The sequence below is a fragment of the Nonomuraea helvata genome (assembly GCF_039535785.1).
Taxonomy (GTDB): domain Bacteria; phylum Actinomycetota; class Actinomycetes; order Streptosporangiales; family Streptosporangiaceae; genus Nonomuraea; species Nonomuraea helvata.
The window spans coordinates 2,469,739-2,526,268 of sequence record NZ_BAAAXV010000009.1 but is presented as its reverse complement, the minus strand read 5'-3'; the positions used below and the strand labels follow the sequence as shown (position 1 = coordinate 2,526,268).

The 56,530-nt window shown below is 67.7% G+C and carries 54 protein-coding genes, 4 tRNA genes and 1 pseudogene (2 of these 59 running past the window's edge); 29 read left to right on the top strand and 30 right to left on the bottom strand.

Annotated features, from left to right (window positions below):
• On the bottom strand, nt 1-375 hold the 5' portion of the coding sequence (locus tag ABD830_RS45200; protein WP_345001206.1) for a response regulator. 276 nt of this gene lie to the left of the window's left edge; 375 of the gene's 651 nt are visible here — the first part of the coding sequence; the start codon lies at nt 373-375; its stop codon lies beyond the left edge, outside the window.
• 18 nt (nt 376-393) lie between these two features.
• On the opposite strand from ABD830_RS45200, the gene ABD830_RS45195 reads away from it, so the two are divergent.
• Nucleotides 394-768 carry a tautomerase family protein gene (locus tag ABD830_RS45195; RefSeq protein ID WP_345001205.1) on the top strand — a complete coding sequence of 125 codons (375 nt, stop codon included), beginning with the start codon at nt 394-396 and terminating at the stop codon, nt 766-768.
• Between the two features lie 20 nt (nt 769-788).
• Nucleotides 789-2,168, top strand: coding sequence for a dihydrolipoyl dehydrogenase (lpdA, locus tag ABD830_RS45190; protein WP_345001203.1), 1,380 nt, complete (start codon nt 789-791; stop codon nt 2,166-2,168).
• Nucleotides 2,169-2,201: 33 nt separating this feature from the next.
• Here lpdA and ABD830_RS45185 read toward each other — a convergent pair whose 3' ends face one another.
• Nucleotides 2,202-2,666, bottom strand: a complete 465-nt coding sequence (locus ABD830_RS45185; RefSeq protein WP_345001201.1) for an anthrone oxygenase family protein — start codon at nt 2,664-2,666, stop codon at nt 2,202-2,204.
• A 282-nt stretch (nt 2,667-2,948) separates the two neighbouring features.
• Between ABD830_RS45185 and ABD830_RS45180 the strand changes: the two genes are divergently transcribed.
• The 8 genes from ABD830_RS45180 (at nt 2,949) to ABD830_RS45145 (ending at nt 11,490) form a co-directional block, all read left to right on the top strand.
• Complete coding sequence (locus ABD830_RS45180) at nt 2,949-3,431, top strand: hypothetical protein (RefSeq protein WP_345001199.1); 483 nt, start codon at nt 2,949-2,951, stop codon at nt 3,429-3,431.
• 274 nt (nt 3,432-3,705) lie between these two features.
• The gene (locus ABD830_RS45175) at nt 3,706-5,745 is read left to right on the top strand and encodes a cellulose binding domain-containing protein (protein ID WP_345001196.1); all 2,040 of its coding nucleotides are present in this window, start codon (nt 3,706-3,708) and stop codon (nt 5,743-5,745) included.
• Between the two features lie 409 nt (nt 5,746-6,154).
• Nucleotides 6,155-7,675 (top strand): ATP-binding protein, encoded by a 1,521-nt coding sequence (locus ABD830_RS45170; protein WP_345001193.1) that lies wholly within the window; start codon nt 6,155-6,157, stop codon nt 7,673-7,675.
• Nucleotides 7,676-7,682: 7 nt separating this feature from the next.
• Complete coding sequence (locus ABD830_RS45165; RefSeq protein WP_345001191.1) at nt 7,683-8,138, top strand: roadblock/LC7 domain-containing protein; 456 nt, start codon at nt 7,683-7,685, stop codon at nt 8,136-8,138.
• Nucleotides 8,135-8,485 (top strand): DUF742 domain-containing protein, encoded by a 351-nt coding sequence (locus ABD830_RS45160; RefSeq protein ID WP_345001188.1) that lies wholly within the window; start codon nt 8,135-8,137, stop codon nt 8,483-8,485. Before ABD830_RS45165 ends, ABD830_RS45160 begins: the two co-directional genes overlap by 4 nt.
• Nucleotides 8,466-9,044 (top strand): GTP-binding protein, encoded by a 579-nt coding sequence (locus ABD830_RS45155; protein WP_345001186.1) that lies wholly within the window; start codon nt 8,466-8,468, stop codon nt 9,042-9,044. Before ABD830_RS45160 ends, ABD830_RS45155 begins: the two co-directional genes overlap by 20 nt.
• Nucleotides 9,041-10,366 (top strand): cytochrome P450 family protein, encoded by a 1,326-nt coding sequence (locus ABD830_RS45150; RefSeq protein ID WP_345001184.1) that lies wholly within the window; start codon nt 9,041-9,043, stop codon nt 10,364-10,366. Before ABD830_RS45155 ends, ABD830_RS45150 begins: the two co-directional genes overlap by 4 nt.
• Nucleotides 10,270-11,490: a cytochrome P450 family protein gene (locus ABD830_RS45145; RefSeq protein ID WP_345001182.1), complete on the top strand. Its 1,221-nt coding sequence runs from the start codon at nt 10,270-10,272 to the stop codon at nt 11,488-11,490. The genes ABD830_RS45150 and ABD830_RS45145 overlap by 97 nt, the downstream gene beginning before the upstream one ends.
• Nucleotides 11,491-11,538: 48 nt before the next feature.
• Here the strand turns inward: ABD830_RS45145 and ABD830_RS45140 are convergent, their stop codons facing one another.
• Complete coding sequence (locus ABD830_RS45140) at nt 11,539-12,024, bottom strand: ArsR/SmtB family transcription factor (RefSeq protein WP_345001180.1); 486 nt, start codon at nt 12,022-12,024, stop codon at nt 11,539-11,541.
• Between the two features lie 62 nt (nt 12,025-12,086).
• Nucleotides 12,087-12,530: a hypothetical protein gene (locus ABD830_RS45135; protein ID WP_345001178.1), complete on the bottom strand. Its 444-nt coding sequence runs from the start codon at nt 12,528-12,530 to the stop codon at nt 12,087-12,089.
• Nucleotides 12,531-12,701: 171 nt separating this feature from the next.
• Here ABD830_RS45135 and ABD830_RS45130 point away from each other — a divergent pair, with 171 nt between their 5' ends.
• Nucleotides 12,702-13,523 carry an isocitrate lyase/PEP mutase family protein gene (locus ABD830_RS45130; protein WP_345001175.1) on the top strand — a complete coding sequence of 274 codons (822 nt, stop codon included), beginning with the start codon at nt 12,702-12,704 and terminating at the stop codon, nt 13,521-13,523.
• Here the strand turns inward: ABD830_RS45130 and rox are convergent.
• From rox to ABD830_RS45095, 7 genes are all read right to left on the bottom strand, one after another.
• Entirely contained in the window at nt 13,501-14,967 is a 1,467-nt protein-coding gene (gene rox / locus ABD830_RS45125; protein WP_345001173.1) for a rifampin monooxygenase, read from the bottom strand. The genes ABD830_RS45130 and rox overlap by 23 nt on opposite strands.
• Nucleotides 14,968-15,398: 431 nt before the next feature.
• The gene (locus tag ABD830_RS45120; RefSeq protein WP_345001171.1) at nt 15,399-15,833 is read right to left on the bottom strand and encodes a nitroreductase/quinone reductase family protein; all 435 of its coding nucleotides are present in this window, start codon (nt 15,831-15,833) and stop codon (nt 15,399-15,401) included.
• A gap of 376 nt (nt 15,834-16,209) precedes the next feature.
• Entirely contained in the window at nt 16,210-17,004 is a 795-nt protein-coding gene (locus tag ABD830_RS45115) for a barstar family protein (RefSeq protein WP_345001169.1), read from the bottom strand.
• Nucleotides 17,005-17,118: 114 nt separating this feature from the next.
• A tRNA-Phe gene (locus ABD830_RS45110) sits at nt 17,119-17,192 on the bottom strand.
• A 5-nt stretch (nt 17,193-17,197) separates the two neighbouring features.
• Nucleotides 17,198-17,272 (bottom strand) — tRNA-Asp (locus ABD830_RS45105).
• Between the two features lie 92 nt (nt 17,273-17,364).
• A tRNA-Glu gene (locus tag ABD830_RS45100) sits at nt 17,365-17,437 on the bottom strand.
• Nucleotides 17,438-18,997, bottom strand: coding sequence for a metallophosphoesterase family protein (locus ABD830_RS45095; RefSeq protein WP_345001167.1), 1,560 nt, complete (start codon nt 18,995-18,997; stop codon nt 17,438-17,440).
• A 33-nt stretch (nt 18,998-19,030) separates the two neighbouring features.
• On the opposite strand from ABD830_RS45095, the gene ABD830_RS45090 reads away from it, so the two are divergent.
• Both ABD830_RS45090 and ABD830_RS45085 read left to right on the top strand, forming a co-directional pair.
• Entirely contained in the window at nt 19,031-19,381 is a 351-nt protein-coding gene (locus tag ABD830_RS45090) for a metallopeptidase family protein (protein ID WP_378520756.1), read from the top strand.
• A gap of 110 nt (nt 19,382-19,491) precedes the next feature.
• On the top strand, nt 19,492-20,754 hold the full coding sequence (locus ABD830_RS45085; protein WP_345001161.1) for an MFS transporter: 1,263 nt from the start codon (nt 19,492-19,494) through the stop codon (nt 20,752-20,754).
• On the opposite strand, the gene ABD830_RS45080 is transcribed toward ABD830_RS45085, so the two are convergent.
• Nucleotides 20,755-21,039: a PspC domain-containing protein gene (locus ABD830_RS45080; protein ID WP_345001159.1), complete on the bottom strand. Its 285-nt coding sequence runs from the start codon at nt 21,037-21,039 to the stop codon at nt 20,755-20,757.
• 91 nt (nt 21,040-21,130) lie between these two features.
• Here ABD830_RS45080 and ABD830_RS45075 point away from each other — a divergent pair, with 91 nt between their 5' ends.
• Both ABD830_RS45075 and ABD830_RS45070 read left to right on the top strand, forming a co-directional pair.
• A complete protein-coding gene (locus tag ABD830_RS45075; RefSeq protein WP_345001157.1) occupies nt 21,131-22,285 on the top strand; it encodes an acyl-CoA dehydrogenase family protein in 1,155 nt (384 codons plus the stop codon).
• A gap of 49 nt (nt 22,286-22,334) precedes the next feature.
• Nucleotides 22,335-22,410: transfer RNA gene (locus ABD830_RS45070), tRNA-Lys, on the top strand.
• A 346-nt stretch (nt 22,411-22,756) separates the two neighbouring features.
• Here ABD830_RS45070 and ABD830_RS45065 read toward each other — a convergent pair.
• Both ABD830_RS45065 and ABD830_RS45060 read right to left on the bottom strand, forming a co-directional pair.
• Entirely contained in the window at nt 22,757-23,434 is a 678-nt protein-coding gene (locus ABD830_RS45065) for a response regulator transcription factor (protein ID WP_345001155.1), read from the bottom strand.
• Between the two features lie 11 nt (nt 23,435-23,445).
• The gene (locus ABD830_RS45060) at nt 23,446-24,603 is read right to left on the bottom strand and encodes a sensor histidine kinase (RefSeq protein ID WP_425567242.1); all 1,158 of its coding nucleotides are present in this window, start codon (nt 24,601-24,603) and stop codon (nt 23,446-23,448) included.
• A 164-nt stretch (nt 24,604-24,767) separates the two neighbouring features.
• On the opposite strand from ABD830_RS45060, the gene ABD830_RS45055 reads away from it, so the two are divergent.
• Nucleotides 24,768-25,574 carry a class I SAM-dependent methyltransferase gene (locus ABD830_RS45055; protein ID WP_345001151.1) on the top strand — a complete coding sequence of 269 codons (807 nt, stop codon included), beginning with the start codon at nt 24,768-24,770 and terminating at the stop codon, nt 25,572-25,574.
• Nucleotides 25,575-26,075: 501 nt separating this feature from the next.
• On the opposite strand, the gene ABD830_RS45050 is transcribed toward ABD830_RS45055, so the two are convergent.
• Both ABD830_RS45050 and ABD830_RS45045 read right to left on the bottom strand, forming a co-directional pair.
• Complete coding sequence (locus ABD830_RS45050; protein WP_345001149.1) at nt 26,076-26,213, bottom strand: hypothetical protein; 138 nt, start codon at nt 26,211-26,213, stop codon at nt 26,076-26,078.
• 389 nt (nt 26,214-26,602) lie between these two features.
• Nucleotides 26,603-27,217: a TetR/AcrR family transcriptional regulator gene (locus ABD830_RS45045; protein ID WP_345001147.1), complete on the bottom strand. Its 615-nt coding sequence runs from the start codon at nt 27,215-27,217 to the stop codon at nt 26,603-26,605.
• 120 nt (nt 27,218-27,337) lie between these two features.
• On the opposite strand from ABD830_RS45045, the gene ABD830_RS45040 reads away from it, so the two are divergent.
• Entirely contained in the window at nt 27,338-28,156 is an 819-nt protein-coding gene (locus ABD830_RS45040; RefSeq protein ID WP_345001145.1) for a class I SAM-dependent methyltransferase, read from the top strand.
• Nucleotides 28,157-28,476: 320 nt separating this feature from the next.
• Here ABD830_RS45040 and ABD830_RS45035 read toward each other — a convergent pair whose 3' ends face one another.
• The 4 genes from ABD830_RS45035 to ABD830_RS45020 all read right to left on the bottom strand — a co-directional run bounded on the left by ABD830_RS45035 (nt 28,477) and on the right by ABD830_RS45020 (nt 34,259).
• A complete protein-coding gene (locus ABD830_RS45035; protein WP_345001143.1) occupies nt 28,477-30,768 on the bottom strand; it encodes a tyrosine-type recombinase/integrase in 2,292 nt (763 codons plus the stop codon).
• A complete protein-coding gene (locus ABD830_RS45030) occupies nt 30,765-31,811 on the bottom strand; it encodes a tyrosine-type recombinase/integrase (RefSeq protein ID WP_345001141.1) in 1,047 nt (348 codons plus the stop codon). The genes ABD830_RS45035 and ABD830_RS45030 overlap by 4 nt, the downstream gene beginning before the upstream one ends.
• 283 nt (nt 31,812-32,094) lie before the next feature.
• The gene (locus ABD830_RS45025) at nt 32,095-33,213 is read right to left on the bottom strand and encodes a hypothetical protein (protein WP_345001139.1); all 1,119 of its coding nucleotides are present in this window, start codon (nt 33,211-33,213) and stop codon (nt 32,095-32,097) included.
• Nucleotides 33,210-34,259, bottom strand: a complete 1,050-nt coding sequence (locus ABD830_RS45020; RefSeq protein ID WP_345001137.1) for a TOMM precursor leader peptide-binding protein — start codon at nt 34,257-34,259, stop codon at nt 33,210-33,212. Before ABD830_RS45020 ends, ABD830_RS45025 begins: the two co-directional genes overlap by 4 nt.
• A 499-nt stretch (nt 34,260-34,758) precedes the next feature.
• Between ABD830_RS45020 and ABD830_RS45015 the strand changes: the two genes are divergently transcribed.
• On the top strand, nt 34,759-35,019 hold the full coding sequence (locus ABD830_RS45015) for a hypothetical protein (RefSeq protein WP_345001134.1): 261 nt from the start codon (nt 34,759-34,761) through the stop codon (nt 35,017-35,019).
• 4 nt (nt 35,020-35,023) lie between these two features.
• The gene (locus ABD830_RS45010; protein WP_345001132.1) at nt 35,024-36,178 is read left to right on the top strand and encodes a hypothetical protein; all 1,155 of its coding nucleotides are present in this window, start codon (nt 35,024-35,026) and stop codon (nt 36,176-36,178) included.
• A 47-nt stretch (nt 36,179-36,225) separates the two neighbouring features.
• Here ABD830_RS45010 and ABD830_RS54510 read toward each other — a convergent pair.
• The 7 genes and pseudogenes from ABD830_RS54510 to ABD830_RS44980 all read right to left on the bottom strand — a co-directional run.
• Nucleotides 36,226-36,381 (bottom strand): annotated as a pseudogene (locus ABD830_RS54510) (tyrosine-type recombinase/integrase); the annotation flags it as partial.
• Nucleotides 36,382-36,863: 482 nt separating this feature from the next.
• Nucleotides 36,864-38,291 carry a DEAD/DEAH box helicase gene (locus ABD830_RS45005; RefSeq protein ID WP_345001130.1) on the bottom strand — a complete coding sequence of 476 codons (1,428 nt, stop codon included), beginning with the start codon at nt 38,289-38,291 and terminating at the stop codon, nt 36,864-36,866.
• A gap of 351 nt (nt 38,292-38,642) precedes the next feature.
• Nucleotides 38,643-38,849: a cold-shock protein gene (locus ABD830_RS45000; RefSeq protein ID WP_020545593.1), complete on the bottom strand. Its 207-nt coding sequence runs from the start codon at nt 38,847-38,849 to the stop codon at nt 38,643-38,645.
• Between the two features lie 140 nt (nt 38,850-38,989).
• On the bottom strand, nt 38,990-40,279 hold the full coding sequence (locus ABD830_RS44995; protein ID WP_345001127.1) for a site-specific integrase: 1,290 nt from the start codon (nt 40,277-40,279) through the stop codon (nt 38,990-38,992).
• Nucleotides 40,280-40,699: 420 nt separating this feature from the next.
• Nucleotides 40,700-41,722, bottom strand: a complete 1,023-nt coding sequence (locus tag ABD830_RS44990; RefSeq protein WP_345001125.1) for an acyl-CoA desaturase — start codon at nt 41,720-41,722, stop codon at nt 40,700-40,702.
• Entirely contained in the window at nt 41,719-42,042 is a 324-nt protein-coding gene (locus ABD830_RS44985; protein WP_345001123.1) for an STAS domain-containing protein, read from the bottom strand. Before ABD830_RS44985 ends, ABD830_RS44990 begins: the two co-directional genes overlap by 4 nt.
• A 118-nt stretch (nt 42,043-42,160) precedes the next feature.
• On the bottom strand, nt 42,161-42,751 hold the full coding sequence (locus ABD830_RS44980; RefSeq protein ID WP_345001121.1) for a DUF5994 family protein: 591 nt from the start codon (nt 42,749-42,751) through the stop codon (nt 42,161-42,163).
• A gap of 152 nt (nt 42,752-42,903) precedes the next feature.
• Here ABD830_RS44980 and ABD830_RS44975 point away from each other — a divergent pair, with 152 nt between their 5' ends.
• The 4 genes from ABD830_RS44975 to ABD830_RS44960 all read left to right on the top strand — a co-directional run bounded on the left by ABD830_RS44975 (nt 42,904) and on the right by ABD830_RS44960 (nt 46,487).
• Complete coding sequence (locus tag ABD830_RS44975) at nt 42,904-43,908, top strand: tyrosine-type recombinase/integrase (RefSeq protein WP_345001119.1); 1,005 nt, start codon at nt 42,904-42,906, stop codon at nt 43,906-43,908.
• A gap of 170 nt (nt 43,909-44,078) precedes the next feature.
• Nucleotides 44,079-44,339: a hypothetical protein gene (locus ABD830_RS44970; protein ID WP_345001117.1), complete on the top strand. Its 261-nt coding sequence runs from the start codon at nt 44,079-44,081 to the stop codon at nt 44,337-44,339.
• Nucleotides 44,340-44,627: 288 nt separating this feature from the next.
• Nucleotides 44,628-44,858, top strand: a complete 231-nt coding sequence (locus ABD830_RS44965; protein WP_345002251.1) for a helix-turn-helix domain-containing protein — start codon at nt 44,628-44,630, stop codon at nt 44,856-44,858.
• Nucleotides 44,859-45,251: 393 nt separating this feature from the next.
• Nucleotides 45,252-46,487: a PP2C family protein-serine/threonine phosphatase gene (locus tag ABD830_RS44960; protein WP_345001114.1), complete on the top strand. Its 1,236-nt coding sequence runs from the start codon at nt 45,252-45,254 to the stop codon at nt 46,485-46,487.
• An 811-nt stretch (nt 46,488-47,298) separates the two neighbouring features.
• Here ABD830_RS44960 and ABD830_RS44955 read toward each other — a convergent pair.
• Nucleotides 47,299-48,402, bottom strand: coding sequence for a hypothetical protein (locus ABD830_RS44955; protein ID WP_345001112.1), 1,104 nt, complete (start codon nt 48,400-48,402; stop codon nt 47,299-47,301).
• A 694-nt stretch (nt 48,403-49,096) separates the two neighbouring features.
• On the opposite strand from ABD830_RS44955, the gene ABD830_RS44950 reads away from it, so the two are divergent.
• From ABD830_RS44950 to ABD830_RS44930, 5 genes are all read left to right on the top strand, one after another.
• Nucleotides 49,097-49,387 (top strand): DUF418 domain-containing protein, encoded by a 291-nt coding sequence (locus ABD830_RS44950; RefSeq protein WP_378520755.1) that lies wholly within the window; start codon nt 49,097-49,099, stop codon nt 49,385-49,387.
• Nucleotides 49,388-50,231: 844 nt separating this feature from the next.
• On the top strand, nt 50,232-51,644 hold the full coding sequence (gene gad, locus ABD830_RS44945; protein WP_345001108.1) for a glutamate decarboxylase: 1,413 nt from the start codon (nt 50,232-50,234) through the stop codon (nt 51,642-51,644).
• Nucleotides 51,645-51,649: 5 nt separating this feature from the next.
• Nucleotides 51,650-52,837 carry a cytochrome P450 gene (locus tag ABD830_RS44940; protein ID WP_345001106.1) on the top strand — a complete coding sequence of 396 codons (1,188 nt, stop codon included), beginning with the start codon at nt 51,650-51,652 and terminating at the stop codon, nt 52,835-52,837.
• Between the two features lie 218 nt (nt 52,838-53,055).
• Nucleotides 53,056-53,196 (top strand): hypothetical protein, encoded by a 141-nt coding sequence (locus ABD830_RS44935; protein ID WP_345001104.1) that lies wholly within the window; start codon nt 53,056-53,058, stop codon nt 53,194-53,196.
• A 38-nt stretch (nt 53,197-53,234) separates the two neighbouring features.
• Nucleotides 53,235-53,432: a hypothetical protein gene (locus ABD830_RS44930; protein ID WP_345001101.1), complete on the top strand. Its 198-nt coding sequence runs from the start codon at nt 53,235-53,237 to the stop codon at nt 53,430-53,432.
• 59 nt (nt 53,433-53,491) lie between these two features.
• Here ABD830_RS44930 and ABD830_RS44925 read toward each other — a convergent pair whose 3' ends face one another.
• Nucleotides 53,492-53,668 (bottom strand): hypothetical protein, encoded by a 177-nt coding sequence (locus tag ABD830_RS44925; protein ID WP_345001099.1) that lies wholly within the window; start codon nt 53,666-53,668, stop codon nt 53,492-53,494.
• 149 nt (nt 53,669-53,817) lie between these two features.
• On the opposite strand from ABD830_RS44925, the gene ABD830_RS44920 reads away from it, so the two are divergent.
• Nucleotides 53,818-55,440 carry an AbfB domain-containing protein gene (locus ABD830_RS44920; protein ID WP_345001097.1) on the top strand — a complete coding sequence of 541 codons (1,623 nt, stop codon included), beginning with the start codon at nt 53,818-53,820 and terminating at the stop codon, nt 55,438-55,440.
• A 327-nt stretch (nt 55,441-55,767) separates the two neighbouring features.
• On the opposite strand, the gene ABD830_RS44915 is transcribed toward ABD830_RS44920, so the two are convergent.
• Nucleotides 55,768-56,530, bottom strand: partial view of a cytochrome c biogenesis CcdA family protein gene (locus ABD830_RS44915; RefSeq protein ID WP_345001095.1) — the 3' portion only. Its footprint extends 86 nt past the window's final position; the window shows 763 of its 849 coding nt (coding positions 87-849); its start codon lies off the right edge, out of view — the gene reads right to left on this strand; its stop codon occupies nt 55,768-55,770.

Here is a 56,530-nt window from a genome sequence, read left to right as displayed (position 1 = left end):
CAGGTACGCCGCGCCCTCGGCCACCGCGTGGATCCCGGCGATCAGCTCGCGCGGGTCGCCCGACTTGAGCAGGAACCCGCTCGCCCCCACGTCGAGTGCCTTGGCGATGTAGTCGTCCTCCCCGAATGTGGTCAGCATCACCACGGCCGTCCGAGGCGCGACCCTCCGCAGCTCAGCCGCCGCTGCCAGCCCGTCGAGCCTGGGCATGCGGATGTCGAGCAGCGCCACGTCGGGGCGGTGGCTGATGGCCAGGTCGACGGCCTGCCTGCCGTCGCCCGCCTCGGCCACCACCTCCAGCGACGGGTCGGACGCGAGTATCGCCCCGACCCCGGCGCGGATCATGGCCTCGTCGTCGGCCAGAAGTATGCGGATCACGACCTCTATATTGCCGACATGGCACAAGTGAAGGTGTACGGGCGCAGGGACGTGTGGGCCGAGCGCCGGCGGGAGATCTCCGACCTGCTGCAGTCGTGCCTGGTGAGCGCGTGGGGTCTGCCGCCGGAGAAGCGGTTCCACCGGTTCCTGCTCCTGGACGAGGACGACTTCGTCTGCCCCGGGCGCAGTGAGAATTACCTCATCATCGAGGTGATCTGCTTCACCGGGCGCAGCGACGAGGCCAAGCGGGCGCTGATCAAGGAGATCTACGCCAGGTCCGGCTACGACCCCGAGGATGTGGAGATCACCATCATCGAGATGCCCAAGACGAACTGGGGCATCCGCGGGGTGCCCGCCGACGAGCTGACCCTCTCGTACAAGGTCGATGTCTAGCTGACGGTATGGTCCGACTCATGAGCACTCACTATGACGTCGTCGTCCTCGGCGCGGGTCCGGGAGGGTACACGGCCGCGGTCCGCGCCGCCCAGCTCGGACTGCGCACCGCGGTCGTCGAGGAGAAGTACTGGGGTGGCGTCTGCCTGAACGTGGGCTGCATCCCGTCCAAGGCGCTGCTGCGCAACGCCGAGCTGGCCCACATCTTCAACAACGAGGCCAAGACGTTCGGCATCAGCGGCCAGGTCAGCTTCGACTACGGGGCGGCCTTCCAGCGCAGCCGCAAGGTGGCCGACGGGCGGGTCAAGGGCGTTCACTTCCTGATGAAGAAGAACGCGATCACGGAGTACGACGGCCGCGGCACGTTCCTGGACGCCAACACGATCCAGGTCAACGGCGAGACGATCACGTTCTCCAACTGCATCATCGCGGCGGGGGCGACCACTCGCCTGATCCCCGGCACGCAGCTGTCGGAGCGCGTGGTGACCTACGAGGAGCAGATCCTCACCGAGGAGCTGCCCGGCAGCATCATCATCGCGGGCGCCGGCGCGATCGGCGTGGAGTTCGCGTACGTGCTGCACAACTACGGCGTCAAGGTGACGATCGTGGAGTTCCTCGACCGGATGGTGCCACTGGAGGACGAGGAGGTCTCGGCCGAGCTGGCCAAGCGCTACAAGCGGCTCGGCATCGAGGTGCTGACCTCGACCCGCGTGGACGCCATCGAGGACACCGGCGCCTCCGTCAAGGTCACCGTCACCAGGGGCGACCAGACGCAGGTGCTCGAGGCCGACAAGGTGCTGCAGGCCATCGGGTTCCAGCCGCGCGTCGACGGCTACGGCCTGGAGAAGACCGGCGTGGCGCTGACCGACCGGGGCGCCATCGCGGTGGACGGGCGCTGCCGTACGAGCGTGCCGCACATCTTCGCCATCGGCGACGTCACCGCCAAGCTGATGCTGGCGCACGCCGCGGAGTCCATGGGCGTCATCGCCGCCGAGACCATCGCCGACGCGGAGACCATGGAGCTCGACTACGTGATGATCCCGCGGGCGACGTACTGCCAGCCGCAGGTGGCGAGCTTCGGCTACACCGAGGCGCAGGCACGCGACCTGGGCTACGACGTGAAGGTGGCGAAGTTTCCGTTCATGGCGAACGGCAAGGCGCACGGTCTGGGCGACACGGCCGGCTTCGTCAAGATCATCAGTGACGACACGCACGGCGAGCTGCTCGGCGCCCACCTGATCGGGCCCGAGGTCACCGAGCTGCTGCCGGAGCTGACGCTGGCCCAGCAGTGGGACCTGACGGTACACGAGGTCGCGCGCAACGTCCACGCGCACCCCACGCTCGGCGAGGCGGTCAAGGAGGCGATCCACGGCCTCGCCGGCCACATGATCAACATGTGACCCTCGGTGATCGGTACGGCGCGACCGTACCGGTCACTTCCAGAGGTAGAGCGCCGTGCCCAGGAGGGCCACGGCGAGCGCGCAGGACCAGGCGCGCACGGTGTTCCAGCGGGTCCAGCGGGGCGAGTAGCCGGGCCAGTCCACGCTGCCCCCGTCCAGCGCGTTGTTCAGCGGCACGTTGACCGCGGCCGTCACGATGATCGAGCCGACGAAGCCGGCCACCGCGGCCGCGACGGCCAGCACGCCCGGCAGACCGGCCCCGTCGACCAGCAGCAGGACCCCGGCGGCCAGCGCGACGACCGGCGACAGCGTGAACGTGGGCAGGAACCTCGGGTTGAGGATCTTGATGTTGACGCTGCGCATGGCGGCGGCCGCCTGGTCCTTGTCGATGGCGTCGAGCGCCGGCGACACCGCCGTCGAGAACGCGAAGTAGAGCCCGGCCATCAGGCCGTTGAGCACGAGGGCGAGGATCGCCGCGATGCCCGCGAGTAGGTCCATGCGCCAATGATCCTCCGCGGGCGAGATCACTTCCATGGGCTTTCCCGGCGGTGGACGCCGGGGATCAAGCACCCCGCCGGGGGTCGGACGGATGCCGCACACGTATCCTGCCAGGGAGAACGCGGTGGAGCCGGTGTAGGCGTTCGAGGCGGTTTCTCCGCCGGCCGAGGGGTTTAGCGCTTTCTCACCAGATCTTCAGGATTCGCACAGAAACCTGTGAAGGAGCCTGGAGACCTTGAGACGACGACCGGAGATCCTCTCGTACCGGATGGTGATCCCCGCATGGCCTCGACCTCTACCACTACGACCTCGCCGAAGACGGCCGTCCGCCCCGCCCTGGTGCGCCTCGGCCTCTTGGGGCTGGCCGCGATCGGCATCATGGGCGCCGCTCTCGAGCTCGCCTTCGAACGCCATTGGCAGAGCCCGGTGCAGCTGATCCCGTGGGCGGCCCTGGCGCTGCTCGGGTTCGCGCTCGCGCTGCTCTCCCTGCGTGACTCGCCTCGGACGACCACCGTGGTACGCGCGATCGCGCTGGTCGTCCTGCTCGCGTCCGCGTACGGCGTCTTCATGCACGTGTCCGTCAACCACGCCGCCGGCGCGGCCGATCCCGCCTGGGACAGGCTCTCGCCGCTCACCCAATGGTGGTACGCGCTCACCAAGTCCGTCGGCCAGGCGCCGCCACTCGCGCCCGGCATGCTCGCCCAGAGCGCGCTGCTCCTCACGGTTGCCACCCTGACGTCCCGGCACCAGGCGAACGGCGACTGAACGCCCTTTGCCGAAGTCCGGACCTTTCCCGCATCTTCCACGTCACACCCACACAGACGAAGTGACCTGGTAAGGCTGGTGAGATTCTGGCTGACATCAGGCCTGATATTCATAGCGGCGGCCGCGATGACCACGACCATGTTCGCTGGGGTGATCCGCTTTTGAAAGTTTCACTGTTGGTTGACGGGCTCGGCGGACCCGCCTCATGATCAGCGTGCCTCCTGGTCAGGAGGAGGCGTCGAGTGATCACCGCTGACCATGGCGAGGTACGCCGATGCCCCGAACGTTGTTACGAGCCGCGTCCGCCTTCCTGCTGACGCTGACCGCCTTGACCGCCCCAGCGGCGTACGCCGACGACGTCACCCCCGTAGCGGTGACCGTCAACGCGCGCGCCGCGCTCGCCACCGTCCCGGAGACCGGAATCGGCTCCAACCACGCGATCTGGGACACCAATCTGGGCACTGACGAGACCGCCGACCGGCTCAAGGACGCGGGCGTGAAAATGCTGCGTTATCCGGGCGGCTCCTACTCCGACATCTACCACTGGGCCGACCACACCGCTCCAGGCGGCTACGTGGCCCCCAACACCGACTTCGACACCTTCATGCGCGGCGTACGGCGTACCGGGGCGCAGGCGATGGTGACCGCCAACTACGGCACCGGCACCGCCGACGAGGCCGCGGCCTGGGTACGCCAGGCCAACATCACCAAGGGCTACGGCGTCAAGTACTGGGAGATCGGCAACGAGAACTACGGCAACGGCCACTACGGCTCAGCCTGGGAGGCCGACGACCACGCCGACAAGAGCCCGGCCGAGTACGCCCGCAACGTCGTGGCCTACGCGGACGCCATGAAGGCGGTCGACCCGACCATCAAGATCGGCGCGGTGCTGACGACGGCCGCCAACTGGCCCGACGCCATCGTCGCCGACGGCGACAGCGGCACCTGGAACAAGACCGTCCTGTCGATCGCGGGCCCGAAGATCGACTTCGTGATCGTGCACTGGTATCCGGGCGCCTTGGACAAAACCGGACACGTACCCGACATAGTCCAGCTCACCCGGCAGCAGATCGCGAAATACGTGGGGGCCGGCTCCGACCGGATCGGCATCGCCATGACCGAGTTCAACACCGGGTCCAGCAGCAACGGCTCGACCACCCAGCCCGGCGCGCTGGCCGCCGCCGACTCGTACGCGACGCTGCTGGCGAACGGGGTGTTCACGGTCGACTGGTGGAACGTGCACAACGGCATCGGCGCCGTCACCCAGGTCGAGGGGCACACCGACTACGGCGACTTCGGCCTGCTGTCCAGCGGCGTGTGCACGTCCGACAACAGCGTCTGCGAGCCGGCGCTCAACACGCCCTTCGCGCCGTACTACGCGCTCCAGATGGTGAGCAGGTTCGCCCGCCCGGGTGACCAGTTCGTCCGGGCCGCGACCGACCAGGCGAAGGTCAGCGCGCACGCCGCCCGCCGGCCCAACGGCGACCTGGCGGTCATGCTGATCAACACCTCGTCGGACACGTCGTACCCCGTCGCGATCGACTACTCGGGCTACAGCCCGGCCTCGGGGGCGCCGACCGTACTGACCCACACCAACGGCGCCACCGCCATCACCACCTCGAGCACGGGCAGCGCGACGAGCCAGACGCTCCCGCCGCTCTCCCTGACCACGCTCATCCTGCACCCCGCGACGCCCCAGACCGGCCGTCCGGGCGCGCCGGGGCAGCCCACGGCCTCGCAGGTGACGGAGAAGGCCGCCACCATCTCCTGGCCCGCCGCCTCCCCCGGCTCGCGCCCGATCGTCAAGTACGAGCTCTACCGGCAGAACGGAGCCATCAGCGAGCAGCTCGGCGAGACCACCGGGACCTCGTTCACCGTGAACAACCTCAATCCGGGCACCCGATACACGGTCAACGTGATCGCGCGCGACAGCGGCGGCGGCCTCTCCTGGGCGTCACCGCCGCTGACGTTCACCACGGGCACGCCGGCCTCCAGCTCCTGCTCGGTACGGCTCACCGTCCAGACCGACTGGGCCAGCGGCTACGTCGGCGCCATCGACATCACCAACAACGGCGCCCCGGTCAGCGGCTGGACCCTGAACTTCAGCTGGCCGAGGACGTGGCAGAGCCTGGGCAGCGGCTGGAGCGCCGTCTGGACGCAGAACGGGTCGGACGTCAAGGCCGTCAACGACTCCGGCAACGGCGCCCTCGCCACGGGGGCGTCCACCACGATCGGTTTCGTCGGCAACTACAGCGGGCCGAACGTCCTGCCCGCCGTCTTCACCCTTAACGGGACCGTCTGCACGACCCAGTAACGGCCGCGCCGCCCAGGGATCCGCGCCCCTGGGCGGCCCGTCGGCGTTGTTCACCAGCCGCCAATGCGGACAAATAAGACAAAATCCGCGGCTAAGCGCAACGGCGACCTTACACACGGTTGACTATCGTGACTAAACGGGAATACTGGGTTTCCCGTTTGGCCGTCGTTCCATTGAGACCGAGGATGCCCATGTCGCTTGGCCTCGCCATGCCTCAGGCAGAGCCGCACCAGGCACGCAGCCGTGCCGGCGTCGCGGAAGAGCGTGTGTCACGCCGCCGCGGCCCCCGCCGGTCGCCGTGCGAAACCGGCACGCACCGCTAGCGGGCTCTTCGGCGGTCGACATCTCCCCGCCGGCTCTCCCCGAACCCAGGACTGTCATGCCGCCAGACTTCCTCAGCCTCCCGACAGTGATCGTCGTCGCCGTTCTCGCTCTCGCCCTCGTGGGCGTCCTCATCCTCCACATGCGCGTACGCCGCGACCTCGTCCAGGTCCGTGGCCGGCTCGCTCAGGCCCGTCAGGCGCAGGAGCACCTGACACGCGAGACCAGCGCCAGGAACCAGCGGCTGGTGCAGGCGGAGCGCCAGGCCCAGGAGAGCGCGGAGCTGCTGCGCGAGGCGCGTGCCCAGCACGACCTGGTGCGCGCCGAGAACGAGCACCTGATCTCGAAGCGGATCCCCGCCCTGCTGTCCCACCTGCGCGCCCCGCACGTGATCGTGCCCGGCGTGCAGAACCCGGCGCTCGCCGGCACGGACATCGACAGGCAGCACCGCGCCATCCTGGACGCGCTCACCCGCGGCGTGCGCGAGGAGGGCGAGCGCATCGACGAGGCGGCCCAGGCGGTCATCAGGGGCGCGATGTCCCGCGTGCAGACGCAGGCGCTGCGGGCCCAGGACCTGCTCGCCGGCGTGCAGCAGCGCTACAGCGGCGACGAGCACACGGCGCTGCTGCGCGAGGTGCTGGGGCTCGACATGTACAACGAACTGATCATCCGTCGCGTGCAGGTCACCGGCATCGCCTGCGGCGCCACGCCCGGCCTGTCGCGTGACGACACCTACCTGGTGGACCTGGTGGTGGGCGCCATCTCCCGGGTGGAGAACTTCGAGCAGCGCATCGAGGGCCCGGCCAACCACCTGCGCCGCCGGATCGGGGTGGCCGCCCGCGCCGCGGAGTCGATCCTGTTCGTCACCGCCGAGCTGCTGGCCAACGCCGTCCACCACTCCCACGGCACGCTCAAGGTGACCATCGCCGTGCACGAGACCAACAACGGCGCGGCCATCGTCATCGACGACGCCGGCGTCGGGCTCAACGAGGACCAGTACGCCCGTGCGACCCGTCTGCTGAGCGGCACCCACCCGGTCCACCTGGTCGACCTGGGCAACCCGCCCCACACCGGCTGGGCCGCGATCGGCCGCCAGGTGGCGCACTACGGCATGCAGGTCACGGTCAAGAAGAGCGCCTTCGGCGGCGTCCAGGCCGTGCTGAACATCCCCACCGCCCTGCTGGTGGAGATGCCGGAGGACAGCCGTCCGTCGGTGCTGGCACCCGAGCCGGTGCGCGCCCCCGTACCGACCGCCGTCGCCGCCGTCCCGGCCACCGCCGCCACCGCCGCGACCGTCCGGGCGGAGCCCGTGGCGGCCTCGCGCCCGGAGATCGTCGCCTCTTCCGTACGACCCCAGTCCGCGCCGGCGCCCGAGCGACGGCCGGCGGAGGATCTGGCCCCACTGCCGCAGCGCCGCCGCCAGTCGTCGCGTCCCGCGTCCGGCCCGAGGCCCACCAGTGGAACGAGCGGTTCCGACGCCTCCGGCGCCAGGTTGCTCACCACCCCGGAAGAGGCCCAGAAGCGGTGGGGAGACTTCCAGGTCGGAGCCGAGGCGGGCCGCCGCGAAGTGCTCCCGACCGAGCAGCACGACAACACCGAAGGGAATTGACCGCTCCATGGACACTCACAGCGCTTCCGGCCGCGTGCAGACCAAGGGGCGTCCGTTGTCCCTCGACGTGTCCTGGGTCCTGTCACCCCTGCTGGCACTGCCCGGTGTCGCCCGCGGCGTGGTGCTGAGCCGTGACGGGCTCATCCTCGGCGGTTCGGCCGACGTGACCACGGAGAGCGGCGAGCGCGCCGCCGCCATGACGAGCTCCGTGCTGGGGGCCGCCCGCGCCCTGTGCGACGGCCTGAGCAACGGCGCCGACGGCGAGGTGGTGGACATCGTCATCTCCGCCGGCAGCGGCTACTACTACATCGCCCCGGCCGGCGACCGCGCCGCCATCGTCGTCGCCGCCACCGGGGCGGTCAACGTCGGTTCGCTGGCCTACGAGGTGCAGCTTCAGGTGCAGAAACTGATCAAGGCCTTCGACGAGGCCAGCGCGGCCAGGGTGCCGGGCACACGGACATGACCTCCGGACGGCAGCGGCGGCGCGTCGTCCCGGACTACATGGCCGCCGCGAGGTTGACCGTGCCCGAACACATCAGCGTCGAGCGCACGACGTTGGTCTACATCGCGCCCGACGCCGGCACCAACGGGCTGGACCCTCCGGGGTCGCACCTGCTGGCCCTGCTGCGGGACGGGCCGCTGTCGGTGTACGAGTGCGCCGCGCACCTCGGCCTGCCGTACTGCGTGGTGCGGTTGCTGGTCGCCGGCCTGGTCGGCGGCGGAACGCTGCTGACCCGCGATCCGCCGGCCGCCGACCTGCCCGACATCGAAATCTTGGAGTTGGTACTCAGTGGTCTCCGCGCTCTCTGACAGCCGTATCAGTACCGAGCACATCCCGGTCAAGCTGGTCATCGCCGGGCCGTTCGGCGTGGGCAAGACGACCATCGTGAGCGCGCTCTCGGAGATCAAGCCCCTCAACACCGAGGAGGTGCTCACCCAGGCGGGCACGCTGGTCGACGACCTCACCGGCGTGAACGAGAAGACGACCACGACCACCGCGATCGACTTCGGCCGCCTGACCCTGCCGGGCGTGGTGCTCTACCTGTTCGGGGCGCCGGGGCAGACCCGGTTCCAGGTCCTGTGGAACGAGCTGGTCCGGGGTGCGCTGGGGGTGCTGGTGCTGGCCGACACGCGCCGCATCGACGACAGCTTCGCCGTCCTCGACCTGGTGGAGAACGCCGGCATCCGCTACGCGGTGGCTGTCAACCACTTCCCCGACTCGCCGGAGTACCCGCTGGAGACCGTACGCAAGGCGCTCGACCTCGACCCGCGCACGCCGCTGGTGGTGTGCGACGCCCGCGACCCCGCCTCCGCCCGTGCCTCGCTGATCGCGCTGGTGGAGCACATCAGAGAGCTGGTGCTGTCATGACCCTGCGCTACATGCCCGACGCCGGACGCCTGTACGGGCCCGAGTACGCCAGGGACCCGCAGGCGGTCTACGCGGAGCTGCGCCGGCGGCACGGCGCGGTCGCGCCCGTGGAGATCGCCCCGGGCATCGAGGCCCACCTGGTGATCGGCTACCAGGCTGCCGTGGACGTGCTCACCAACGCCGGCGGCGTCTGGAGCAAGAACCCCAGCACCTGGCAGACGCGGCTCCCCGACACCCCGGAGGCGGCGGGGATGATCGCCATGCTCGGGCACCGGCCCAACGCGCTGTTCTCCGACGGGGCAGAGCACGCCCGCTACCGGAAGGTGATCTCCGACTGCTTCCAGCTGGTCCAGCCGCACAAGCTGCGCCAGATGGTGGGCGAGGTGTCCGACTCGCTCATCAGCCGGTTCGCCGCGAACGGCGAGGCCGACCTCGTCGCCGACTTCGCCCGGCTCATCCCGGCGCGCGTCTTCAACCTGCTCTTCGGGCGGCCCGACTCCGACAGCGCCGGCCTGACCCAGGCCCTCTCGGACATGATGGAGGCGGACGGCGAGACGGGCGCGCGGGGCAGCGACGCCTTCAGCCGCTACATCGGCGAGCTGATCCAGGCCAAGTACGCCGAGCGGGGCGACGACCTGACCTCCTGGTTCATCGACCATCCGGCCGGGCTGCGGACCGACGAGCTGGCGGAGACCATCGTGCTCGTGATGGCCGCCAGCTATGAGCCCACGGCCAACCTGATCTCCAACACGATCTCCCGGATGGTCAGCGACGACCGCTACTACAGCTCACTCACCAACGGCGCGCTCAGCACGTACGACGCCTTGATGGAGGCCCTGCGCGCCGAGCCCGCCATGTCGAACTACGGCCCGTACTTCGTGCGCCAGCCCGTGCACTTCCACGGCACCTGGATCCAGCCGGCCGAGCTGGTCCTCGTCTCCTATGCCGCGGCCAACACCGAGCCGACCAACGTGCCCGAGGAGCTGCGCTCCGACGGCGGCGCGTACCTGGGCTTCGGCGCCGGGCCGCACCGCTGCCCGGCGAGCGACCCGGCCGTGCTCATCGCGATGACCGCGATCGAGCGCCTGACCTCTCACCTGTGCGACCTCGAGCTGACCGTGCCGCGCGACGAACTGCCGTGGCGGCCCGGCCCGTTCCACCGTGCGCTGGCGCACCTGCCGGTGCGCTTCACTCCCATCCGCCCTGATCAGCCAGGAGAATCCCCTTGGGCAGTGCAGCCCCCGTCGTCCTTGATCCCTTCGGAGCCGACCTCCCCGGGGAGGTCCGCCGGTTACGTGACCTCGGCCCCCTGGTCCTCGTAGAGCTCGCGGGAGGCATCCCGGCCTGGGCGGTCACCCGGCACGACCTGCTCAAGCAGCTCATCCTCGATCCGCTGGTGAGCAAGGACAAGCGGCACTGGCGACTGCTGCCCCAGGCGCTCACCGAGCCCGGCTGGACCTGGATCCTGACCTGGATCGGCGTGTCGAACATGCTCAGCGCCTACGGCGAGGAGCACCGGCGGTTGCGCAAGCTGATCGCCCCGAGCTTCACCGCGCGCCGTACCAGGGCGATGCAGCCGGTCGTCGAGGGCATCGTCGCGGAGCTGCTGGACGCCATGGCCACACAGCCGCCCGGCCAGGTCGTCGACCTGCGCAGCGCCTACGCGCACCCGCTGCCGATGCGGGTGATCTGCGAGCTGTTCGGCGTTCCCGAGCGCATGCGGGTGGAGATGGCCCAGATGATGGAGGCCATCATGGACACCACCGCCACGCCGGAGGAGGCGGCGGCCACCGCGGCCCAGATCGGCACCGTGCTGCCCGCCCTGGTCGCCTACAAGCGCGAGCACCCGGGCGACGACCTGACCACCGAGCTGATCAACGTCCGCGACAGCGGCGACTCGCTCAGCGACGACGAGCTGCGCGACACCCTGCTGCTCCTCATCGCGGCCGGGCACGAGACCACCGTCAACCTGATCGGCAACGCCGTGCACGCCCTGCTCACCCATCCGGACCACCTCCGGGGTGTCCTGGCGGGAGAGATCTCCTGGGAGGCGGTGATCGAGGAGACGCTCCGCTGGGCGCCGTCGATCGCCAACCTGCCGCTGCGGTTCGCCATCGAGCCGATCGAGATCGCCGGCGTACGGATCGAGGCGGGCGACGCGATCATCACCAGCTACCTGGCGGCCGGGCGCGACCCCGACCAGCACGGGCCGGACGCCGACCGGTTCGACCCGACCAAGGACCGCGACGAGCACCTGGCCTTCGGCATCGGCGTACACCGCTGCATCGGCGCTCCGCTCGCCCGCCAGGAGGCGCTCACCGCGCTGCCCGCGCTGTTCGCCCGGTTCCCGGACCTGCGGCTGGCCGTGGAGGAGAGCGAGCTGCCGCACGTCCCGTCCTTCATCGCGCACGGCTGGAGCCGCCTGCCGCTCTTGCTGCACCGCTGACCCGCACGCCGCTGTCGGTCCCCGGGCTTGTCGATCAGCTCGTACGCGTCACGTCTGCGCGGTGAGCAGGGCGTCGGCGAGGCCGGTGCGGGCGTACAGCACCGAGCGGCCCGCTCGGTGGGTGCTGGTCAGGCCGGCGGCCCTCAGCGCGGTGAGATGTTGCGACACGCCCGCCGCGCTGAGGCCCGACCGCTGGGCGAGTTCGGTGGTCGAGGCGGGTGAGTCCAGCTCGACCAGGATCAGCGCCCGGGACCGGCCGATCACGGCGGCGAGGGCGTCCACGTGGGCATGTGTACGGCGCTCCCACAACGTGCCGATCCCGCGCGCCGGGTAGGCCAGCTGTGGTGGTTCGGACGCCACGGACCGGGTCAGCACTCGCGGCCAGGCGAAGGCCGACGGCACCAGGAGCAGCCCGGCGCCGGTGTCGATCCTGGTGATGGCGCAGTGCCGCTGCACCAGGTGGAGGCTGCCGTCGGCCCAACGTACCGTGTGGTGCAGCTCGTCGAGCGCCTGGGCCGTGCCTTGCTCGGCCACCTGGCGCCCCCGGTGGAAGATGTCCGCCTCCAGCAGCGAGCTGATCCTGGCCCAGTAGGGCGCTATCGCGAGACCCCAGTAGGCCTCGATCTCCGCGACGATCCGCGGCAGGTAGGTCCGAGGGGCCTGGTGGAGGCCCCGCAGGCGGGGGGGGACAACCGGCCTTCGCGCTCGGCGGCCAGGCGGTCGAGATCCCGCCGTACCTGCTCTGGGCCGGTGGCCTCGATGGCGGCCAGCTCGTCGGCGAGGCCGGGGGACGCGGCCGCCGGTGCCGGGTTGAGAAAGTCGGGGAGATGGCCGACGGGCGGAATCATGTCGGCCAGCCAGCCCCGATCGAGTCCCGCGGCTGCGAGCCGGGGGCGTACCTGGTCGGCCCAGACGCGGTGCGGACCCGGCACCGCGGCGGCGGCCAGCGCTCTGAAGCTGGTGACGACCTCCCACATCGGCGAGACGACGAACCGGGTCTCCGCCAGATCGTGCACCGAAAAGGTCAGCCGTGCCTTCATGCCGCCTCCACCGCCTCCAGGATTCGGTCTCAGCTTAATGAGTGGACGCCTCCTCCCCTGCCCAGCAGGATCCCGGGGACAAGGCGCCCGCGCTGCCGGGCGCCCAGAAGCAGAACAACAACGAAGGCGGCCATGCACATGTCTGTTGACAGCTCCCCCTCCATTGATGCCGTGACCAAGGGGAAGGCCCGGCTGTTCCGCACCCTGAGCGCTGACTCCGTACTGGTGCTGCCCAACGCCTGGGACGCCGCCAGCGCCACGGTGATCGCCGCGGCCGGCGCCACGGCGATCGCCACGACCAGCGGTGGCGTGTCGTGGTCCCTGGGCCGCGGGGACGGGCAAGGGCTCAGCCGGGACGAGATGGCGGAGGCCACGCGGCGCATCGTGGACTCCGTCGACCTGCCGGTGACGGTAGACGTGGAGGGCGGGTACGGGCCGACCCCGGCGGAGGTGGCCGAGACCGTGCGGGCGGTGGTGGAGGCCGGTGCGGTGGGCGTCAATCTGGAGGACTCCACGGCCGTCGGCGGCCCGCTGTTCGAGGTCGCCGAGCAGAACGCCAGGCTGCGGGCCGCCAGGGACGCCGCGGCGGCGGCGGACCTGCCGGAACTGTTCATCAATGCGCGCACCGACGTCTTCCTGTTCGGGATCGGTGCGGCCGATGGCCGGCTGGGCGAGGTGCTGGCGCGTGCGACCGCTTACGCCGAGGCGGGAGCCGACGGCATCTTCGTTCCGGGCCTGCTCGACCTGGACGTGCTGAACGCTCTATGCGCCGAGTCGCCGCTGCCGGTCAACGCGATGGCCGTCGCCGGTGGCCCGAACGTCGCCGAGCTCGCAGCGGCCGGGGTACGCCGGATCAGCCTGGGCACCGGACTGGCCCAGGCCGCTTACACCGCGGCCCGCAGCGCCGCCGCCGAACTGCTCGGCACGGGAGGTCTCACGGCACTTGAGGGCTCACTGGACTTCAGCGAACTCAACGGTCTGTTCCGTCATTGATCGAGAGCAGGCGGGGGCCCGTAAGCGCGGCGCCGAACCACCGGGGCAGCTGGTCGAGCAGATCCTGCTGATCGTCACCGACCCACGCCACGTGGCCGTCAGGCCGCAGCAGCACGGCAGGCGCGTCCAGTTCCTCGCTGACGTCGACGACGTGGTCGACCCGGTCCGCCCATCCCGCGACCGAGAGCCGGCCGGTCTGGTCGAGCAGGAGCCCGCGGCCGCCGTGCATCCGCTCGTAGAGGCTCCCGCGCTTCAGCTCAACGTCCCGCATCCGCCGTCCGAGCAGGTCATGCCCCTCGCCGAAGTCGTAGCGGACGCCGATCGCGACGACCTTCTCGATCAGGTACCGGTTCACCTCGTCGAAGTTCATCAGCTCCGACAGCAGCCGGCGGACAGCCTGGGGGCCCGGCTCGGTGGACATCAGCACCATCTGCGCGCGGGTGTTGTCCAGCACGTCGGCGGCCACCGGGTGCCGTTCGATCTGGTAGCTGTCCAGCAGCCCCTCCGGAGCCCAGCCGCCGACCTCGGCGGCCAGCTTCCAGCCGAGATTGAACGCGTCCTGGATCCCGAGGTTGAGTCCCTGCCCGCCCATCGGCGGGTGGATGTGCGCCGCGTCACCGGCCAGCAGCACCCGGCCGACCCGGTAACGCTCGGCCTGCCGCGTGGCATCGCCGAACCGGGACAGCCAGCGCGGCGAGTGCGCACCGAAGTCGGTACCCCCGATCAGCCGCAGCTGCTGCTTGAACTCCTCCAGGGTCGGCGGGACCGTGCGATCCTCGGCCACCGCCGCGGCGGGCACGACGACGCGGTACGCCCCGTTCCCGAGGCGCCCGGCGCCGTACCTCAGCTCGGTCTTGCGGACCTCCGCGACGATGGCGGCGACCGTCGCCGGATCCTCGGTCAGCTCCATCTCGCCCAGCAGCGTGTCGACTCTGGAGGGCTCGCCGGGGAAGGCGACGCCGAGCAGCTTGCGCACCGTGCTGCGGCCTCCGTCACAGCCGACGAGGTAGCGGGAGCGCAGCCGCGTGCCGTCGGCCAGGTCGGCGGTCACCCCTTGGTCGTCCTGGCTCAGCCCGACCAGTTCGCAGCCGCGCCGGATCTCGGCGCCGAGCTCGGCGGCGCGCTCGGCCAGCAGGCGCTCGGTGATGGTCTGCGGGATGCCGAGGACATAGCCGTGCGCGGTGTCCAGCCCGTTGGGAGAGGGCTTGGTGATAGCGGCGAAGAAGCCGCCGAGCGGGTGCTGCCGGCCGTGCGCGAGGAACCGCTCCAGCAGACCGCGCTGGGCCATCACCTCAATGCTGCGCACGTGCAGGCCGAGCGCGCGAACGTACTTGGCCGGCTCCGCTTCCTTCTCGAGTACGACCACGTGCACATCGTGCAGCCGCAGCTCGCTCGCCAGCATCAAGCCGGTCGGCCCGCCCCCGACAATGATCACGTCAACCATGAACCGCCCATTCACTGAGGTTCCATTTTGGCCGGCTGCTCCCCTGCGCTCCGGCGGCGCGTACCCGCGAGCACACGTACGTCGCGATCCCCGATTTCCGCAGGTTCCGGCCCCGGCCGTAGATTCTGCGGCACGACCCGGGCCTTGCCGCAAGCCCCCCAGCGCGCTATAGATTGAAAATGGAGGGGACGAGACGAAACCCCACTTCCGGCGTCAGCTCCCTCATCTTCCAGCCGTCAGGAAGTGCGACATCGCGCACCTGCGCCGGCCAGGTGAGACTGCTTTCCTGACCCCGCCGAGCACACGGGTACGCGCAAGATCAAGCTGTTGCTTCAAGGTGCGAAGGCCCGACGGAGCAGGGCCGTGGCAGCGCTTCACCGCCAAGACCGGCCTGGACTTCCACCCGCCCTGACCTCAGCCATCAAGTCTCTCTAGTTGATCCGGAAGACGGGAAAGCCTGGAGCGATCGCCTGCACCTGTTCCTCGGACGCGCTCGCGTCGACTCCCTCGAAGAACCTTCCGACCTCCCAGCCCCAGCGCTTCAGGTACGCCCGGAGAATGGCCGGCTTCTCGTCGTCGGACAGTTCGGTGGCGGTGAACGTTTCGATGCGGCGGCCCACGCGCAGCTCGCCGTTTCCAGCGACACGCAGGTTGCGTACCCACTGGGTGATGCCTCGGGGTGCGACCAGGTAGCGGGAGCCGTTCAGGGTCAGCATGTTCACCGGCGTGGTGCGCCATTCGCCGCTGGACCGGCCGCGGACGTACAGGATCCGGGAGCCCCAGAGGCTGATCCCGAGCCGGGTCAGCCCTGCAACCGTACGGTTGAACAGGTGATCCATGCGGGTCGGTTCGATGTAGCGGGCCATCGCCAGCTCCTCAACAGACGGTTCCGAGAGCACTGCTCTCGCTTGAGAACAAGCATGCTTGGAGATCCGCCCACAGTCAAGAGCAGTGCTCTCTTATTTGTTCACCGATCTCACTGCGAAACGGGCGTCGGTCTGAACAACAGGCATAGCGGGCCGCCGTACTGGCTGCTGCACAGCGGATCTCAGCACTCGGACTCGGTGGTGAGGGCCGGCGAAGTCGGTCCGCGGCAGTTCGCCCCGGCCGCATACGGCGGGCGCCGAAGCCAGCGATCGTCGCCGTGCACTGAGCATGGGACACCCTGGACCCGGACCTACCTCTACATCGATCAAATATCGAAGAGGGCTAGGTCGAACTGTTGATGCACGAAGCCGATAATCACCTCAACACGACATCCACATCATGCTCGGCGAAGATCGTCTGGATGACCTCGAAAAAGGGCGGAGCGTCATCCGCCCCTTCCAAGGTCCTCGTCAGGGACTGCCGCGCAACCTGGGACTCGCTCCACATCAGGGTGAACGGCGCCCTGGCTCCGAAGCGACCCCGCAGACAGTCGTCCAGCGCGGCGAGATTCCAACCGAAATAGCCACCAGGCCCGTTGATGGCCTCTCCGATCGCAACGTAGAAGGCGGCCTCATCGGTGACGTGGGTTCCATCGAGGTGGTACACGCTTCCTGGCAGACGATCGGGTCCTCCGCCCTTCTGAAACTTGCTACGGCCGACGATGGTCAGCCATTCCCGCCTGCCCTCCGACCCGTACACCGCCCACTGGTTGGGCTGATCAGGCCGAGCCGAACGCCAGCGCTCCCAGACGTCCCGTGCGCCGGCCGACGGACTGTCGAATCCCCACAGCGCGACGATGTCCACCCGCTCAGGATCGAGTCGCGAGGATCGCCAATCGATGATCTCGCCCATCCAGAAGTCCACGAGCGGCTCCCCTGCCACGTCGAGCATCTGGAGCCACAGCGAGTCCAGCGGATTCCTCTGGCGATAGCGCTTGGATCCCTCAAGGTAGTCACGTAAGCGCTGAGCAAGAAGGCATCCCAGGATTTCTACCGTGAGACCCTCGTCGCTCTCCGTCGGCTCGACGAAAACGCCCTCGGCATCGAGGCATGCCCCGAGAACCTGATCATCATCATCGACCAGGAGGAACTTCGGCTGGACGGAATCCATGCACTCATCCTCACCGGCGATCAATGCCGTTGCTGACACTGTTACCGTCAGGGAGATAATAAAAAAAGCCCCGAACGAGGCTGTGTTCGAGGCTTTCTTGCTGTTCAAAAAAGGTGGTCAGGGGCAGGGTCGAACTGCCGACCTTCCGCTTTTCAGGCGGACGCTCGTACCAACTGAGCTACCTGACCCAGAGCGGTCCTGACGGGACTTGAACCCGCGACCTCCACCTTGACAGGGTGGCGAGCACTCCAAACTGCTCTACAGGACCTTGCGTTTCTTGCTGTTTGCGCTCGCTTAGCTTACCAGGTCTTCGGTGGTCTTCGACCAGCCGTTTTCTTCCGGTGCGCCAAGTGCTCGCAGTGCCCCCAACGGGATTCGAACCCGTGCCGCCGCCTTGAAAGGGCGGTGTCCTAGGCCGCTAGACGATGGGGGCTCAGGATTCCCTGTCGCCTTCCGTCGGAGACCTCTGAAGCATAGGGGACGATTGCCCTTGATGCCAAAGCGGCGAACCGTTGGTCGGCGTCTGCGTGCCAGTGATCGATCCCGTTGGCGACGGGGCGATCGTTGGCTCCGGGGAAATCATACGTTGTGGGTCGGGCTCCACGTGACGCTGGATGTACACCGACTGCTCCCCCAGACCGCCCAGCGTGATGTCGTCCCATGCCTGCATGCGCTTGGTCTCCCTGTCGAAGTAGAGGACCGACGCCTGCACGGGCGTGGGCTGGGGGTGTTCGAGCGCGCGCAGGCCGGCGCCGCCGGTCGAGCCCTGGACGAGCATGCGGGTGCCCGAAGGGAGCAGGTTCGTCCTGCGGTCGTGGGTGTGGCCGGCGAGGATCATGGGCGCCGCGCCGGAGAAGCCCATGCCGACGTCCGGGTCGTGTACGGCGATCAGGTCCGGCCGGCCGACCTCGGGGAGGTGGGAGCGGGCGAACTGGGCGAGTGCGGCAGGGTCTGAGGGAACTGCTACGGATTTGTCCGGGGTGAAGCGAGGGTCCCCCAGGCCGTAGATCTTCAGGCCCGCCACCGTCTCGGTCTTGTTGTCGAGGACCACGGAGTTCTTCTGCTTCTCGACCGCTTTCTGGGTGATCATCGAGTCATGGTTGCCGCGTACGTACACGTACGGGACCCCCAGGCGGCCGATCTCGTCGACGAACTTGTTCTCGGCCTTGGTGCCGTGGTCGGAAATGTCGCCCGTGTCGACGATCATGTCCACGCCGAACTGGTCCTTGAGGGAGCGGACGACGTTCCAGGCGATGGGATTTATGTGGATATCGGAGATATGGAGGACTCGGATGGTCTTGGGGTTGGTGTCGTACAGCGGCAGAGTTGAAACCGTGTCGTAGAGCTTCGAGACGTTCGTGACGAGCTTGGTGAGCTGCGACCTGTACGACTCGAAGCGGGACACGATCGACTCGGCGCTGCCCACCAGTGACGGCGCGGCGGCGATGAGCCCCGAGTAGCGGGGCTCGACGAGCGAGTTGGGGCGGAACGTGAGCGCGGCGAGAGCTCCCGTGCCCGCCAGGCCCACGGCGGCTGCCAGGAGGCCCAGGAAGGCCACACGGGGGCGTCTGAAGACCATCAGGACCGCGATCAGGGCCCCCGCCCCCGCGCACAGCAGCGAGCGGATCACGAGCGCGCGCACGCCGTCCAGGAGGTCGCTCTCGATGAGGCCTGGCAGGCGGTCGGCCAGACGCGGATCCTCTATGAGGGCCTTGGCACGGTCCTGGTCGATGTTCTCGAGCGTGATGCGCAGCCGCAGCGGCGCGTCGTGCGTGTGGAACGTGAGCGTGCCGAGCGGGCTGGCGTCCACCACCGTCTCGCCGTTCCAGGCCGGGCGGAGCGACATTCCGGTCTCCACGGGACCGACCTGGGCACGTACGGTGCCGCTGAGAAAGATGCCCAGCCAGGCACCCACGGCGGCGACGAGGAGGACCGCCGCCGCCTTCGCCGTTCTGGAGTTGATGACTGCCTTTGATCTGTGAACGAACTTCATACGCTTTCTTGCTTACCCGGGCGGCGAGGCAGAATGGCAAGCGTGATCGAGGTTTCGCGGGAGAGATTCGAAGAGCTCGTGTCCGAGGCATTGGACACGATTCCCCCTGACCTCACCCGTGCTATGAGCAATGTCGTCGTGACGGTCGTCGATGACCCGCCGGAGCCCCACCTGCTCGGCCTGTACACCGGTGTCCCCCTCACCGAACGCGGCGACTGGTACTCAGCAGTCCTGCCCGACCGCATCGAGATCTACCGCAATCCGATATGCCAGATCTGCGATACCGAGGACGCCGTCGTCCGCGAAGTGCGCATCACGGTCGTGCACGAGGTCGGGCATCACTTCGGCATCGACGATGCCAGGCTTCATGAGCTGGGTTGGTAACCCTTTGCTTTTGGTTCGCTGCTTTGGGTTGCGGCTTGCCATAATGATCGGGCACCTTAGGTAACACACCGAGCACCGTAAGTCAGGCACAGCGGAGTCCAATGGGGGCCATGCGGGCACGACGGCCGCAGGGACGGCATCGCCGTGCCGAGGACCAGGCCACATACCGAGAAGTCATCGCCATCAGGGAGTTCAGGGCGCTCTGGTACGGCCAGGGCCTTTCGCTCATCGGCGACCAGCTCGCCCAGGTGGCACTCGCCGTACTCGTCTACGATCGCACGCGCTCGCCGCTCGCCACGGCCGCCGTGTACGCGCTGACGTACCTGCCGTCGATCGTCGGCGGGCCGCTGCTGGCCGGCCTGGCGGACCGGTTCGCGCGCCGGGGTGTCATGCTCACCTGCGACCTGATCAGGGCCGTGCTGGTGGGCGCGATGGCGGTGCCCGGCATGCCGTTCTGGGCGCTGTGCGCGCTGGTGTTCCTGGTGGTGCTGCTCAGCGCGCCGTTCTCGGCCGCGCGGGCCGCACTGCTGCCCGAAGTGCTCGAAGGCGACCGGTACGTCATCGGCTCGGCCCTCCAGAACATGACGAACCAGGCCGTACAGATGCTCGGTTTCGCCGCAGGCGGAGCCGCCATCGCCACCATGGGCCCCTACCGGGCGCTCGCTCTGGACGCCGCGACGTTCCTCGGCTCCGCGTTGATCCTGATCTCAGGGGTACGACGCCGCCCCGCCGCCAACCGCGACAGCACGAAACCGTCCATGTGGAGCATGACCATGGCCGGAGCCCGGCTGGTGTTCGGGTCGCGGCAGTTGCGGACGCTCATCCTGTTCGCGTGGCTGTGCGGCTTCTACATCCTGCCTGAGGGCATCGCCGTGCCGTACGCGGCCAAGCTCGCCACGGGCACGCTGCCGGTTCCCGTGATCACTGGGCTGCTGATGGCGGCGATGCCGACCGGGACGGTGGTTGGGGCGTTCCTTTTCAGCAGGTTCGTGGGGCCTGAGCGGCGGATGCGGCTCATGGGGTGGATGGCCATGCTGAGCTGCGCGCCCCTGGCCGTGACGGCGCTCCGGCCGCCGCTCGCCGTGGTGCTCGCCGCATGGGTTCTGTCGGGGATCGGAGGGGCGTACCAGCTCGCGGCCAATGCCGCCTTCGTCCAGCATGTTCCGGCCGAACGTCGCGCCCAGGCGTTCGGCCTCGCGCAGTCGGGGCTGATGGCCGTACAGGGGATCGGGATCTTGATCGGTGGATTCGCGGCGGAGAGACTCGGTCCGGAGCCGGTGGTCGCGGTGGCCGGGGTGGCCGGGGTCATCTGCGCGGCCGTGCTCGCCCTCATCTGGACCGAGTCCCGGGAACGTGTGCCCGCCGCGGCCTGATCACGGCATCGGCTTCTGCTCGCCGCTCCAGTCCGTTCTGCTGCGGTCCTGCTGCTTGTTGATCAGGTCCTGTACGATGGAGGTGTCGCTGTACTCGTCGGGCATGAGGAGCCAGCCGATCGCGTACACGCCGACGCCCAGACCGCCGAAGATCGTCACGATCGCCAGCGCGATGCGCACCAGGTTGGCGTCGACCCCGAAGTACTCACCGATGCCGGAGCAGACGCCCGCGATGATCCTGCCCTTGTGAGTCCGACGCAGCTTCTTGACGTTGTATTCGCTCATGCCTCAAGACTGCCCGTGCAGCCGGTGTTCGCACATCAGGATTCCCCCTGGTAGAACCCTGGTAGCCCCCTATGCGAGGAAGGGACCCGCGATGAACGATCTGCTTCGCCTGGACGACCGGCTCAACGCTGACCAGCGGCTGATCCGCGACACGGTCAAGTCGTTCGTCTCCGACCGCATCCTGCCTAACGTGGGCGACTGGTTCGAGAACGCGGTCTTCCCGGCGCGCGAGCTCGCGCCCGAGCTCGGCTCGCTCGGCCTGCTGGGGATGCACCTGGAGGGGTACGGCTGCGCGGGCACGGACGCGGTGTCGTACGGGGTGGCCTGCCGCGAGCTGGAGGCCGGCGACTCGGGCCTGCGCTCCTTCGTATCCGTCCAGGGTTCGCTGGCCATGTTCCCCATCTGGCGATATGGCTCTGATGAGCAGAAGGACGAGTGGCTCCCCCGGATGGCCGCCGGGACGGCGATCGGCTGCTTCGGCCTGACGGAGCCGGACCACGGCTCGGACCCGGCCAACATGCGTACTTATGCCAAGAAAGACGGATCCGACTGGATCCTGAACGGCTCCAAGATGTGGATCACCAACGGCTCCATCGCCGACGTGGCGGTGGTGTGGGCGCAGACCGACGAGGGCATCCGCGGCTTCGTCGTACCGACCTCCACTCCCGGCTTCTCCGCCCCTGAGATCCACAAGAAGCTGTCCCTTAGGGCCTCGGTCACCTCGTCCCTCTACTTCGACGACGTCCGCCTGCCCGCCTCCGCCGCCCTCCCCGACGTCACCGGCCTCCGCGGCCCGCTCTCCTGCCTTTCGGAGGCCCGCTTCGGCATCGTCTGGGGCGTCGTGGGCGCCGCCCGCTCCTGCCTGGAGGCGGCGGTGGACTACGCGAAGACGCGCGTCCAGTTCGACAAGCCGATCGGGGCGTTCCAGCTGACCCAGGAGAAGCTCGCCTGGATGTACGTCGGCCTCGCCCAGGCGGGGCTCACCGCGCTCCACCTGGGCTCGCTGAAGGACACGGGGCAGCTGGAGCCCCGGCAGATCAGCTTCGGCAAGCTGGCCAACGTACGCGCCGCCCTCGACATCGCCCGCCAGGCCCGCTCCATCCTGGGCGGGAACGGGATCACGCTGGAGTACCCTGTGATCAGGCACATGAACAACTTGGAGTCTGTGCTGACGTACGAGGGCACTCAGGAGATTCATACGCTGGTGCTTGGGGAGGCGCTGACGGGTCTGGCCGCTTACCGGTGATATAGGCGTCGCGGGCAGGGCGGTAATCTCTGTACTCTTGCTGGTGCGAGGGGCGTTAGCTCAATTGGCAGAGCTGCGGACTTTTAATCCGTAGGTTCCGGGTTCGAGCCCCGGGCGCCCTACCACTCCACATCCCATTCGATCTGGGGGTTTCTCGGTTTTCGGAGGCCTGCGGCAAGGCGGGAAAACGGCGTTGGTTGCTCGCCGGTTGCTCTTCGACACGCGTCCGGCACATGAACGGGCGTCCCGGACCCCGATTCGGCGCCGCTTCTCAAGCCGGACTCACGAGAAGACCAACGGAACACCAAGACGGAAGGCCCGACAGGCCACCCTGGTTCAGGTTCCGCCTGATCTCGCGCCAAGCATTGATCAAACCGTTCGCCGGGCCCCTCGTTTCACACCGTCGACGTTCGCGCTCGCACCGACCGACAGGATGATCGCGGCGGAGCTGTACGTGAGGCAGAGCTCGATTCACAGCTTCTCGTCCGAGATCAGCCCAGCGCGGTAGGCGGCCAACGCGGCTTGCACACGGTTGTCGAGCTGCAGCCGCGTCAGAATGCGGTTGACGCGGCTGCGGACACTCGTTTCTGTCAGCCCGAGGATCTCGGCGATCTCCGGGTTGGTGTACCCCTTGGCCAGGAGGACCAGCACGTCGCGCTCTCGTTCAGTGAGTCGATCGACAAGGTCGACTTCCCCGGCCGTCGCGCGGGGCCCGGCCGCCGAGCGAGTGAAGGCATCGATGAGGCGGCGGGTCGTGGACGGCGACAGTATGGACTCCCCCTCTGCGACGATGCGAATCGCCTCCGCCAGTTGGTCGGGCTGACTGTTCTTGAGCAGAAAGCCAGCGGCGCCGGCATGGAGCGCGGCATGGACGTACTCGTCCAAGTCGAATGTGGTGAGGATAAGGATCTTCGGGTGGGGATCCGCATGCGGCCAGTCCCTGACGATCGCCCTGGTGGCATCGACCCCTGTCATCCCGGGCATTCGGACGTCCATGACCACGACATCCGGCCTGAACTCGAAAGCGGCGGCGACCGCCTGGGCACCATCGGCGGCCTCGGACACCACATGGAGATCTTCACGGCGTTCGATCACCATGCGCAGGGCCGCGCGGACGACCGACTGGTCGTCCGCGAGAACGATCCTCAAGGGCGGCCTCGTCACCCGGCCTCCAAACCGAGGGGAAGCCTGGCGAGCAACCGCCAGCCGCCTTCGTCGGTGGGACCGGCGCGCAGGGTGCCATCAAGGACTTTGACCCGTTCACGTAACCCGGTCAGGCCCAACCCGGCACCGCCGATACGGCGCCGCACGGAGCTGGAGGGGCCGTTCGTGAGGCTGATGCGTAGCTCGGAGCCTTGGCGCCGGATACAGAGAGTGACATCGGTTGGAGCCGCGTGCTTGATGACATTCGTCACGCCTTCCTGCACGATGCGGTATGCGGTGAGGTGGAGCGAGCGCGGCAGCGGGTCGAGGTCGTCGTCCATGCTCACACTGACGGTGCACCCAGCGCTCTCCGCAGCCTCTGTGAGCTGTCGCAGGTCACCGAGGGTAGCCTCGGGCAACGGTTCGGCGGCTTCATCGCCGGCGGCGAGTAGACCGAGCAGTCGCCGCATGTCCGCCAGCGCGGCGTCGGCTGTGAGCGCGATCGTGGTCAACCCCTTCCGCACTGGGTTGTCCTCCGCCGCGACTTCGGCGTTGGCGTGGGCCACCACCGCGATGGCGCTGAGGTGATGGGCGACCACATCGTGGAGATCTCGGGCAATGTGGGCGCGTTCGGCGATGACCGCCCTATGGGCGCTCAGCTCCCGCTCGGCCCGCAGCTGGTCGGTCAGCTCCCGCAGTCGCTGGACGTCCACGCCGATCCGGCGCCGGCCCTGGCCGAGCAGCCAGATACAGACAGGGAAGGCGAGCAGGATCAGAGTGCTCAAGGCGGAGGACAGCCCGTCCGGCCAGGATGAGGTGGCGACGTCGACAAGGACGATGCCGCACAGCACGACCAGCCCCGCCAGCGCCCGCACCGGCGGGGCGTAACGGGCGAGCGAGTACAGCGCGACGGCCAGGAACAGAGGGACGATCTGCACATCCGTGTACGGGCCGATCACTATTGACCAGGCCACGCACGCAATGGCCACCGCGATGAACGACAACTGCGGATGGGTCCGGCGCCAGAACAGCGGTACAGTCGGCGCGATCCACATCAGGACTGTCAATGGCGTCGCGAAAAGTCGTTGCTCACTGTTCGCCATCCACATAAGCAGATCGCACACGGTCGCGCCGACGGTGAGGAGAACGTCGCTGGCCCAGCGGGGGTGTCGCATAGCGTCCTTTGCGGAGGTCCCATGAATGGCGTATATCGAGGATAACCTGGGCCCGCGCCTCGGTGCTCCTCCGCGAGAACGACACGGCACGCAACACCCGTTGCCCGACAATTCCTTCTGCTTACCGAAGAGAACGTCGTACAGGCTTGGCTACGGTTGTCTATATGAGCCTTAGCGAAATCGGGAAAGACTGGACCGAGCTAGGGAAGAGCGACCCACTGTGGGCAGTCCTCACCGAGCCAGGAAGACGCCACGGCAAATGGTCCGATGCAGAATTCCTGGCTACTGGGATAATTCAGGTGAACGACGACCTAGACTGGCTGGAAGGGCACGGGATCTCTGTCCCGCGCGGCCGGGCACTGGACTTTGGCTGTGGTGCGGGACGATTGACGAACGCACTGGCCAAGCATTTCTCGGAGGTAGTTGGCGTGGACATCTCTGAGCCCATGTTGCAGGAGGCACGTCGCCTGGATCGCAGCGGCGGCCGAGTGCGCTTCGTGCACAGAACAGCACCTAATCTCGCCTGCTTTGACAATGACAGTTACGACCTGGTTTACACGGATCGGGTCCTGCAACATCTCCCGCCGGACTTGGCGCGTGACTATCTACGGGAACTGCTCCGGATCGCCCGGCCCGACGGAGCGGTTGTCGTGGGCATTCCCGACAAGGCGAAAAATTCGCTGGTCGGGCTGGGCGCGCGAGCGATTCCACAATCAGTTCTGAGTCTCATTCAGCGAATGGTGCTCCGCTATCCCGCTCCCATGCGGATGCACCCGATTCCGCAGCACGAGGTTCAGGCCATCGCAGCCGCCCACGGAGGATTACTGCGCGGCACCAAAGAGTACGGCAGTGACGCCATATGGCGGCACGTCAGGCACATCATCCTCATGAACGGTGTAGAAGAGACTTCTGTCCCATCCGGCGGCTTGACACACCTTCTGGAGCCGATCAACGCCCACCACCCGAGGTAGCGGCGTGTATCGCTTCAAAATTCATCACATAGGGCTTGAGCTGGGAGTTCTCCGGAGTGACTACGCGGCTCGGTGGTACTCGTTGATCATCCCGCCGAGCACTTTCCGGCGTTCGATCCGGCCTTCCAGCGGCACGACGGCATGAGAATCACACAGGTGCGTGGACCAATGAGCCGAATGGGGCGACTCGGTTGAGCTACGGGTGCAGTTGAAGCCGCTGAATGCCGCGTTGGTCGAGATCGCATCGCCGTGAGGAGAAACGGCGAGCTACTTCTGCCGCTAACCTCGATTCTTCAGCTGGTCGGGGTGCATGAGTGGCTCCGCGGGTTCGCCCGTAATGTCCCCGAGGTGGTTGGGGCGGGCCGTCGCATGACGCTGCGGGGGCGCCGGGGTCCACGGGCCCGGAGGAGGCTCCTTCCTGGATCGTCTTTGTCGGGTCCGGCCTCAGGGGAGAGCGGGCAGGTCGGTGAGGCGCTGCCAGGCCAGGACGAATGCTCGGGCTCAGGGCCAGGTGTGTTCGATGCGCAGGTGGCGGCGGCGGGTGTGGGCGGCCAGCCGGGCGGGCAGGTGGTAGAGCCGGTAGCGCGTGGTGTCCGGCTCGGCGCGGTCCAGCCCGGGTTGAGGCGGCGCGGTACGCACGCGAACACGACTGGCTGTAAAAGGGCACGTTATTGCGAATATGAGGTAACGACCGCTTAAGGCGGTTTGACGTCTCCCCCGCAGGGCGACGTCGAAGGGCCAGACCTTCATCTCCTGCGCAGCACCGCATCCAGCAAGGTCACCTACACAACAACCTCACCTCATGCGCTCGTGGCGCACTAAAGAGCAAAGCTGAGCAGCCTGGCCGCCTTCGCCCGCAGGAAGTGAGGCCGAGAATGCTCTTGAAGGCGCCGTCCGCAACCTGAAGGTTCGTGGTCACCGACCTGCGGGCCGATGGCGGGGTGGATGGCTCAGTTCAGTGCGGGGGCAGCGTTGATACCGCCTTGTGGATCACGGGTTCGCCGCTGACGCTGCCCCCGGAATCCCTTCTACAACGAGCGCAGCCCCTGGAGGGCGACGTCGAGGGCGCGCCGGATCGAGGTCAGGTACTCCTCCATTGAGGGGCCCTGGCGGAGGCTGACCGTGCCGGCGGCTTGAGCGGCTCCCATCAGGGATCCGACGGCGGCAGCCGCGGTGACCGAGTCGAGCACGCGGGGGTAGGCCTTCAGGAGCGCGTCGGCGATCGCCTGCTGGAGGTCGAACAGCACGAGCAGGGCCTTGGCCTGCACGGCAGGCAGTTTCATGACCGTGTCGTCGAGGTGCTTCAGATTCTTGCCGGCCCCGGAGAGCGGCCCCCCGGTCAGACGCCGGGCGAAGACTCGTTCGTAGATCTCGAGCAGGACGTCGGAGACGTGTTCCTCCGGCGCTCGTTCGCCGATCACTTCGACGGCCGCTTGGACGTACTGGCCGGTGTCGGCGAACAGCACGTCTTCCTTCGTGGGGAAGTGGTTGAAGAACGTCTTCTTGGCCACGTCGGCCGCCTGGGTGATCTGCGCGATGGTGGTCTGCTCGTATCCCTGTTCGGCGAACAGCCTGAGCGCCGTGTCGACCAGCAGTTGCCTCGTCTGGAGTTTCTTGCGCTCGCGTCGCGTCTCGTCCGCCATGCCAAGAGAGCCTACACCAGGCATATGGTTATACTTGGACTACTTTTAGTCCAGATGTCATTGAATCGAAGGTGCCGATGAGCCGACGCGTACGTCGGCGCAGAAAGGACGGAAACTCCCATGACGCTCCCCCTTCCCGCTCTGGCCCCGGTGGAGGAAACCCTGTGGGTCACCCTGACCGCCCGGGCATTCGACAGCCGCCTGCCGGACCCGATTCTCGGGGACACGATGGCCGACGAGCTCGTCCGCAAGACCGGCTACACCAACGACAAGCTCCGCTGGACCAGGCTTTCCTGCGTCGATGTCGCCCAGCGGGCCAAGAAACTGGATGAGGTCGCGCGGCGGTTCATCGCCCGCCACCCCAACGCGATCGGTATCGACCTGGGCGCCGGGCTGGACACGCGGGCGTTCCGCATCGACACACCGCCCACCGTCGACTGGTACGACGTCGACTTCCCTGACGTCGTCGCCGCCCGGCGACGGCTCATCCCCGACCGCCCGCACGTCCACGCCATTGGCGCGGACCTGACCGACCCGACCTGGCTGGAGAGCCTCCCCACCGACCGCCCCGCCGTGATCGTCGCCGACGGCCTGATGGCGTTTCTCGCCGAAGCCGACATGATCTCCCTGCTGCAGCGGCTCACCGACCATCTCCACAGCGGGGAGATCGCGTTCAACGTTTACAACAAGTTCACGGTCCGGGCCGCGAAACTCACCCCCAGCGTCGGGTGGCTGGTCCCCCTCTTCAAGTCCCCGGGGTTCGACCGCCTCGACCCCGTGCGCTGGAATCCCAAGCTCACGCTCATCGAGGAGATCATGCTCGCCCGCGAGCCGGAGGTCGCCAAGTATCCGCTGGCCCTGCGCCTGTGGACTCGCTTGGGGGCACCCAGCGCGTCCTTGTCCAGGTTGGGCACCGTGGTCGCGCGCTACCGCTTCTGATGCGGACAGCCCCGCGAGCCCGGTCAGATGACTGATGCGCGAAGACGGGCGGCGCTTCAAGGTGTCTGAGGCTGCTTCGTCCTATTCGTCCTGGTAAGAGGTTTCTCATCATGATCTTGTCGGTGCCGAGGCGGTGGTGGTGGTGGGAGTGCGGTCACCCTGCTGCTGTTCGCCGTCGGGTTCGCCGGTCCGGCCCACGTCGCTGGCGAGCGGGCAACCCTGTCATACACGATCGCGGGGGAGCAGGATGTTCCCCGAAGGAGTGGGCCGATCGGGCACGCGGGGTGTTCTCACGACAGCAGCGGCTTCGACGGCACCATCTATCGCGGCTCTTCCCCTCTGAGAAGGCTGTTTCGGAGCACAGTCAGCGGGATGAACGCCGGTTGGGCGCCGAGTTCTCCGGGCGTGGGGCCGGCCGGAGTGGGGATGTCGGCGAGGCGTTCGGCGAGTGCGGTGACCGCGTCCCGGTCTCCTTCCAGCACCTGGCGCTCTTCGTCGGTGAGATCGAGTTGTTCGAGCATGCCCTCGATGCCGTCCTTGACGGCCAACAGCTGCCCGGCATGGGACTGTTTGGGCAGGTAGAAGGGGCAGCGGGCGCAGGCCAGGCGGTGCGGACACTTGGTGAAGAAGTCGTAGGTACAGTAGCCGTCGCCCAGGTCGTAGTACTTCCAGGGCTGTCCGTTGGTGGCGGCGCCGGACAGGATGCTCTCGCGGTCGATGAGGACCTCGATGGTGCGCACGTTGCGGGCGAAATAGTCCGCTTTCTTGTAGGCGGCGGCAAGGGTGCGCTGCAGGATCGCGGCGTAGTGGCGGGTGCTGGCCGGGTGCTTGTGCCCGAGCCACTGCTGCAGGTCGGCCAGCGTGAGTGGTTCGCGGGCGTTGAGCAGCTGGGTGGCGATGGTGGTGCGGGCCCGGTGGCTAGTCAAGGCTCCGCGGGAGTCGTGCTCGGGGATGCCAGCCTTACGGCACAACGCCGGGATGATCTTCGCGTTGAGGTAGGCGGAGCCGATCAGCTGGCCACGGTAGGTGAACAGGTGCTGGTGCCGCCGCCGGGTCTTGCGGTCCTCGATGTCGGGCTGGGGCGGGCGCACCAGCTTCCACGCCTCGATCAGCTGCCCGACCACCGGGTCGACGGGCTTGCTGAACGGCCCGGAGGTCTTGTTGGCCGGCACCCGCAGCAGGCAGATCGGGTAGCTCTCGCCACTCTGCTGGTCGACGCCCTGGTCCCAGACGATGCAGTCCAGCTCAAGACGGCGTATCTCGTCGATTCGGCAGCCGCCGAACAGCCACACCCCGACCAGGGCGCGCAGCATCTCGATCGGGTAGTAGTTGGCCTGCCATCCGGCCGCTTTGGCCGCCGGGGTGCCATACGGCGTGATGTCCTCGGTGTTCAGGGTCAGTCCGGCGGCCATGAGCTTGGCCCACACGACGTCGTCGATGATCCGCGGGTTGGGGCCGAGCTGGGCCCGCCGCGACAGCGGCAGGCTGAGCACCCGGCGCGGGTCGAACCTCGGCTTGATCCACTCCCACTCGATCAGGTCGCAGAAGAAGCTCCGGAGGCTGTCGATGCGGTTGGCCATGCCGCTGGCGCTGATCGGCTCGCCAAAACGGACCTGGTTGCGGTTGTGCCCGGCCCACTGCCCGACGGTGGCCTGCAGGGTATCGGCGACGTACTCGGCGGCCATGTCCCTGGTCCACGTATCCGGTGCGATCGATTCAGGGTGCTTCTCGGCGGCCCACCGCCCGGCGACGAGAATGACAGAAAACATCGTCCGCAGCGTGCCCGGTTCGCAGGTGGCCAGCTTGCGCCAGCGTTGCGCCCACTCCAGCCATTCGGGTGAGACGCTGGCCAGCGTCTCCGGCTTGGGCCCGCGGTGGTGTCCATTACTCGTCAGCGGCGCCGTGATGATCCCCTTGTCCGCCAGCACGCGGGAGACCTTGAACAGCCCTTGCCGGCGCGAGGGGCGGTCAGCCCGGTAGTCCTCGACCAGAGCATGCAACTGTACCTCGCCGATGTGCTCCAGTCGCGGACTGCCGCAGCTGAGCAGCAGATCAATTGTCGCGTTGGTGACCTGCCACGACATGAGACTCTCGCTCGACTGCCAGGCGGTCAGGGTCGAACGGATCTCTTCCAAGGCAGGGTCCACAACAGTGGGTCCGAACACCATGTCGGCGAGTTTGCGGACCTGAACGATTCCGGCGTGGTGATGCAGCCGGTGGTGACCGCCGAACAGGTAGCCCAAGGCGACCAGCTGGAACCGACACCTCCTGGTAGTAGCCCGGTCCCCGTCGGCCAGCGCGATCCAGACGTCTTCATCCCAGGACCAGTAAGCCCTGCCTCGGCGGTGCATCTCGCCGAGCAAGATGTTGCGGGCGGCGGTCGTCTTGGCTGGCGCCCACGCGGCGGTGACCACGTGTTCGATGGGCTCGATGAGCCGGCTGAGCGTATCCCGGTTGGCGAACTGGACGCTGATGTGCGCGAAGTCGCTGATGTGAGCCAGAACAGCACGCTCGGCAGGAGTGAGCGCGGGTTCCTGGCCGCGTACGTTCTGGCATAGCGCCGCGAGCGGCAGCGGCTCTTGCTGGTCGTCGGCGAAGCTGATGGCGTTCATCGCCCCTCCACCAGGGTTGCCAGTAGACGCTCACGGTCGGCCTGGATCGCAGCGGTGGCCCGGCGCAGCTTGGCGGCCAGTTCACGGCCACTGAGATGGATGTAACGAAGCGTCGTGGACAGGTCTTTGTGGCCGGCGTACTGAGCGATCTGATCGATCGTCCACTCCGCTCGCGCCAGATCGGTCAACCGCAGATGCCGGAAGGTGTGCGTGGACAGGCGCGGGACACCGGCCCGGTCGGCGATGCCCGACACGATCTTCGACCAGCTCGCCGCCCCCAGCGGTGCCCCACGGTTGCGTCGCGACACGCTGATCAGCAGCCGCCCGGCCGCACGGCCGACCAACCGGCGACGCTCGGCCAGGTAAGCCATGAACAGCCGGGAGGTGGCGGTGCCGAAACTGACCTCCCGGGCGCGCTTGGATTTGGTGGTCTCCGCCCGCAGGTGGATCAGGCAATAGGCGGGCTCGAAGTCGCCGACCTCCAGGTGGACGAGTTCCTCACGGCGCAGCGCACCGTCATAAGCCAGGGCGAGCATGAGCCGGTTGCGTAGCGGCTCGGCGCCGGTGGCCTGGAGGATCTTCTGCCAATCCCACTCATTGGGGATCCACGGCGCTTTCTCCACCCGGCGCACCAGGCCTTGCCGGGGGCGACGACCCCGCCGCCCGGACTGGCCGCGGCGCACTGGGTTGCGCTCGCGCAGCCCGTCTTCGATGAGGAACTCGTAAAACGATCGGGCCGCGATCACGTACTGCTGAATCGTGGCGTTGGCCAACCCCGTACCCGAATCCAGGTGCACGAGCTTGGCGGTACGAGGGTTCGGCCGTTCGTGTAAGTCGCCGATCCATGCGGCGATCACGTCGGCCCGTATCGTCAGCGGATCGGCACCGACCAAGGCGCAGAACCGCAGATGATCCTCAAGGGCCCGGCCGTACGCCGTGATCGTGTTCGGTGCGCGTCCGATGTTGGCCGTGAACTGCAGCCATCGCCGTGCTTGCTCCTGCCCGGCGACCAGGGGGAACTTGTCCCAGATGATCTCCACCATGGACGACTAAGGTAGATCGTCCAGATTCCAAATAAAGCGTTTGATTTGAGTTGATTTCGGCTTATGTCCTAAGTAAGTTCCTCTGCGCCTGCCGAAAACTCCGTTCATGCAGGTCAAGCGGCACGTTAATACCCGTCGAACGTGGTTCCGGACCGAGCCCGACTTCTTTGAGGATGTCACGCACGGTGCTGGGCGGTACCCGAAGGCCTATGCCGGCCAGTTCACCGCTGATGCGCTGATAGTTTCCGCACCCCCAGGGACGGGCAGGTGAGATTCCTGCCCGCTACCCGGCAGGCCTGTTAGATCTGCGTGACCTGATCAACCGGCGGCCGAGCAGGCTCAGGTAGAGCAGCCAGCCGGTGGCCACCAGGGCGAGCGTGGCCACCGGCTGCCACCCGGGCAGCTCGGCGATCGACTGCCGGCATACCGCCATGGTGACCGGCACCGTGTACGCGGCGAAGAACCCCAGGCCGAGCACCCGCCCGAGCACCAGGAACCATGCGTACACACGCACGCTCAAGGGCGCCTTCCCCGTGTCCGCCGAACGAGCCTTTCTGGCGAGCGTGGCCCGCAGGTGCGCTTGCGCGTCGGCCATGAGGTTCTTGTTCCCGCTGGCGTTGGCGACGGCGTAGTAGACGTCGGTCCGCATGAAGAACATGAACTGCCAGGCGATCTGCGACAGGCAGATGACCAGGACCAGCCGTACGAGGGGGAGTTCGACGATGTACAGCGTGCACGTCGCGGCGCAGGCGAAGAACCAGTCGACCCGCATGCCCGCCAGATACGCGCGGTAGCGCGCCCGCCTGGGAACTGCCCAGATGCCGGTGATCCTGGTCTGCGCGACGAGGAACTGCAGGCGAGTCCCGAGCGACAGCTCCGCCCGCACGCCCAGGGACCTGGCGGCGGAGATGTGGCCGAGTTCGTGCACCAGCACGAGGAGCCACGTGCCGGCCACGAACGCAACCGTGAACGTGAAGCTGTCGGACCACACCAGGGCGGACAGGCTCGGCAGGATGCCAGGGTCGGCAATGGCGGCGGCGATGGCACAGGCGGTCAGCAGGATCAGCACGGCGTGCGCGGGCCTGGAGAAGAGCCAGGCCACGTGGTGTGGCCGGATCCGGTCCCACCGGTTCGGCGGCCGCTCGGAACGGTTGAGCAGCCCCGCGCTTCCAAGCCCGGTGAGGAACGCGTCCACGTCCACGTCCACGCCCTGCTTGGCCAGCACCCAGGCACGCGCCTCCGCGGCCGTTCTGGTGCCGTCGAGCGATGCGATGACGGCGGCTGCCACTCCCGGCACGTTGACGAACGTCTCGCCGTTGCCGATCACGTAGTCGTCGGGTCCGTCGGCGACCACGGTGAGGAAGGACAGATCGGCCTTCGAATCCAGCTCCGCGGACGTCACGCGCAGACCTCGCAGTCGTCCAGCCGGTCGAAGTCCCTGGCGGTGGTGGTGAGGGTGAGCAGGTCGAGCCAGATACTCCTGCCCTCGATCGCGGACGTGCCGGTGCCGGTCAGGTGGCGGATCACCTCCGAGGCGAGCATGCCCGACACGATCGCGCACAGCGGGCCGAACGACGGGATCGTCCGCCCGGGGTTGTCGCTGACCGGCAACGTGGCGGAGCCGTACCGTTCGGCGAGCGTGCGTTCCTGGCAGGTCAGGCAGCCGGTCTTGCCGGGCACGACCAGCGGCCCGACCAGGCCGACGTGCTGGTTGAAGCCGCCGGTGACGAACGGTGTGCCAGCCCGGACGCACGCCTGGTTGACCCAACGACGGATGTGCGGCTGCGGCGTGTCCACGGTGTTCACCACGAGATCGGCATCGGTGATCACGTCCTCGGGGCCGGTGATGCGCCGCTCAACCTGCCGGACCTCCAGTTCGGGGCGGTGGTCGAGCAGCGTGCGAGCGGCGGCCGCCGTCTTGAGCTCGCCGAGGTCGCGCATGGCGTAGAGATGCTGGCGGTGCAGGTTGCTGAGCTCCACCCGGTCGTCGTCCAGGATGGTCAGCCGGCCCACGCCGGAGGTGGCGAGCTGGAGGGCGACCTGGCCGCCGATCGCGCCGGCGCCGAGCACCGCGACGTGGCTGTCCGCCAGGTCGCCGAGCGCGGCGGCGGCCCGTTCGGCCGGGTGGAACATCGACAACCACAGCGCGAACCTGGACAGGGCGGCGTCGGCCGCCAGTGTGCCGAGGTCGGCGTCGGTGACGAGGATCCGGCTGGCGCGCAGTCGTTCGACGGCGGTGTCGATGTCCTCGGGGGTGACGTCGTCGATGAGGGTGTACAGGTCGCTCTGCTCGACGGGGGCCTGCGAGCACAGGCGGATCAGGCGGCGCAGCGGCGGCTGCGCCCGTTCCAGCGTCTGGCCTGTTTGCGGGAAATCACCGAGCCGCACGCGCTCGCCGGCATCGTCGATGAAAAGGGGGAAGGCCGGATTCACTTGAATCCTCGGCATGGAAGCGACTCCCGAACGGTTCGAGGCAGGGCCTTCTGCCTCCTACGAGCGTGGGAGCTCCGCAGGAGGCCACATGACGATCAGCAATTGGCGCCGGAGCTGGTGGTCTCGACTTCTTCGACCTTCTTGATCTCGATCGCCATGCTGCGGTCCTTTCATCGATCTTGCCCTGTCCAGAAGGAAGGGATCGCGGACGATGTTAGGAGCGGTCACTTCCGACTCCTTCCGTTCTCCTTCCGATGCGAGGGGCCAAGCGACTGCTCGACATCTCCGGGGCCGATCCCGACCGGCACGACGGAGCCGAGCCCATTCATGACCTCACCCGCCGGGTCATCCGATTGACCGAGGAAACTCAGCACGCCGCTCAAGTGCTCGAACGCCGTATGGATGCGCTGGAACGCGGCACCGGATCACAGGGGTCACCTGCGGGAGTATCGTGTGCTGCTGTGACTCGCCGCCCCCTGACAATCATCTGGATGAGCTGATCGAGCAGGCGATTGTGGATGCCTACACCGACGATGAGCAGCTCTCCGGCTTCCATGTCATGATCGGCGACAACCTGGCGGTGCCGTTCGAGACGACCGTGCTCGGCCTGCAGGTCACCGTCACCGGGATCGACTTCCTGGTGGGTAGTGGCATCGTGGCGATCTGCCACCATGGCAAGCACAAGCAGGCGATCGGCATCCTCGACCTGCCGCTGCCCGATCCGCCACCGGCTGGAGCCGAATGGATCCACGCGTTCCGGCGCTGGGCCGGGTGAGAGCATGAGCGAGTACCAGTACTACGAGTTCCTGGCCATCGACCGGCCGCTCACCGACCAGCAGCAGGCCGAGGTCAGTGCCCTGTCCACCCGGGCCCACATCACCGCCACCAGCTTCACCAACGAATACCACTGGGGCGACTTCCGCGGGGACCCGTCCCGCATGGTGGAGCGTTACTACGACGCCCACCTGTATCTGGCCAACTGGGGCACCCACCGGGTCATGCTCCGCCTCCCCCAGGCCGTGCTGAACCCCAAGCAGGCCGAACGCTACTGCGTTGGCGACCAGGTCAGCGCCTGGATCAGCGGTGAACACCTCATCCTCGACTTCACCAGCGAGGCGGAGGAGGAGTACTGGGAAGACGACGTCGAACGCTCGCTGTCGGCGATCGTCGGCATTCGCGCCGAACTGGCCGCCGGCGACCTGCGCCCGCTCTATCTTGCCTGGCTGTCGGCGTACGGGACACGGGAGCGTGACGAGGGCGCCTTCGACTACGAGGAAGAGGGCGACCTGGAGCCGCCCGTCCCGTCGGGGCTGGGTTCGCTCAGCGCGCCGCAACGGGCTCTGGCCGACTTCCTGCGCCTGGACCACGACCTGCTCACGGCCGCCGCCGAGGCCAGCCGGCCGCCGCCCGCCGCCACGCCCGCGAGCAACAGAAGTCGGCCCGGCACGCCGAAGAACAAGCCCACCGGGAACAGGAGCGACGGCAGGCCAGGGAACTCCATATGGCTGGAGGCGCTCTTCGGCGGGCATGGGAACAGGCCGTGGTCGGTGTGGACGAGTTGGCAGGCGATGGTGAGTTCGCGCCGGTCGGTGTCGAGATCGATCCAGCGCAGGCCGGCCACCTCGGCGCGCCGCAGACCGCGCAGAGCGATCAGCCACCACAGCGTGAACAGCCGGTCATCCCGGACGAAGGCAAGGAACGCGGTCAGTTGCTCGACGGTCCACACGGCCACAGCGGGGCGCTCGCCAGTGCGCCTCCACGCGGCCACCCGCCGTGGTGTCCAGACCACCGGGTGGACGTGGCGTGGCGACGGTAGGCGTAGTCCGCGAGCCGGGTTGTCACGGATTACGTCTTCTCGGACGGCTTCGTTCAAGGCGGCCCGCAGCGTCGCGCGAATCCTTTCCAGGGTGGCCGCGCTGATCGGTTTGCCGTAGCGGGTGCGGCGCTGGGCCACAGTCGAGAACATCCTCACGACGTGCCGCCTCGACAGCCCGCGAAGCGGGATCAGGCCGAGATACGGGATCAGGAACAGCCGGACGTGATCGCGGTAGGCCTTGTACGTGGCCGGCCGGATCCGCTGCTCAGCCACCGACAACCAGTAGCGCAGCCATGGGGCGACGGTACAGTACCCGGTCACTGGCGCTCCCTCCAGCGACTGAGCGAGATCGCGGGCGGCCTGCTGGGCAGCGTCAGCCGTGGGGAAGCCGCCACGGCGCAGTCGCTGCCGCCGTCCGGACACGTCCGTCACCTGGACAGCGAAGTACCAGCTGCCGTGGGCAGGATCCGCCAGCCGGGCGCAGCGGCTTCCCAACCGCTTGCCTGTCACCGCGTCGGCACAGCCACAACGCCGATACACCGCCCCGGCCGAGCGCCGCAGACAAGAACAGGTCCTGGCCCTGCTCCACCAAGACCCAACCGCCCCTGACCAGCCCGGGACATCGCCCGCCACCTCTGCGATGTCACCCTCAACACCATGTACCGGCAACTGTCTCGCTGGGCCAGCAGCCAACTCATCCGCAAGATCGGGCCGGGTATCTACACCGCCCGGCCAACTTCAGCACTCTTGCCAACAGCCCAAAAGCCTTAACTACCTGGCCTTGGGCGAGCCCCCATCCGCTGCTACCGGAATCGTCTGCCGTTCCGTCCCGACCGACGACTGACAACCGGTGCGGTGATGGTCACGGGGATGCCTGAGGGAGCCTGGGCGCCCGTGATACGCCTCAGCTCGGCCTCGCCCGAACGGACCTCGCTGGTCTGCGGGACGATACCGGCGTCGGCCATCAAGCGGGTCATGTCACGGCGCTGATCGGGCAGCACCAGGGTGACGACGCTGCCGGACTCGCCGGCGCGGGCGGTGCGGCCGCCGCGGTGCAGGTAGTCCTTGTGGTCGCTCGGCGGGTCGACGTTGACGACGAGGTCCAGGTTGTCGACGTGGATGCCGCGGGCCGCGACGTTGGTCGCCACCAGCGCCGTGACGTGGCCGCTCTTGAACTGGGCGAGGGTGCGGGTGCGCTGGGGCTGGGACTTGCCTCCGTGCAGCGCGGCGGCGCGCACTCCGCTGTTCAGCAACTGTTCGGTGAGCCGGTCCACAGCGTGCTTGGTGTCCAGGAACATGATCACCCGACCGTCGCGAGCAGCGATCTCCACAGTGGTGGCCTGCTTGTCGGCACCCTGGATGTGCAGCACGTGGTGCTCCATCGTGGTGACCGCGCCCGCCGAGGGGTCGACCGAATGGACCACCGGGTCGCTCAGATAGCGGCGGACCAGCAGATCGACGTTGCGGTCCAAAGTGGCGGAGAACAGCATCCGCTGGCCATCTGGGCGCACCTGGTCGAGCAGGTGGGTGATCTGCGGCATGAAGCCCATGTCGGCCATCTGGTCGGCCTCATCCAGCACGGTGATGCCGACCTGGTCCAGGCGGCAGTCGCCGCGCTCGATGAGATCCCTGAGCCGTCCCGGGGTCGCGATGACAACCTCGGCACTGTTGCGCAGCGCATGGGCCTGGCGGCTGATCGACATGCCGCCGACGACCGTGGCCAGCCGCAGCTTCAGTGCTTGGGCGTACGGCGTGAGCGCATCGGTGACCTGCTGGGCCAGTTCCCTGGTGGGGACGAGGATCAGGGCAAGCGGTCGCCGCGATTGTGCCCGCTGTCCGGAGGTGCGGACGAGCAGGGCCAGGCCGAAGGCGAGTGTCTTGCCCGACCCGGTGCGCCCCCGCCCCAGGACGTCCCGGCCGGCCAGGGAGTTCGGCAGCGTGGCCGCCTGGATCGGGAACGGTTCGTTCAAGCCCAGGCCGGTGAGCACCTTCAGCAGTGCGGGCGGCATGCTCAGCTCAGCGAATGTCGCGGCTGCCGGCAGGGCGGGGGTTACGGTGACCGGCAGCGCGAACTCTCTCTGGAGCGCGGCGGGACGCGGCCCGTTGCCGGACCGGCTGGAGGCGCCTGAACGGCCCTGAGCCGGAGAGCTGAATCGGCCACCCCTGCTTCGGGCGGAGCCGCCCGTACGGGGCGAAGAGTTGCGATCGTGCGCGCGAGTTGCGTGGTTCATGCAGAACCTTCCTCGATGCGGCACGTGTCAGGATCCTCGGCGCGATGAGCGGCACAAGAACAGCTAGCACGAGCCGATGAAAGACGAGTCGAACCGGCGGAAACAGCCTGGGCTCGTACGTCGAAATGGTCGGCTTTCGCCGGGAAGAACGCGGCTGTGATGCGGCGCCGTAGAACTGGAGCGGGCCTATGCCCGAACCGGAGCCATCGGTGGTGCATCCGGTGTGCGGCGGAAGAACAGACACGCTGTGCTTCTCGGATTGTGAGGTCATCACGGCACGATGGATGCCCAAAAGCAACGCGCCGGGGACCGCGCCCTGCGGCGCGGGCCCCGGCTACGTGGTGCGCAGTGTCAGGCGGGAACGATGTTCTCGGCCTGCGGGCCCTTCTGGCCCTGCGTGACGTCGAAGGCCACCTTCTGGCCCTCGCGCAGCTCACGGTAGCCGCCGTTGGCGACGATGTTGGAGTAGTGCGCAAAGACGTCGGCGCCGCCGCCGTCCTGCTCGATAAAGCCGAAGCCCTTTTCCGCGTTGAACCACTTCACGGTGCCAGAAGCCATGTTGATCTCCTTCGATGGGTGCAAAGCCGAAATCCGCATCGAACGGATTCCGCGTCGCCGCGATAGGACCACACACCCGGAGATGACCGGAGAACAAAAAATGCACCTGAGGCTACATACCGTCAGGTGCACACAAGTCTTTATGGGTACCACAACTGCAACTGAGCCCAATCTAGCACATGTGCCGTCGTGCTGCGCATGCCCCCGCCAACGCCGACATCATCCGGCAGCACCGAGGTATACGTGTCGGCGGTGATCACGATGCTGGCATGTCCGAGGAGGCCCTGCACCACCCGCAGATCCGCTCCTGCCGCCAGGGCCAGCGTCGCCGCTCCATGCCTCAGGTCATGCAGCCGCACCGGGGGAAGGCCACTGGCCAGAACCAGCTTGTGAAAACGGTAAACTGAGGTAGTCGGGATCGATCGCCTCACCGTTCTCACGAGTGAACATCGGGGCTGTTGGCGACCAGTCGTCGCCCTGTTCACCGCGCTGGGCTCGTTCGTGGCGGCGCAGCAGCCGGAGAGTGTCGAGATCCAGAGCGACGCCGCGCTGGCTGAGGCACTCTTCGGCGGACACGGATACAGCCCGTGGTCGGTGTGGACGAGTTGACGGGCGATGGTGAGTTCGCGCGGGTCAGTGTCGAGATCGATCCAGCGCAGCCCGGCTACCTCCGCGCGCCGCAGGCCTCGTAGAGCGATCAGCCACCACAACGCGAACAGCCGGTCGTCACGGACGAAGGCGAGGAACGCTGTCAGTTGCTCGACCGTCCACACGGCTACGGCGGGGCGCTCGCCGGTGCGCCGCCAGGCTGCCACGCGTCGCGGGGTCCACACCACGGGGTGGATGTGGCGCGGCGACGGTAGCCGTAGCCCTCGTGCCAGGTTGTCACGGATCACGTCTTCCCGTAGAGCCTCGTTCAACGCGGCCCGCAGCGTCGCCCGGATCCTTTCCAGGGTGGCCGCGCTGATCGGCTTGCCGTACCTGGTGCGGCGCCTGGCCACAGCGGTGAACATCCTGACGACGTGCCGCCTCGACAACCGGCGAAGCGGGACCAGCCCGAGATGCGGGATGAGGAACAGCCGCACGTGATCACGGTAGGCCTTGTACGTGGTCGGCCGGATCCGCTGCTTAACCACCGACAGCCAGTAACGCAGCCACTGGGCGACCGTGCAGAACCCAGACACCGGCGCCGCCTCCAACGACTGAGCAAGATCACGGGCGGCCTGCCGCGCCGCCTCAGCCGTGGGGAAGCCGCCACGGCGCAGTCGCTGCCGCTGCCCGGACACGTCCGTCACCTGGACAGCGAAATACCAACTGCCGTGCGCCGACTCCGCCAGTCGGGCGCAGCGGTTTCCCAGCCGCTTGCCTGTCGCGGCATTCGCGCAGCCACAACGCCGATACACCGCGTGGTGATCTTGAATGCGTGTCATCGTCACTCACTCCCTCGTGTGGCTCACGTGAGACGATGGCAACAACAGCATCTACGTCCAATGAAGATCAGGTAGATCTCTCAGGCCACTGATTAGCCTGTGGATAAGACGCCCTGCCACGATGGCCTCGACCGCAACCGGCGAGAATCCCTCCCTGCGATAAGCCTGGCATCCTGGGGGCTCGAATATTCAGCCGCAGCGCCCGACCTGCGGGTTCGTAGACACGCTGGACCTTCAGCTCTCCCGGTTTGAGCAGTCACTCAACCTGTTTTTGAGTAACCGCTCAGACAGCAACGATCAGGATCTGCAAGCCTGCCAAGGACTGCAGATCAGCGCATGAATCGAATACTCGAGCCCTACACCATTACGGGCATGACGCCGTTTCAGCAGATCGCGGTGCCAGCGCAGGACGGTATCTGATTATGCGAGGTCGCCAGTCTCGCTGGGGCGTGGGGTACTGGTGCGCAGCGTGTGTTTGCCGGCCACCGTGCGATGGTGGCTGAGGACGTCGGAGGGCTGCCAGTGCACGTTGGTGACCCAGTTCAGGCGTTCGAACAGGCTGATGAGGGCGGCTGAGGGGTCGATCTGGCGGCCGCTGCGGCCGTGCCGGGCGCAGCTGGGCTGGCTGTGGTGGCCGTTGTGCCAACTTTCCCCGAAGGACAGCAGCGCCAGCGGCCACAGGTCGGTGGAGCGGTCGTGGCGACGGGTTTTGTGCGGCCGCTCATCGATCACGTGGCACAGGGAGTTGACGCTCCAGGTCACGTGCTGCAGCAGGGCGATGCGGACCAGGCCTGCCCAGATGAACGCGGTCAGCCCACCGTACAGGCTGCCGCTGATCGCCCAGCCCGCCGCGAACGGCAGAAGCAGAGAGACGGCGCACAAGGCGGGGAAGGCGCGCGAGATCCGCAGCATGGCCGGATCGTTGCGCAGCAGGTCGGGGGCATACCGTGCGACAGAGGTGGGTTCGCTGGAAAACAGCCAACCCAGGTGGGCATGGGCCAGGCCACGCAGCTGCCCGCCAAGACCGGTGCCGTAGCGGTAGGGGGAGTGCGGGTCGCCCGGCTGGTCGGTGAAGGCGTGGTGGCGGCGGTGGACGGCCACCCAGTCGATCAGGTTGCCCTGAAAGCTCATAGACCCGGCCACGGCCAGAATGACGCGCAGCCATGGGCGGGCGGTGAAGGAACGGTGGGTCAGCAGCCGGTGGAAGCCGACCGTCACCCCCAGCCCGGTCACGACGTAGAAGACGGCGGCCAGCAGCAGGTCGGTGAGGGTGATCCCGTTTCCCCAGGCCAGCCAGATGCCAGCGCCCAGCGCGATGAACGGCGCGATGACGATCGTGGTCGTCAGTACCTCCTGCCCGGCGTGGACGCTGAGGGGCTGCTGGGCGTGCGGAAACGGAGATCGCCCGTCATATGCCGGGGCCTGGGCGCGCACCCCGGTCACACCACCATCGGCAGGCCGCGGTCCAGGCCGGTCATGTGCAGCAGCCGGGTCATGAACGGGCGGGGCGCGGTCAGGACCAAAGTGATGCCCATCGACTGGGCGCGGTGCTGGATGCCGACCAGGACGGCCAAGCCTCCGGCGTCACAGAACGACACCTGCGACAGGTCGAGAATGAGCAGGCTCGTGCTGTAGTGCAGCGTGCTCATCAGCTGCTGGCGAAGCGCTGCGCTGGTGAAGATGTCGATATCGCCGGACAGATGAACGGTGGTCGGACTTGATGGGTTGGCCACGCCGAGTGGCGCGGTGTCTGTGACGGTCATGGAATGTCTCCCTTGTGGAGAAGCTGAAAAGCTGAGATGCCTGCCGACCGGAAAGCCGGTCCGCCGCCAGAACGGGCGGTCTGGGACCGTTCGATCCGGTCGGCAGACGGCACGCAGGTCACGCCGGCGCTGACGGCCGTCTGGTGGAGGAGGGCGCCTCCTGGTCGGTGACCGACCCGCCCTCGTCCTCCCAGCAGGCCAAGCTGTCGGCGGCCGTCCCGCGCAGAGCGGGGTCGGGCGGCAAGCGCGCGACGGTGAGAATGTCGTCGATGCTCAAGCCTGCGGTGTCCTGAGCGGTGAGCTTGAGCATGACCTCACCAGGACCGGCCGCGGTGCCCGGCGGGATGACCAGCAGGACGACCGGCTCGCCGGCCGCAAAGATGAGAGTGATCACGCGCGAGTCGGCGTGGCGGAACCAGCCGAAGCGGACCTGACGCCCGCGTGCCGGCATGCGGTGCGGGATGCTCTGCCACGCGTCCCGCTGCACGCCTACCAGCAGCGTGGTCCGCTGCAGCCGCTGGTCGACGGCGGCGATGAGACCGGGCAGTTCGGCGGCCGCGTCACGGGAGTAGGGCCACCAGGCACCGTCCACCACCGCTCGCCGATCCAGCACCGGGTGGAGACTGAGCCGTAGCACGGAATCGACCCGAGGGATCGCCGACGAGGTGGAGCTGAGCGGTGCGCGTTGAGAAAGAAGTGTCGGCGTCATGGTCGCCTGACCTGTCCGGGCCCCTCCGAAGGGGCCGGTGGTGGTTCGCCGGGGGCGACGCAGACCTGAATGCCAACGCTCGAAAAGTCCTCGGTAACTTCACCCTACCTCCTACTTCCGGAATTCGGTAATTCCGGAGGTAGACTGGTGTGGTGAACTCCGGAAACACGCCTTCAGAGATCACAGAACCGGTCGGACCAGCTTCCGGAGACACACGCTGGTCGCGGGCCGTCCCGCTCCCCGCCCCCCACGCCGCCGTCCTGGCCGGCTACACCGCCGCACTCGAGCGCGCCCCGCTGGCCGACTCCACCAAGGCCAAGTACGCCTCCCGGCTGCGCGGCTACCTGGCCTGGCTGGCCGGCCAAGCCGACGCGGGCGCTCTGGACGGCGACCCGCTCAGCGACCCGGTCGCGGCCACCGGCGCGGTAGACGACTTCCGCCGCCACCTGAAAAACGGCCGCCGTGCCCCCAACACCATCGACGCCTACCTGTCGGCCATCGACGACTTCTACGCCCGCGGCGGCCTCGGCAAGCCCCAGCCCCCCCGTGAGCGCGACGCCCGCCGCACTGCCCCCCGCGCCCTGGACGCCCGACGTACCCGCCGCTACCTCCGCCACGTCCAGCTCACCGCATCCCCGCGCGACAAGGCCATCGCCCTACTGCCCTACTACGCCGGCCTGCGCATCTCCGAAGTCGTCGGCCTCGACCTGGCCGACCTGCGCCTGTCAGCCCGCAAGGGCGAACTCCGCATCCGCGGAAAAGGCCGCGACGGCGGCAAAATCCGCCTGCTGCCCGTCCACCCAGACCTGCGCCAGGCCCTGACCGACTGGCTGGCAACTCGCACCGGCTGGAAGGGGGCCGGCACCCACCCCGCGGTGTTCCTCAACCACCGCGGCGGCCGACTGAGCGACCGCGCCGCCCGCGACGTCATCACCGGTCTCGGCGACGCCGTCGGCCTGGGTGACGACCCCACCGAGCCCTTCAGCCCGCACGTCCTGCGCCACACTTTCGCCACCCAGCTCATCCGCGACGGCAAGGACCCCATCCTGGTCGCCGAACTCCTCGGTCACAGCTCGTTGGACACCACCCGCCGCTACGCCCTGCCGAACGAGGCCGACAAGGAAGCCGCTTTGGACTCCCTCATCACCGACCACTGACCAGCGCAACAAACCGCGTCGGGAGCGGGTGCCGCGATGGCCCTCCCGTATCCCAGCCCGGCTGGAGGGCGCGGCGTCCGCGCCGCGGTAGGCGAATGTGGAGGACAGCCGCCTACAGGGTTCGACGCTGGGCAGGGGTCCCTTGCGGATTCTGGCGAAAGGAGCCGGCTGTGCCTGAGAATGTCGCACTGATCATTCGATTCCACCTGATGAGCGGCGAAGACGTCTCCGTGATGAGCGGGGACTTCGACGGGGAGCCGGAGGCGGTGGCGGCGATCGCTCGTGCTATGGACGAACGGCGCAGCCTGGTGTTGATGCGGGCGAGATATGGCCGTGAGACCGACGTGAACGGCGTGGTCATCAACCTCTCCAACGTGGTGTCGGCGCGTGTGTCGAAGACAGCCAGCGCCGAGGCGGGCCAGTACCTGTAGCCCCGACACGCCCTGGCATTGGCCAGTCGGACGGTGCCCTCGGCGAACCTCTCACCGGTACCCGAGCGTCGTGCGGCTGCGGTCGTCGACGAAGGCGAACATACGCCCCTGAAGGGCTGATCCGACTGTTGCTACCTTGCGGCTCGCCGCAAGCTGAAGGAACTCCAGAGTCAGGGTCGTCACAGACCCGGCCATGCTTAGCGATAACGGCTGTCCACCGGTATCAAACCCATCTCGGCCCACCACGACCGTACCCGCTGACCAGCCCTTCTTCCAGGGGGGCGGGCACTGCCGGGCGTACTTGGTCTGCCCCCCGAAGGTCTGGCCTCCTCGCGAGCTCGTGGCCGGGTCGGTGGCCGACCGCGAGCGCTCGACGCCGATGGAATTGAGATGGCCCGAGCGCTGTACGAGCTGAAGGGCCAAGACGGCAAGCGCACGTACACCATCCAGCAGATCACGGACCGACTCGGCGTCGGCCACGCCACCATTTACCGCAACCTCGACGCCGACGCCACGTAAGGGCCGGGCAACGCCGAACCGGCAAGCCCCGCTCGACCTGGGAGTTCAGAGATGAGCACGATTGTGGAACCCGGCCTTGGGGAACATCTGTAGAGCGGTAATCGGCGGGATTGATCTTGAACGGTGGAGCACGCCGGTGAGGACGTGACCGCCGGGCTCCTTCGCTGTTCTGGCGACCGGTCAGTGGCCGGGGGCACTAACGGGTGAACATGCACGGGTCGCCGCCCGCGCCGAGGCTGAAGGGCACGGCGACGCGGTCAAGGGGAAAGCTCTGACTGGGGCGTGAACAGCGCGGGACGGCATGCTGTGCATGGCGTGATGGGCATCTCCGGAGGCTTTTCAGGTCACGTTGCGCGGAAGCGGTGATCGGCGTCGGTGCAGGAAATTGGGGGGGTGAGCCCGGCCATGGGCGAGGAGATCGTGGACCGATCGGAGGGTTTCGGCGAGCGCCTGCTCGGCCTGCTGCTGGACAGGGCGCGGCTGATGCCACCGCAGCTGATCGCCCCGCTGATCGCGGAGGAAGTGGCCAGGGTCGGTGGCAGTGACGTCTCGATCCTGCTCCAGGACTACGCCCAAGAGCTGCTGGTGCCGCTTTCGGGCAGGAAGCTGCACGTGGACCGGCCCGAGCCGATAGCCGACTCCCCCGCCGGTCGGGCCTTCCTACACGCGGAAGTCGTCGAGGTAGCGCAGGCCCGAGGCGTACGGATGTACCTGCCCCTGCTGGACGGAAGCGATCAGGTGGGTGTGATGGCCCTGACCCTGGACGCCGTCACCGACGACGACCGGCGCCTGCTGCGCCGGCTCGCCGGCCTGGTCGCCGACATGCTGGTCACCAAGAACTCCTACACCGACCAGTTCTTCCTGGCCAGGCGCCGGGAGCCGATGAGCGTGTCCGCGGAGATCCAATGGAGCCTGCTGCCGCCGCTGTCGATGTCCGTGCCGCAGATCGAGGTGGCCGGCATGCTGGAGCCCGCCTACCGCGTCGCCGGTGACAGCTTCGACTACGCCCTGAACGACAACGTCTTGCACGTGGCCGTGATCGACGCGATGGGCCATGGCCTGGATGCCGCCTCGATGGCGACCATCGCCATCGGCGCCTACCGGCATGCCCGGCGCGTGTATGTCAGCCTGGCCGAGACGTACGCATTCATGGACGACGCCATCTGCCGGCAGTTCGGGCCCGACCACTTCGTCACGGCACAGCTGATGCACGTGAACATCACCACCGGTGAGCTGGAGCTGGTCAACGCGGGCCACCCCGCGCCGCTGCTGATCCGCGATGGCCGGGTCGTGCAACAACTGGAGAGCGCGACAACATTGCCCGTCGGCTGCGGCGGTGAGGAGCCCCGGATCGCAGAGCACCTGCTGCAGCAGGGCGATCGGGTGCTGTGCTACACCGACGGCATCATCGAGGAGCACGTCGCCGGTGGCGAGCCGTTCGGTGAGGAACGCCTCATCCGCTGCGTCAACCGTCTGGGGGAAGAGCAGTCAGAGGCGGTGCGGGCGGATCTGCGCCGGCTCTCCCACACGCTGAAGGGGGAACGGGGCGGGCACACCAGCGACGACGCCACTCTTTTCATGATCGAATGGCACGGAGGCGCCGCCGACCACCTCACGGTTCTTGACTGAGCGCGGCCCTTCCGGGGTCTGCTGCGGTGACCCGTCGCCGCCCCGCCACAACGTTCGTAGCCAAGATCCAACTTTGCTCATCCAGCACGATGCGAAGCATGGCAAGCACGCCGTGTAAAGAGTGCCGGGAACCAGCAGCCCCCTTACCGCGGTCGCTCAGCGTCGGCGACTCCGGATGCAGGGCCCGTCGACCGGGTGGGAGTCCGCGCTCGGGCTCGCTCACGCGCCGCTCCCCGATCGTGACACGCATGCTTCAGCGCGAATGATCTTGGCCGCGCCATAGCCCTGTGATGATCAACCTAGCGCGTCAAAACGCATGGTTTGAGCTGGGGTTTCTCCCACGAGCTATGCGGCTCAGAAGTACTCGTTGATCACTGCGCCTGCCGATAATGCCATCCGCGCAGGTCATCCGGCTTGCATGGCGTTACCAGCGGCGCCTGGCCGATCTGCCGGCCAGGCGCCGTGACGTGATCGTCGAGCTGTGCCTGGCAGCTCCATCACGGCTTCGCTCGTTCCTGATCGATCATCACAGGCCTGTCGGGGATCGCATCAGACCCCTTCCGGACCGGAAACCACCCGGGACGTCAACTCGCCAACCGCGTGCAAAGTAAGAACGGTCAAGGGATGCCGTCCGCCCTGTGGTTGCTCGTTGGATGCTCGTCGGCACCCGATACGGCATAACACCGGGCGGCATTCTTAGACATTTCAAAAGCAGCATCGCATGACACCGCGACACGATGAGACACGATTCGATAGTGGGCGGCATTGAGAACTTTTAATCCGTAGGTTCCGGGTTCGAGCCCCGGGCGCCCTACCAGCCCAAACACTTCTGCTCGATCTTGCCTGGCGAGGTCGTACAGCCAGCTTTTACAGCCAAGAAGGCCGGAATCCCGCTGATGGGAGTCCGGCCCGTGGTCGTGCTGGAGATCATCCGAAGAGCTGCTTGGCGACCGCGTCGACCGCCGCCCGTTCGATGTCGGGGAGCACGTGAGTGTACGTGTTCATGGTCAGGGCGATCTGGCAGGCATCCATCCAGGAGCTCTCGACGGCACGACTGCACCCATCGCTCCATGACCGCGTTCATCCGCGGCATCCGGATACCGGTGAGCACGGTTTGGATGCCGACGTCGGCGAGGAGCTCCTCCGTCGGGGCCGGGAACTTCCCGTCCCGGTCGTGGATCAAGAAGCGCGCCCGGCAGCCTGCCTCCTCCAGGTCCATGATGAGATTCCTGATCGCCTGGGTGACCCAGGCGGCGGTTGGGTGGGCGGTGGTGCCCAGCACGCGGATGCGCCGGCTTGCGTGCTCGATGACCGCCAGAATGTACTGGCGCTGCCCGTTCAAGGTGATGGTCTCGATGAAGTCGCAGGCCAGGAGCGCATCGGCTTGCGACCGCAGAAAGTCTGCCCACGCGACCGACGTTCGGTCAGGGGACGGGTCTATGCCTTCCTGTTTGAGGATCTCCCAGACGGTGGAGGGCGCAACCTTGATGCCGAGTGTCGCGAGTTCACCGTGCACCCGCCGGTACCCCCACGAGGGGTTCTCCCGGACCAACCGCAGAACGAGCAGGCGGATGGACCGCACGGTGGGCGGATGCCCAGGTCGTTTCGGCCGACAGGTGCGGGCGTGCCGCTGCTTGAGCAGATCGCGGCGCCAGCGCAGGACGGTGTCCGGGCGAACGAGGAGCCGCAGCCAGCACAAGACCTCGCGGGGCAACGATGACAGGAGCGCGGCGAGGAAGGCTCGGTCCTCGGGAGCGAACCTCACCCTGGTGTCCGCGCCGAGCTGCCGTTCAAGAACGGTGATCTGGTGACGCAAGGCAAGAATCTCGACGTCCTTGTCCCGATCGCCCAGCGGCAACAACCTCACCGCGGCAAAGACGTTCGTGACGGCCAGGTAGGCCAGGCGAAGAAGCACAAGTGATCATCCTGCCGTTGCCCTGCCCCTTTCGAACGCCAGAGCCGGCGCATGTCGGTCGCGGTCAGGGAAGCCCGATGACCTGCACGGATGACATTATCGGCAGGGACACAGTTGCACGCGCGAGGCCTGCACGCACGTCTCCTCCCCCCACCGCAGGGGCTTGCCGCACCTGCGCGTGATCAACCCCGACGTGGCCACGCTCACCGAGGTCATCACGGCTGTCGGCCAGGCGGATGGCGGCGGCGAGGGCGTCCGGGCGAGGCGGCGCTGGGGCTGGGCGGCAGGTCGGCCGTGCACGGCTGATGCAGGTGGACCACAGCGGCCGCCGGCCCTGCCCGTGCCACTCGCGTCCAGGGGACGCTGCGTCGGCCGGGAGCAGCGGGGAGTCTGGGTGATGTGTGATGCCACTCAGGCTGGAGATCAGGCCAATCATGGAGTATCCGGCAGAAGGCTGCGGTGTCCCTGCCGACTGGAGGGTGCTACCCCGCCGTGTGGCTGGAGCTGCCGCTCGCCGGGCCGACGGGGCTCTTGGGGGCTTTAGGGTCGAGGCGGTATGAGCCGGGCGGCATGGATGAAGATGAGGCGGAGCGCGCGTGATACGGGTAGTGGTGGTGGACGACGAGGCACTGGTCCGGTCGGGATTCGGGCTCATTCTGGGCGCCTCGGAGGACGCGTCGGAGTCGCGATCCTCGTGATCGTCGGCGCGACGGTGGCGATGGACCGCCTGCCGCGACTGCGCCACCTGGCCAAACCCGTCATCGCCGTGGGCACCATGTCCCTGACCGCCTACGTCGGCCACTTCGTCGCACAGTCCGTGCTGTCCGTGCCCGGCGGGACCGGCACCCAGCAGTCCTGGATGCCGCTGCTCATGTTCATCGGCGGGGCGATCGCGTTCGCCTCCATCTGGTCCCGCTTCTTCCGCCGCGGACCCCTGGAGTACCTGCTCAACGCCTCCACCAAGCCGGCGAAGTACATCCGATGAGCCCCGGCCGGGGTGGCCCGCCTCCACACTCCACCCCGGCCTGGACCGCTCAAGGATCCAGCAAACGCATAGTCCTCGCAGGCTTCCACCCATAAGCCTGGCTCGTCGCCGAAAGGTGCACCGAGGGTGTCAACGGCCAAGTCCGTGTGCAGACTGGCTCCGCCCACCACCCGAACCAGCGATAGCACCGCTCCTGGGTTGCGCTGTGTATGTTCAGCCGTGTCAGCGCTGAGCTGCATCAACGCCAGAACGCCAGGGCGCAGGCTCCGAGAGAACTCCCTGCCCATCCGGCAAGGTCACCCGGACCTGAGGCGGGGTCGACTCGGCAGAGGACATGTCGTCACCGCACGGGACGCCGCTTGCGACGCCCCGCCGCTGGTACAGACGCGATGATGGACGTCAGCACCGAGGCGGGGAGCAGCGCATGGGAACCAAGCACCTCGCCCGACTGCAGTTCGAGGAGGACGGCGGTCGTGCTTGGGCAACCAGGCGACCGAATCAGGTGCCGCATCGGTATCGCGTCAGCCTGTCTCTGGCATGGCCAAGCTCCTCCGTGACCGTCGCGGGTCGTGCAGGAAACCCTTCCTGCACGTGGCAGGGTTGCTATGGAAACGCTATGAAGGGACCGAATGTCCCGTCAATCCCGCATGACCAGGCTCCCGACATCGCGGCGCGGGGGCGTGCCAGCGCAACAGCATGCCCGACGTCACGAACAACCGCCGACGACCCACCAGCAACACCGCTCAACGTGGAAGTCAGCGCGGCCGCAATATTGACTCATAGTGAACAATTGCCTACCGTGAGTGTTTGACGTGGCGTAAAGCTCTTTCGAGGGGTGAAGCTCATGCTCAGACGAGTCGAATCCGACCGGTGGCAAGAATCACTCGATGTCAATCCCCTTTACAACGGGCTGGTGCCGGAAGGCGGCGTACCCCGGTTCAAGATGCCGGCCAGCCCGATGAATCCCACAGCGGCCCAGGCGCTCATCCGCGACGAACTCCTGCTCGACGGCAACGCCCGGCTCAACCTGGCCACCTTCTGCACGACCTGGATGGAGCCCCAGGCCCGCGAACTCATCGCCGAAACCCTCGACCGCAACCTCGTCGACCATGACCAGTACCCGCAGACGGCCGACATCGAGGCGCGCTGCGTCAACATGCTCGATCACCTGTGGGGCGACCCGAACGGCGCCAGCGTCGGCTGTTCCACAGGCGGCTCCAGCGAGGCGGCCATGCTCGGGGCGCTGGCGATGAAGTTCCAGTGGCGCGAGCGGCGCCGGGCGGCCGGGCTGTCCACCGCCAACCCCAACCTCGTGATGGGCACTGCCGTCCACACCTGCTGGCCGAAGTTCTGCCAGTACTGGGACGTGGAGCCGCGCTGGATACCGATCGAGGAGCCGGCCTTCACCTTGAACCCGGCCCGGCTCCGCGAGTTCTGTGACGAGAACACCATCGGGGTCATCGGTGTGCTCGGCTCCACGCAATGCGGCAAGTACGACCCGATCGAGCAGATGTCGGCCGAGCTGGACCGGCTGGAGGCCGAGCGCGGGCTGCGAATACCGCTGCACGTGGACGCGGCAGTGGGCGGCTTCATCACCCCGTTCCTGGAACCCGACAGGGTGTGGGATTTCCGGCTACCCCGGGTGCAGTCGATCAACACCTCGGGCCACAAGTTCGGCCTGGTCTACCCCGGCGTCGGCTGGATCGTCTGGCAGGAGCCGGACGCACTGCCGCAGGACCTGGTGCTCTCCTGCGACCTGCTCGGCGGCAACATCGACACCTTCACGCTCAACTTCTCCCGCTCCGGCGCCCCGGTCGTCGCGCAGTACTACAACTTCCTTCGGCTCGGCTTCGAGGGCTACCGGGCCGTCCAGCAGACCTGCCGGGACGTGGCGACCTACCTCGGTGAGGAGATCGCGAAACTCCCCGAGCTCTCGCTCATCGCCGACGGCTCGGAACTGCCGGTGCTCGCCGTGCGGACCGCCCCCGGCTACAACGGTTTCACCGTCTTCGACCTGGCCGCCCGGCTGAAGATGCACGGCTGGCAGGCCCCGACGTACTACCTGCCGCCTGGCCTGGAGCACATAGCCGTCATCCGCTTCGTCATCCGCAACGGCTTCAGCCAGGACATCGCCGCCAAACTGCTGGCGAACGTGCGCACCGAGGTCGAGTACCTGCGCGACAATCCGGTTCCGCGCCCTCGCCGCGGCGGCGACGAGGCGGCCGCCGAGCAGCCGGGTGTGCCGACGGGAGCATGAAGTCGATGAACGACTTCGCCGCGTCCATCACCTTCGACCAGCTCGGCAGTGACCCCTATCCGATCTTCGCCAGGCTCCGCCGCGAAGCGCCGGTCGTCCTGCTGCCGAAGCTCGACCTGTGGATGGTCACCCGCTGGGATGACGTGCGCCAGGTCCTCAGTGCCTACGAGTCGTACACCAGCGCCTTCCCCTCGCTGGCCACACAGATATTCGGGGAACGGTCCGTACTCAAGGTTGAGGGCGACGCCCACGCCGATCTGCGAGCCGCCGTTGACACGCGATTCGCCCACGAACGCATCGAACGGGCCACCACAGTCACCCGCGAGGCCGCACGACCGTACGCCACCAAGCTCAGTAGCCAGGACGACCTGATGTCCAGCTACTTCGAACCCGCCGCGAGCACCGCGCTCGCCCGTTTCATCGGCCTGCCGGACGTGGACGCCGACACGCTCATACGCTGGGCCCGCAACCTCAGCGCCGGAATGAGCAACTTCGCGGCGGACTCGGCCGTACACGAACAGGCGATGGCCGCCGCCACCGAGATCCGCCAGACGATCGAGCCATTCGCCCGGCAAACTACAGACCGGCCCGACAACTCAGTCCTGTCACAGCTGCTCCACAGCGGCTGCCCGGCCGACACCGTCCGATCCGCCGAGAACATCATGCCCACCTTCATCGAGATCCTCTCGGCGTTCCTGGAACCGGCGGCCGGCGCCGGGCTCACGCTGCTCGCGCTGCTCCAGCACCCCACGCAAATGCAGGCCATCCGCGATGACCCGCGTCTGATCCGCAAGGCCGTCCACGAAACGCTGCGCTGGCTGTCACCAAACGGCGCGCTCAGCCGCCGCGCGACCAAAGACGTGCTCCTCGCCGGACAGATCATCCCCGCCGGAGCAACCGTCATGGCGGCCATCGCCTCGGCAGGCCGGGACGAGAGCATCTTCACCGACCCAGACACCTTCGACATCAACCGAGACCCCTTCCCCAACCTGGGTCTCGGATACTCCCGCCACGCATGCCTCGCCGCCCCAGTCGTCGGTGCCATCATCGCGGCCCTGCTGGACGTGCTACTCGAGCAACACCCACGGCTCTCCCTGGACCCCGAACAGCCGCACAACCTGCGCGGCTGGAAATTCCGCGTGCTGACGAACCTGCATGTCCGCATCGGCGATCCGGCCGGGTGTGTCCAGTAAACCGTACAGTCCCGTCGCCGACCGCGGCAGGCTCCGTCCCGAGGTCTGGGAAGCCTGGCATGCCGCCGTCGGCATCATGTCTGAGGAGAACCCGTAACCCCAGTTCGACGAAAACGTCGTGACGCGGACGGATGCTACTCGTTGGCGCGAGTAAGGCTTGGCTACCAGCTACGCCGAAGGTGCAACTCAGGTAACGCGACCGAAGGAGTCGAGCGACGGTGAGCGTGGACCTCGAGCGCGAGCCCATTCATGACCTCGCCCGCCGGGTCATCCGGTTGGCCGAGGGAACTCAGCACGCCGCTCAAGTGCTCGAACGCCGTCTGGATGCGCTGGAACGCAGGCCAGGGAACTCCATCTGAAGCGGCTCGGCCAGGACCTCGAAGCGGCGTGGGACTGGGTGGAGGCATCCATCGACATCAAGAAGCCCCGCGAATACGACCAAGCCGTCGAACTCCTGCGCGGCCTTCACGCCCTGGCCATCCGCGACGAGCATGCCGGCACCTTCGCCCAGCGCCTCACCCACCTCCGGGAACGACACCAGGGCAAGCCCAGCCTCATCAAGCGACTCAACGACGCGGGCCTCACGGCCGAGTGACCGACGATTTCCAGGCCTGCGAATCAGCGATCCGAGCCACCGAGACACCACCGAGAAGTTCACCTCCCGCCCGAGCGGGTTGTTCTGGCGGCGAGCGCGTCCGGGGTCGCCTCGACGCCGGTGGCGGTGTTGAGCGTGCCGGCGGCGAACTCGTGCAGCTCTCCCTGGCGCAGGTATGCCAGTGCGGCTCCGGGGACCTCGTGCTCGGCGATCAGCTCAGCAAGGTGAAACGGCACAACCTATGTAAACCAGTGAGTACCAGGAGAAACCAGGCGAACGGCGATATTCTGCGCCCGCCGAATGGAACGGGCATCCGGAAAAGTGTTATGGGGTCGCCCCCAGCCAGTCTCCTCGGGACGAGAGATCGTCTCGCGAAAGGACTCACATGGTTCTCCACACCAGCCGACGGAGCCTGCTGAAGGCCGCGGCCGGGATCGCGGTGCTGCCGGCGCTGCCCTCCGTGGCGCGGGCGTCGTCGGCGGCGGCGGCGTTCAAGCACCCGGGGCTGCTGCACACCCAGGCGGACTTCGACCGGATCGCGGCTGCGGTGCAGGCGGGAGCGCAGCCGTACAAGAGCGGGTGGGACAAGCTCGTCGCCAACGGGCACTCCAAGAGCACGTGGAAGGCGCGCCCGCTGGAGACGGTGGTGCGTGGCGGGACCGGGCAGAACTACTGGCAGTTCTACAACGACGTGCACGCCGCCTACCAGAACGCGCTGCGCTGGAGGATCTCCGGCGAGAAGGCGCACGGCGACGCCGCCCGGGACATCCTGAACGCCTGGTCGGGCATGTTGAAGGCGATCAACGGCAGCTCCGACCGGTTCCTGGCGGCGGGCATCTACGGCTACCAGGTCGCCAACGCCGCCGAGCTCATGCGCGGCTACCCGGGCTTCGACGTCGAGCGGTTCCAGAAGATGCTGCTGACCGTCTTCTACCCGGTGAACGACCGCTTCCTGCGTGAACACAACGGTGCCTGCATCACCCACTACTGGGCCAACTGGGACCTGTGCAACATGGCCTCGGTCATGGCGATCGGGCTGTTCTGCGACGACCAGGCCAAGTTCGAGCGGGCCGTCGACTACTTCAAGAACGGCAAGGGCAACGGGTCCATCATGAACGCCATCCCGTTCCTCCACCCGGGCGGTCTCGCCCAGTGGCAGGAGAGCGGGCGCGACCAGGCGCACACCGTGATGGGGATCGGCCTGATCGGCACCATCGCGGAAATGGCCTGGAACCAGGGCGTCGACCTGTACGGCTACGCCGACAACCGGATCATGAAGGCGGCCGAGTACGCCGCCAAGTACAACCTGGGCCAGGACGTGCCGTTCACCACGTACAAGTGGGGCCACGGCCAGAACTGCGCCCCCCAGGAGCAGGCGGTCATCTCGAGCGCGGCGCGCGGCCAGGACCGTCCCGTGTGGGAGCTGCTCTACAACCACTACGCCAACCGGCGCGGGCTGGCGTTGCCGTACACGAAGGCGTACGCCGAGCGGGTGCGGGCCGAGGGCGGTGGCGGCGACTACGGGCCGAACAGCGGCGGGTTCGACCAGCTCGGCTTCGGGACCCTGCTGTTCACCCGCGCGGCCGCCGCCTCCGGCGGTGGCGGCGCGCTGCCGACCGGGGTGACGCGCACCCTCCAGTCGATCAACTTCCCGAAGGAAGGGATCGCCGCCTCGGGTGCTCTCGGCGTGCTCGGGGAGGCGGCACCGCTGCGGATCGTGCCCGGCCTGGCCGACGCCAAGGGCTACTCGTTCATGGACGGGGACGGCCGCTACCTGCGGCACAAAAATTACCGGCTGCGGTTCGACGCCGACAACGACACCGAGCTGTTCGAGCGGGACGCGACCTTCCTCGCCCGGCCGGCCTCGGGCGCGGGGACAGTGCGGCTGGAGTCGCTCAACTATCCCGGCCGGTTCATCCGCCACCGCCACCACCAGCTGTGGCTCGACAAGGACCAGGACACCTCCGCCTTCCGAGCCGACAGCACCTTCAAACCAGCCACTTCCTGATCACCTGCGCATCCTCGCGCACGACGATTCATCCCCCTGGAAGGAAGCACGTCTGTTCAGCGGAACCTTGAAAAGGCCCGCCCTGCTCGGCGCCATGCTGCTGGCGGCCTCCGCCAGCAGCTGCCGACGCGGGGGGTGACAGGGACCGGCATCCGTGACGTGATCGAGTACGCGGGCGCGCCGCAGGGGTCATTCCAGCACTACTTCCCGGCGGCGACAACCTGGCGGTGCCGTTCGAGATGACCGTGCTCGGTCTGCAGGTCACCGTCACCGGGATTGACTTCCTGGTGGGCAGTGGCATCGTGGCGCTCTGCCGCCATGGCGGCGTCACTCAGGAATACGATCGCGCCGTCGCGTCTTGCACAGCGCGAGCGCCCCGACGACGAGCAAGGCGAGCACGACGACGATCCAGCCGGTGCCAAGCCCTGCCAGCCAGCCGGCGATGGTGGCTTGTACGGCTGTCGCGGTGCTCACGATCGGGTCGTCGGCGTCGGCTCCGGCGAAGACGCGCAGCTCGTACCAGCCGTAGTAGACGACGTACAGGCCGGCGAGGGTGAGCAGGCCGCCGCTGGCTCTGGACACGTACGGCAGTAGGCGTCGCAGTCTGGCGACCACGGCGGCGCGGGCGAACGCCACCGCCAGCGACAGTACGGCGATGACCAGGCCCATGCCGAGCGCGTAGGTCGCGAAGGCTGCCACGCCGCCGAGCAGCCCGCCGCCGGACAGAGAGGCCGAGGTGACCGCGAGGAACGGGCCGACCGTGCAGGACAGGGAGGCCAGCGCATACGACAGCCCGTAACCGTACAGGGACAGGGGTGAGGTGGTGGGGCGGCCGGTGGCCGGCCCCGGCAGGCGCAGCAGCAGTTCGCGACCGGACAACAACCAGACACCCAGGCCGACCAGGACCACCCCGATACCCAGGCTGGCCCACGGCAGATAGCCGCCCACCGACACCGCCAGCGCGGTGACCGCGAGCCCGAACAGGCCGAAAACCGTGACGAATCCGGCGGTCATAGCCACCGAAAGCATCAGCGCCCGTCCGATGGGCCCGCGGCGTGTGGTCTCCTCGTCGTTGATCAACAGGGTGAGG

What these genes read in the sequence shown, in the direction of transcription:
- ABD830_RS45180 (WP_345001199.1), top strand. Translation starts at nt 2,949, where the DNA reads ATGGCCTCGACCTCTACCACTACGACCTCGCCGAAGACGGCCGTCCGC.
- ABD830_RS45005 (WP_345001130.1), bottom strand. Translation starts at nt 38,291, where the DNA reads ATGAACCACGCAACTCGCGCGCACGATCGCAACTCTTCGCCCCGTACG.
- ABD830_RS45175 (WP_345001196.1), top strand. Translation starts at nt 3,706, where the DNA reads ATGCCCCGAACGTTGTTACGAGCCGCGTCCGCCTTCCTGCTGACGCTG.
- ABD830_RS45030 (WP_345001141.1), bottom strand. Translation starts at nt 31,811, where the DNA reads ATGGTGGAGATCATCTGGGACAAGTTCCCCCTGGTCGCCGGGCAGGAG.
- ABD830_RS44985 (WP_345001123.1), bottom strand. Translation starts at nt 42,042, where the DNA reads ATGACCGTCACAGACACCGCGCCACTCGGCGTGGCCAACCCATCAAGT.
- ABD830_RS44995 (WP_345001127.1), bottom strand. Translation starts at nt 40,279, where the DNA reads ATGACACGCATTCAAGATCACCACGCGGTGTATCGGCGTTGTGGCTGC.
- ABD830_RS44980 (WP_345001121.1), bottom strand. Translation starts at nt 42,751, where the DNA reads ATGACGCCGACACTTCTTTCTCAACGCGCACCGCTCAGCTCCACCTCG.
- ABD830_RS45045 (WP_345001147.1), bottom strand. Translation starts at nt 27,217, where the DNA reads ATGGCGGACGAGACGCGACGCGAGCGCAAGAAACTCCAGACGAGGCAA.
- ABD830_RS45075 (WP_345001157.1), top strand. Translation starts at nt 21,131, where the DNA reads ATGAACGATCTGCTTCGCCTGGACGACCGGCTCAACGCTGACCAGCGG.
- ABD830_RS45020 (WP_345001137.1), bottom strand. Translation starts at nt 34,259, where the DNA reads ATGCCGAGGATTCAAGTGAATCCGGCCTTCCCCCTTTTCATCGACGAT.
- ABD830_RS45195 (WP_345001205.1), top strand. Translation starts at nt 394, where the DNA reads ATGGCACAAGTGAAGGTGTACGGGCGCAGGGACGTGTGGGCCGAGCGC.
- rox (WP_345001173.1), bottom strand. Translation starts at nt 14,967, where the DNA reads ATGGTTGACGTGATCATTGTCGGGGGCGGGCCGACCGGCTTGATGCTG.
- ABD830_RS45090 (WP_378520756.1), top strand. Translation starts at nt 19,031, where the DNA reads ATGGCAAGCGTGATCGAGGTTTCGCGGGAGAGATTCGAAGAGCTCGTG.
- ABD830_RS44940 (WP_345001106.1), top strand. Translation starts at nt 51,650, where the DNA reads ATGAACGACTTCGCCGCGTCCATCACCTTCGACCAGCTCGGCAGTGAC.
- ABD830_RS45035 (WP_345001143.1), bottom strand. Translation starts at nt 30,768, where the DNA reads ATGAACGCCATCAGCTTCGCCGACGACCAGCAAGAGCCGCTGCCGCTC.
- ABD830_RS45080 (WP_345001159.1), bottom strand. Translation starts at nt 21,039, where the DNA reads ATGAGCGAATACAACGTCAAGAAGCTGCGTCGGACTCACAAGGGCAGG.
- ABD830_RS45000 (WP_020545593.1), bottom strand. Translation starts at nt 38,849, where the DNA reads ATGGCTTCTGGCACCGTGAAGTGGTTCAACGCGGAAAAGGGCTTCGGC.
- gad (WP_345001108.1), top strand. Translation starts at nt 50,232, where the DNA reads ATGCTCAGACGAGTCGAATCCGACCGGTGGCAAGAATCACTCGATGTC.
- ABD830_RS45095 (WP_345001167.1), bottom strand. Translation starts at nt 18,997, where the DNA reads ATGAAGTTCGTTCACAGATCAAAGGCAGTCATCAACTCCAGAACGGCG.
- ABD830_RS45040 (WP_345001145.1), top strand. Translation starts at nt 27,338, where the DNA reads ATGACGCTCCCCCTTCCCGCTCTGGCCCCGGTGGAGGAAACCCTGTGG.
- ABD830_RS45055 (WP_345001151.1), top strand. Translation starts at nt 24,768, where the DNA reads ATGAGCCTTAGCGAAATCGGGAAAGACTGGACCGAGCTAGGGAAGAGC.
- ABD830_RS45010 (WP_345001132.1), top strand. Translation starts at nt 35,024, where the DNA reads ATGAGCGAGTACCAGTACTACGAGTTCCTGGCCATCGACCGGCCGCTC.
- lpdA (WP_345001203.1), top strand. Translation starts at nt 789, where the DNA reads ATGAGCACTCACTATGACGTCGTCGTCCTCGGCGCGGGTCCGGGAGGG.
- ABD830_RS45120 (WP_345001171.1), bottom strand. Translation starts at nt 15,833, where the DNA reads ATGGCCCGCTACATCGAACCGACCCGCATGGATCACCTGTTCAACCGT.
- ABD830_RS44920 (WP_345001097.1), top strand. Translation starts at nt 53,818, where the DNA reads ATGGTTCTCCACACCAGCCGACGGAGCCTGCTGAAGGCCGCGGCCGGG.
- ABD830_RS45165 (WP_345001191.1), top strand. Translation starts at nt 7,683, where the DNA reads ATGGACACTCACAGCGCTTCCGGCCGCGTGCAGACCAAGGGGCGTCCG.
- ABD830_RS45115 (WP_345001169.1), bottom strand. Translation starts at nt 17,004, where the DNA reads ATGGATTCCGTCCAGCCGAAGTTCCTCCTGGTCGATGATGATGATCAG.
- ABD830_RS45160 (WP_345001188.1), top strand. Translation starts at nt 8,135, where the DNA reads ATGACCTCCGGACGGCAGCGGCGGCGCGTCGTCCCGGACTACATGGCC.
- ABD830_RS45185 (WP_345001201.1), bottom strand. Translation starts at nt 2,666, where the DNA reads ATGGACCTACTCGCGGGCATCGCGGCGATCCTCGCCCTCGTGCTCAAC.
- ABD830_RS45150 (WP_345001184.1), top strand. Translation starts at nt 9,041, where the DNA reads ATGACCCTGCGCTACATGCCCGACGCCGGACGCCTGTACGGGCCCGAG.
- ABD830_RS45060 (WP_425567242.1), bottom strand. Translation starts at nt 24,603, where the DNA reads ATGCGACACCCCCGCTGGGCCAGCGACGTTCTCCTCACCGTCGGCGCG.
- ABD830_RS45135 (WP_345001178.1), bottom strand. Translation starts at nt 12,530, where the DNA reads ATGAAGGCACGGCTGACCTTTTCGGTGCACGATCTGGCGGAGACCCGG.
- ABD830_RS45085 (WP_345001161.1), top strand. Translation starts at nt 19,492, where the DNA reads ATGCGGGCACGACGGCCGCAGGGACGGCATCGCCGTGCCGAGGACCAG.